This window comes from Coleofasciculus sp. FACHB-1120 (assembly GCF_014698845.1).
GTDB lineage: Bacteria > Cyanobacteriota > Cyanobacteriia > Cyanobacteriales > FACHB-T130 > FACHB-T130.
In genome coordinates, this window is record NZ_JACJTV010000034.1 from 1 (window position 1) to 57,671 (window position 57,671).

The 57,671-nt window shown below is 47.2% G+C and carries 49 protein-coding genes, 1 tRNA gene and 2 pseudogenes (1 of these 52 running past the window's edge); 20 read left to right on the forward strand and 32 right to left on the reverse strand.

Annotated elements, in window-relative coordinates; genetic code table 11:
• The first annotated feature begins 113 nt into the window (after positions 1-113).
• The 4 genes from H6H02_RS22170 to trmFO all read left to right on the forward strand — a co-directional run bounded on the left by H6H02_RS22170 (position 114) and on the right by trmFO (position 6,564).
• Positions 114-3,116: an ATP-binding protein gene (locus H6H02_RS22170; protein WP_190821823.1), complete on the forward strand. Its 3,003-nt coding sequence runs from the start codon at positions 114-116 to the stop codon at positions 3,114-3,116.
• Between the two features lie 126 nt (positions 3,117-3,242).
• Positions 3,243-3,488: a hypothetical protein gene (locus tag H6H02_RS22175; RefSeq protein ID WP_190821825.1), complete on the forward strand. Its 246-nt coding sequence runs from the start codon at positions 3,243-3,245 to the stop codon at positions 3,486-3,488.
• A gap of 19 nt (positions 3,489-3,507) precedes the next feature.
• Positions 3,508-5,007 carry a site-2 protease family protein gene (locus tag H6H02_RS22180; RefSeq protein WP_190821827.1) on the forward strand — a complete coding sequence of 500 codons (1,500 nt, stop codon included), beginning with the start codon at positions 3,508-3,510 and terminating at the stop codon, positions 5,005-5,007.
• 141 nt (positions 5,008-5,148) lie between these two features.
• Complete coding sequence (gene trmFO, locus H6H02_RS22185; RefSeq protein WP_190821829.1) at positions 5,149-6,564, forward strand: FADH(2)-oxidizing methylenetetrahydrofolate--tRNA-(uracil(54)-C(5))-methyltransferase TrmFO; 1,416 nt, start codon at positions 5,149-5,151, stop codon at positions 6,562-6,564.
• 99 nt (positions 6,565-6,663) lie between these two features.
• Here the strand turns inward: trmFO and H6H02_RS22190 are convergent, their stop codons facing one another.
• The 5 genes from H6H02_RS22190 to H6H02_RS22210 form a co-directional block, all read right to left on the reverse strand.
• Positions 6,664-6,831 carry a hypothetical protein gene (locus tag H6H02_RS22190; protein ID WP_190821831.1) on the reverse strand — a complete coding sequence of 56 codons (168 nt, stop codon included), beginning with the start codon at positions 6,829-6,831 and terminating at the stop codon, positions 6,664-6,666.
• 258 nt (positions 6,832-7,089) lie between these two features.
• On the reverse strand, positions 7,090-8,142 hold the full coding sequence (locus H6H02_RS22195) for a hypothetical protein (protein ID WP_199329460.1): 1,053 nt from the start codon (positions 8,140-8,142) through the stop codon (positions 7,090-7,092).
• A 97-nt stretch (positions 8,143-8,239) separates the two neighbouring features.
• Positions 8,240-8,893, reverse strand: coding sequence for an FHA domain-containing protein (locus H6H02_RS22200; protein WP_190821833.1), 654 nt, complete (start codon positions 8,891-8,893; stop codon positions 8,240-8,242).
• Positions 8,894-8,896: 3 nt separating this feature from the next.
• Positions 8,897-9,592, reverse strand: coding sequence for a hypothetical protein (locus H6H02_RS22205; protein WP_199329462.1), 696 nt, complete (start codon positions 9,590-9,592; stop codon positions 8,897-8,899).
• A gap of 97 nt (positions 9,593-9,689) precedes the next feature.
• Positions 9,690-10,613: a hypothetical protein gene (locus tag H6H02_RS22210; RefSeq protein WP_190821835.1), complete on the reverse strand. Its 924-nt coding sequence runs from the start codon at positions 10,611-10,613 to the stop codon at positions 9,690-9,692.
• A 164-nt stretch (positions 10,614-10,777) separates the two neighbouring features.
• Between H6H02_RS22210 and H6H02_RS22215 the strand changes: the two genes are divergently transcribed.
• On the forward strand, positions 10,778-12,016 hold the full coding sequence (locus tag H6H02_RS22215) for a glycosyltransferase family 4 protein (protein WP_190821837.1): 1,239 nt from the start codon (positions 10,778-10,780) through the stop codon (positions 12,014-12,016).
• Here H6H02_RS22215 and H6H02_RS22220 read toward each other — a convergent pair.
• The 6 genes from H6H02_RS22220 to H6H02_RS22245 form a co-directional block, all read right to left on the reverse strand.
• On the reverse strand, positions 11,977-13,194 hold the full coding sequence (locus tag H6H02_RS22220) for a glycosyltransferase (protein WP_190821839.1): 1,218 nt from the start codon (positions 13,192-13,194) through the stop codon (positions 11,977-11,979). The two genes, H6H02_RS22215 and H6H02_RS22220, sit on opposite strands and share 40 nt — an antisense overlap.
• 273 nt (positions 13,195-13,467) lie before the next feature.
• Positions 13,468-14,205, reverse strand: a complete 738-nt coding sequence (locus tag H6H02_RS22225; protein ID WP_190821841.1) for a PP2C family serine/threonine-protein phosphatase — start codon at positions 14,203-14,205, stop codon at positions 13,468-13,470.
• Positions 14,206-14,244: 39 nt separating this feature from the next.
• Entirely contained in the window at positions 14,245-15,978 is a 1,734-nt protein-coding gene (locus H6H02_RS22230) for an AarF/ABC1/UbiB kinase family protein (RefSeq protein WP_190821932.1), read from the reverse strand.
• Between the two features lie 162 nt (positions 15,979-16,140).
• The gene (locus tag H6H02_RS22235) at positions 16,141-16,467 is read right to left on the reverse strand and encodes a DUF6825 family protein (protein WP_190821844.1); all 327 of its coding nucleotides are present in this window, start codon (positions 16,465-16,467) and stop codon (positions 16,141-16,143) included.
• A 69-nt stretch (positions 16,468-16,536) separates the two neighbouring features.
• On the reverse strand, positions 16,537-17,982 hold the full coding sequence (locus tag H6H02_RS22240) for a serine/threonine-protein kinase (RefSeq protein WP_190821846.1): 1,446 nt from the start codon (positions 17,980-17,982) through the stop codon (positions 16,537-16,539).
• A 139-nt stretch (positions 17,983-18,121) separates the two neighbouring features.
• Entirely contained in the window at positions 18,122-20,860 is a 2,739-nt protein-coding gene (locus H6H02_RS22245; RefSeq protein WP_190821934.1) for a CBS domain-containing protein, read from the reverse strand.
• Positions 20,861-21,018: 158 nt separating this feature from the next.
• On the opposite strand from H6H02_RS22245, the gene psbZ reads away from it, so the two are divergent.
• Positions 21,019-21,207, forward strand: a complete 189-nt coding sequence (psbZ, locus tag H6H02_RS22250; protein ID WP_190821848.1) for a photosystem II reaction center protein PsbZ — start codon at positions 21,019-21,021, stop codon at positions 21,205-21,207.
• A 122-nt stretch (positions 21,208-21,329) separates the two neighbouring features.
• Positions 21,330-21,935 carry a 6,7-dimethyl-8-ribityllumazine synthase gene (ribH, locus tag H6H02_RS22255; RefSeq protein WP_190821850.1) on the forward strand — a complete coding sequence of 202 codons (606 nt, stop codon included), beginning with the start codon at positions 21,330-21,332 and terminating at the stop codon, positions 21,933-21,935.
• A gap of 138 nt (positions 21,936-22,073) precedes the next feature.
• On the opposite strand, the gene serS is transcribed toward ribH, so the two are convergent.
• A complete protein-coding gene (gene serS, locus H6H02_RS22260) occupies positions 22,074-23,366 on the reverse strand; it encodes a serine--tRNA ligase (RefSeq protein ID WP_190821852.1) in 1,293 nt (430 codons plus the stop codon).
• 135 nt (positions 23,367-23,501) lie between these two features.
• Positions 23,502-24,095, reverse strand: coding sequence for a DUF3611 family protein (locus H6H02_RS22265; protein ID WP_190821854.1), 594 nt, complete (start codon positions 24,093-24,095; stop codon positions 23,502-23,504).
• A gap of 136 nt (positions 24,096-24,231) precedes the next feature.
• Here H6H02_RS22265 and H6H02_RS22270 point away from each other — a divergent pair, with 136 nt between their 5' ends.
• The 3 genes from H6H02_RS22270 (at position 24,232) to H6H02_RS22280 (ending at position 26,003) form a co-directional block, all read left to right on the forward strand.
• The gene (locus H6H02_RS22270) at positions 24,232-24,825 is read left to right on the forward strand and encodes a hypothetical protein (protein WP_242040821.1); all 594 of its coding nucleotides are present in this window, start codon (positions 24,232-24,234) and stop codon (positions 24,823-24,825) included.
• Positions 24,826-25,013: 188 nt separating this feature from the next.
• Positions 25,014-25,367 carry a PadR family transcriptional regulator gene (locus tag H6H02_RS22275; RefSeq protein WP_190821938.1) on the forward strand — a complete coding sequence of 118 codons (354 nt, stop codon included), beginning with the start codon at positions 25,014-25,016 and terminating at the stop codon, positions 25,365-25,367.
• Positions 25,368-25,469: 102 nt separating this feature from the next.
• Positions 25,470-26,003 (forward strand): cofactor assembly of complex C subunit B, encoded by a 534-nt coding sequence (locus H6H02_RS22280; RefSeq protein ID WP_190821856.1) that lies wholly within the window; start codon positions 25,470-25,472, stop codon positions 26,001-26,003.
• Between the two features lie 162 nt (positions 26,004-26,165).
• Here the strand turns inward: H6H02_RS22280 and H6H02_RS22285 are convergent, their stop codons facing one another.
• Positions 26,166-26,486 (reverse strand): DUF3155 domain-containing protein, encoded by a 321-nt coding sequence (locus H6H02_RS22285; RefSeq protein WP_190414413.1) that lies wholly within the window; start codon positions 26,484-26,486, stop codon positions 26,166-26,168.
• A gap of 444 nt (positions 26,487-26,930) precedes the next feature.
• Between H6H02_RS22285 and H6H02_RS22290 the strand changes: the two genes are divergently transcribed.
• Positions 26,931-28,430: a GAF domain-containing sensor histidine kinase gene (locus tag H6H02_RS22290; RefSeq protein ID WP_199329464.1), complete on the forward strand. Its 1,500-nt coding sequence runs from the start codon at positions 26,931-26,933 to the stop codon at positions 28,428-28,430.
• A 505-nt stretch (positions 28,431-28,935) separates the two neighbouring features.
• Here H6H02_RS22290 and H6H02_RS22295 read toward each other — a convergent pair.
• The 4 genes from H6H02_RS22295 to H6H02_RS22310 form a co-directional block, all read right to left on the reverse strand.
• Entirely contained in the window at positions 28,936-30,186 is a 1,251-nt protein-coding gene (locus H6H02_RS22295) for an S-layer homology domain-containing protein (RefSeq protein ID WP_190821860.1), read from the reverse strand.
• An 88-nt stretch (positions 30,187-30,274) separates the two neighbouring features.
• The gene (locus H6H02_RS22300; protein ID WP_190821863.1) at positions 30,275-30,514 is read right to left on the reverse strand and encodes a hypothetical protein; all 240 of its coding nucleotides are present in this window, start codon (positions 30,512-30,514) and stop codon (positions 30,275-30,277) included.
• 196 nt (positions 30,515-30,710) lie between these two features.
• A complete protein-coding gene (locus H6H02_RS22305; RefSeq protein ID WP_190821865.1) occupies positions 30,711-31,133 on the reverse strand; it encodes a TerB family tellurite resistance protein in 423 nt (140 codons plus the stop codon).
• Positions 31,134-31,205: 72 nt separating this feature from the next.
• Complete coding sequence (locus tag H6H02_RS22310; protein WP_190821867.1) at positions 31,206-32,603, reverse strand: 16S rRNA (cytosine(967)-C(5))-methyltransferase; 1,398 nt, start codon at positions 32,601-32,603, stop codon at positions 31,206-31,208.
• Positions 32,604-32,968: 365 nt separating this feature from the next.
• Between H6H02_RS22310 and H6H02_RS22315 the strand changes: the two genes are divergently transcribed.
• Positions 32,969-34,117 carry a GerMN domain-containing protein gene (locus H6H02_RS22315; protein ID WP_190821869.1) on the forward strand — a complete coding sequence of 383 codons (1,149 nt, stop codon included), beginning with the start codon at positions 32,969-32,971 and terminating at the stop codon, positions 34,115-34,117.
• A gap of 603 nt (positions 34,118-34,720) precedes the next feature.
• On the opposite strand, the pseudogene H6H02_RS22320 reads toward H6H02_RS22315, so the two are convergent.
• Positions 34,721-35,338, reverse strand: a pseudogene (locus H6H02_RS22320) (PspA/IM30 family protein); the annotation flags it as partial.
• Between the two features lie 231 nt (positions 35,339-35,569).
• Here H6H02_RS22320 and H6H02_RS22325 point away from each other — a divergent pair.
• On the forward strand, positions 35,570-36,766 hold the full coding sequence (locus H6H02_RS22325; protein ID WP_190821874.1) for a Coenzyme F420 hydrogenase/dehydrogenase, beta subunit C-terminal domain: 1,197 nt from the start codon (positions 35,570-35,572) through the stop codon (positions 36,764-36,766).
• Between the two features lie 191 nt (positions 36,767-36,957).
• Here H6H02_RS22325 and H6H02_RS22330 read toward each other — a convergent pair whose 3' ends face one another.
• Positions 36,958-38,187, reverse strand: a complete 1,230-nt coding sequence (locus H6H02_RS22330; protein ID WP_190821876.1) for a methionine gamma-lyase family protein — start codon at positions 38,185-38,187, stop codon at positions 36,958-36,960.
• Positions 38,188-38,359: 172 nt separating this feature from the next.
• Here H6H02_RS22330 and H6H02_RS22335 point away from each other — a divergent pair, with 172 nt between their 5' ends.
• On the forward strand, positions 38,360-39,211 hold the full coding sequence (locus H6H02_RS22335; RefSeq protein WP_190821889.1) for an acyl-CoA desaturase: 852 nt from the start codon (positions 38,360-38,362) through the stop codon (positions 39,209-39,211).
• 93 nt (positions 39,212-39,304) lie between these two features.
• Here H6H02_RS22335 and H6H02_RS22340 read toward each other — a convergent pair whose 3' ends face one another.
• The 3 genes from H6H02_RS22340 to H6H02_RS22350 form a co-directional block, all read right to left on the reverse strand.
• Complete coding sequence (locus H6H02_RS22340) at positions 39,305-40,564, reverse strand: glutamate-5-semialdehyde dehydrogenase (protein WP_190821891.1); 1,260 nt, start codon at positions 40,562-40,564, stop codon at positions 39,305-39,307.
• Positions 40,565-40,568: 4 nt separating this feature from the next.
• Positions 40,569-40,985, reverse strand: a complete 417-nt coding sequence (locus tag H6H02_RS22345; protein ID WP_190821894.1) for a hypothetical protein — start codon at positions 40,983-40,985, stop codon at positions 40,569-40,571.
• A gap of 293 nt (positions 40,986-41,278) precedes the next feature.
• Positions 41,279-41,350 (reverse strand) — tRNA-Gly (locus tag H6H02_RS22350).
• 264 nt (positions 41,351-41,614) lie between these two features.
• Here H6H02_RS22350 and rseP point away from each other — a divergent pair.
• The 3 genes from rseP (at position 41,615) to rpsN (ending at position 43,903) form a co-directional block, all read left to right on the forward strand.
• Positions 41,615-42,706 (forward strand): RIP metalloprotease RseP, encoded by a 1,092-nt coding sequence (gene rseP, locus H6H02_RS22355; RefSeq protein WP_190821896.1) that lies wholly within the window; start codon positions 41,615-41,617, stop codon positions 42,704-42,706.
• A gap of 118 nt (positions 42,707-42,824) precedes the next feature.
• Positions 42,825-43,541, forward strand: coding sequence for an endonuclease III (gene nth, locus H6H02_RS22360; protein ID WP_190821899.1), 717 nt, complete (start codon positions 42,825-42,827; stop codon positions 43,539-43,541).
• A gap of 59 nt (positions 43,542-43,600) precedes the next feature.
• Positions 43,601-43,903 (forward strand): 30S ribosomal protein S14, encoded by a 303-nt coding sequence (gene rpsN, locus H6H02_RS22365; protein ID WP_190821904.1) that lies wholly within the window; start codon positions 43,601-43,603, stop codon positions 43,901-43,903.
• Positions 43,904-43,972: 69 nt separating this feature from the next.
• Here the strand turns inward: rpsN and H6H02_RS22370 are convergent, their stop codons facing one another.
• Complete coding sequence (locus tag H6H02_RS22370) at positions 43,973-44,302, reverse strand: hypothetical protein (protein ID WP_190821906.1); 330 nt, start codon at positions 44,300-44,302, stop codon at positions 43,973-43,975.
• A 189-nt stretch (positions 44,303-44,491) separates the two neighbouring features.
• Between H6H02_RS22370 and aat the strand changes: the two genes are divergently transcribed.
• Together aat and crtA are read left to right on the forward strand one after the other, a co-directional pair.
• Positions 44,492-45,067 (forward strand): leucyl/phenylalanyl-tRNA--protein transferase, encoded by a 576-nt coding sequence (gene aat, locus H6H02_RS22375; protein ID WP_190688974.1) that lies wholly within the window; start codon positions 44,492-44,494, stop codon positions 45,065-45,067.
• Positions 45,068-45,113: 46 nt separating this feature from the next.
• Positions 45,114-45,944 carry a cyanoexosortase A gene (crtA, locus tag H6H02_RS22380; RefSeq protein WP_190821908.1) on the forward strand — a complete coding sequence of 277 codons (831 nt, stop codon included), beginning with the start codon at positions 45,114-45,116 and terminating at the stop codon, positions 45,942-45,944.
• A 165-nt stretch (positions 45,945-46,109) separates the two neighbouring features.
• On the opposite strand, the gene H6H02_RS22385 is transcribed toward crtA, so the two are convergent.
• From H6H02_RS22385 to kdpA, 8 genes and pseudogenes are all read right to left on the reverse strand, one after another.
• The gene (locus H6H02_RS22385) at positions 46,110-48,245 is read right to left on the reverse strand and encodes a VIT domain-containing protein (protein ID WP_347342638.1); all 2,136 of its coding nucleotides are present in this window, start codon (positions 48,243-48,245) and stop codon (positions 46,110-46,112) included.
• A 135-nt stretch (positions 48,246-48,380) separates the two neighbouring features.
• Positions 48,381-49,274: pseudogene (locus tag H6H02_RS27960) on the reverse strand (serine/threonine-protein kinase); the annotation flags it as partial.
• A gap of 82 nt (positions 49,275-49,356) precedes the next feature.
• Positions 49,357-50,568 carry an anhydro-N-acetylmuramic acid kinase gene (locus H6H02_RS22390; protein WP_190821912.1) on the reverse strand — a complete coding sequence of 404 codons (1,212 nt, stop codon included), beginning with the start codon at positions 50,566-50,568 and terminating at the stop codon, positions 49,357-49,359.
• 43 nt (positions 50,569-50,611) lie between these two features.
• Entirely contained in the window at positions 50,612-51,745 is a 1,134-nt protein-coding gene (locus H6H02_RS22395) for a sensor histidine kinase KdpD (protein WP_190821914.1), read from the reverse strand.
• Between the two features lie 87 nt (positions 51,746-51,832).
• Positions 51,833-52,441, reverse strand: a complete 609-nt coding sequence (kdpC, locus tag H6H02_RS22400; RefSeq protein ID WP_190821916.1) for a K(+)-transporting ATPase subunit C — start codon at positions 52,439-52,441, stop codon at positions 51,833-51,835.
• 106 nt (positions 52,442-52,547) lie between these two features.
• Positions 52,548-52,811 (reverse strand): K(+)-transporting ATPase subunit F, encoded by a 264-nt coding sequence (kdpF, locus tag H6H02_RS22405; protein WP_190821918.1) that lies wholly within the window; start codon positions 52,809-52,811, stop codon positions 52,548-52,550.
• 48 nt (positions 52,812-52,859) lie between these two features.
• On the reverse strand, positions 52,860-54,962 hold the full coding sequence (kdpB, locus tag H6H02_RS22410; RefSeq protein WP_190821920.1) for a potassium-transporting ATPase subunit KdpB: 2,103 nt from the start codon (positions 54,960-54,962) through the stop codon (positions 52,860-52,862).
• A 62-nt stretch (positions 54,963-55,024) separates the two neighbouring features.
• Positions 55,025-56,716 (reverse strand): potassium-transporting ATPase subunit KdpA, encoded by a 1,692-nt coding sequence (gene kdpA / locus H6H02_RS22415; protein WP_190821922.1) that lies wholly within the window; start codon positions 56,714-56,716, stop codon positions 55,025-55,027.
• Positions 56,717-57,029: 313 nt separating this feature from the next.
• On the opposite strand from kdpA, the gene H6H02_RS22420 reads away from it, so the two are divergent.
• A protein-coding gene (locus H6H02_RS22420) for a HAMP domain-containing sensor histidine kinase (protein ID WP_242040823.1) crosses the window boundary here: on the forward strand, positions 57,030-57,671 show its 5' portion. 408 nt of this gene lie beyond the right edge of the window; only the first 642 of its 1,050 coding nucleotides appear in the window; the start codon lies at positions 57,030-57,032; its stop codon lies off the right edge, out of view.

The following is a 57,671-nucleotide window of genomic DNA, read 5'->3' on the forward strand; positions in this document are numbered from 1 at the left end:
AGAGATGCACCACCTCCATCAAGTGGTCAATTTGACCGAAGAACGGCAGCGCATTCTCCGCTTCCTGGGGGCGGCTTGCCAGAAATACTACCTACTGGTTTGAAACCTGCGGAATGTGGGTTTTAGCTTCACAACCAGATTCCAGAGTGGTACTCATCGCCGGGAGTCAGTCTGACTTTACTTCCAGCGAGCTGTGCCCGGAGCGACAATCAAAGGGAGCGCGGTGCGGGTATGCATCCCCAGAAGCAGGTGCTTTGGGTTTGCCGAAGCTGCTGACCCCGCCCAACTGTTTTTTGAATCTGGCAACGGGGGAGCCATCAGCAATCCATTGCGAGAATAAATGTGAGAATCAACACAGATGGTTGCCTTGTTCGTTGAAGCTGCGAAAGTTTACTCGAATCCTTGGGTCAACTCCAGAGGCTAAAAGCAAGGTGCCCTCGTTGGTGATTTTGGGACTGGGCGATCGCTTTAATGCGATCTTGCACAGCTACAAAACCACTGAGAATTCTGAAGCCAATGCCAATCTTTACGAGCTGTATTTTGGATTTGATCCGGCGATTTTGGGCAGCATTTGCACCGAAATGACTCGCGCGTTGCACTTAACCCCAGAGATATCCCCTGCTTTTGAGCGAGCCATTGCCGATTGGTGCCCTCAACCCAACCTCCCAGCCTTGCAGAGCGAATTCACCTCAACGCTGGTGGGGGCTATCTTAACCAGTCAAATTAGCACTCAGACGCCAGAGAAAGCAGCAGCAGATGCTTGTAGCAGTGCTGGGGCAAGTTTGACCGACAACCCTAAAGACGCCATAATTCTTGCCTCTCCAACCGACCGAACTAAACTCACCTTGTTTCGAGAGCCGGGAATCCAGGCGCACCTTGTCCAACCCCCCTTTCCCAAGGCTGGATTGCCGAGTTGGCAACAACCAGAAAAGTTACTGCAAGAACTGCTACGCATTAGCTCGTCAAGCCAGGGAGCGCAGGTAATTTTGCAGCGTTCGGCGGTGTTGATTCAAGAGGCTTTTGGGGCGAGTCGGTGTTTAATTGCGTTCTATAGCCCCAAAGATGAGCGTACCTTGTGGAGTGCGATCGCCCACGATTCATCTATCCCCGTTTCGGCTCGGCAAACTCATTATCCTGAATGGGCAAGTGTCGAACAGTGCCTTCTCAAACACCATCAGGGCAATCCTTGGGCAACTGAGCGAAACGTTGGCTCGACGGCTGCTGAATCTGTCTTCTTGACCTGGTTGCATACACACCCGCAGGAAATCGAGTCGCGAGAGATGGCATCTCTACACGGCGCGTCTGGACTGGTTGGGTTGCTAGTGCTTGAGCAATGGGATGAGAAGCGGGAGTGGCAACCGGGAGAGCGGCAATTACTGCATCTGACGCTGCAATTGGTAGAGCGAGGACACAACCTGGCAACGCTTTACCAGCAAGCAGAGGAACGGATTACTCATACGGCGCTATTAAATCGGCTGGTTGCCCAAATCCGGGCTTCTTTAGAGCTGTCCCATATCTTTGAAACGGTGACGCTAGAACTGGGTCATCTTTTGGTGGCAGATCGATGTTTGATTTTTCAGTATTTAGAGGAACAGCAGTGTTGGAAGCCGCTGACTGAGTATCGCGCTCATGCTGATATCCTCACAGCCATGAACTTGATCGTTCCCGATCAAAAAAACTGTTGTGCCAGAACGCTGCGGAATTTACAAGTTGTCCAGGTGAGCGATACGCGCTTAGTGGATGACCCGATGAATCGCTCTTTGGCGGCAAAATATCCGGGCGCTTGGTTGATGGTGCCGATTCACCGGCAGCAAAAAATTTGGGGCTGCTTAACCTTCGCTCAGGATCAATTTCCCCGCTACTGGCACGAGTCGGAGTTAAAGTTTATTACGACCATTGCCGACCAACTAGCGATCGCTATCTACCAAGCCACCCTTTACCAACAAATTCAGGCGCAAAACCAAACCCTAGAAGCCTTGGTGCGAGAACGCACCGCTGAGCTAGAAAGTTTCTTTGATGCTCACCCAGACTACATTTTTGTGGTCGAACGTGAGAATCTGCGTCTGCGCTTTTGCAATCATGCTTTTGCTCAAAGGATGGGGTTTGACAACCGATATGCCGTTCAGGATCGGTCGATTCTAGAATGCTTCCCGCCTCTAATTGCCAAGTCTTTTGCCAAACAAAATTTGCGGGTTTTTGAATCGGGAGAAACGCTACACGAACAGGAAACCCTTGTTTTCCCAGATGGGATTCACCACTTCAACACTTCCAGAGTGCCGCTGAAGCACTCCAATGGCGAGGTTTATGCTTGTTTGGGGACTTTCCGTGAAATTACAGAGCTAGTAGAGACGAAGCAGGCTCTCTCTCTGAGAACCGAGCAGTTGCAAGATGCCTTAACTGCCGCGAATGCAGCTTCTCAGGCGAAAACTGAGTTTCTAGCAACCATGAGTCATGAATTGCGGACACCGCTCACGTCTGTGATTGGGATGTCCTCCGCTTTGATGCAACCGTATTTTGGCGAACTGAGCGGAAAACAAAAGGAATATCTCAAGATTATTCATAATAGCGGACAGCACCTGTTGCAGCTGATTAACGATATTCTCGATTTGTCTAAGATTGAATCCGGTAAAGCCTCCTTAACCCTCAGTCAGTTTTCTCTGCGTCAGGTAGGGATTGACAGTTTGGAATTGTTGCAAGAAAAGGCTCAAGTCCAACAGGTAAAGCTAACAGCGGATTTCACTGAGTTGCCTCCCGCCGATGATTTCTGGGGCGATGAACGGCGCGTGCGGCAAATCTTGCTGAATTTACTCTCGAATGCGGTCAAGTTCACACCGCCTGGGGGGGAGGTATGGCTGCGGATGCAGTATCAAGGCAACCAGGTGATGATTGAGGTAGCAGACACGGGAATTGGGATTCCGATGGAGAAACAGCATCTTTTGTTTGAGGCGTTTCAACAAATTGATAGCTCTCTGCATCGGCAGCATGAAGGGACTGGGTTGGGATTGGCTTTGACTCGCCAGTTGGTGGAGATGCATGGTGGCACGATTAGCTTCCATTCGGAGGTAGACGCGGGAACGGTATTCGTGGTTTATCTTCTAGCCCAAAATCCAAATTGAAGGGGTAAGGGATCATCCGTCGCGGAGAATGGATGAAATCTAGCCACATCTAGCGACTCCCGACTTTCTTTTCTGCAAACCTTCAAAACAATCGGTCGGGATATCCCCTGGGTTTTCTACAATGGAATGGGGTGTTCCATCCAATGTGTCCCGATTGGGTGGAGAAGCACAAATGGTGTTAAGGATGGTGTCAAGGACAGCGCGTTGAAGTTTTACGTGCTGGGTGCGGCTGTTCCTTCGAGGGGTTATAAGTCGGGATGGTGGCGCTGTATTCTGGAGAATCTGCTTGCACTTTGCTCATTTAAGCAATTGGCTGGCACGTTAATTGCCAATCTGGAATGGCCAATTGCTAGCCAGTTAATTCTCCTGTAGACCAATTCAGATTTAGATCATGGAACTCTGGTTGCTCCTACTGTTACTAGGATTGTTTACTTACTTCATCGTGAAGCGCAGTGTTGCTAGCATCACCCGAACCCCAGTCTGGCTTTTGTGGATAGTGATGATGACACCGGCATTCATTTGGAGTGCCTGGATTCTGGTCTACGGTGAAGATAAGCGAATGCCGCTAGCTTTGGAGATTGCCCCATTTATCATTTGCCCGTTATTGTACTGGCTGCTGATTCAGTGGGGTCGTCGAGATTTTACCCCGCCGCCAAAACCGCAAGAAATGGTGGCGGAACAAGCTCAAAATCTATCTGAGGTAAAGCCTGTCGCTGCTGGCGATGCAGGGAGTACTGTCCGTCCGATTGATAAAACAGAAGAAACAAATCTTCGCAATTGTTTTCCCTGGACTATCTATTACCTCCAGAACATCGATTACCGACCCCAAGCGGTGATTTGTCGCGGGAAGTTGCGAACGAATCCGGAGGTGGCGTACCAGACAATTCGGGAGAATATTGAGAAATTATTTGGCGATCGCTTCTTTGTGGTCTTTCAAGAAGGTTTGAATGGGAGTCCGTTCTTCGCACTGGTTCCTAATCCCCAAGCTCACCCACAGGCAAAGCAGCAAACGGAACCTTTAAAACGACCGGCTTTAGCCTTAGGGCTGCTGATCGCGACTTTATTTACCACTACTTTAGTCGGGGTAGAACTTTCTGAAGTTTCTAACGCCGCACTGCAATCTAACCCAGCTTTACTGTTAAAAGGACTGCCCTATGCTTTGGCATTGGTGGCTATCTTAGGCATCCACGAACTCGGTCATTACCTGAGTGCCCAATATCACAAAATTCGCACCACGCTGCCTTACTTTATCCCCGTTCCTTTTTTCCTGGGGACGTTTGGAGCATTTATTGGGCGGCGATCGCCCGTACCCAGCCGCAAAGCGTTATTCGATCTGGGCATTGCCAGTTCCGTCGCTGGTTTTTTGGTGACGTTACCGCTATTGTTTTGGGGATTGGCGCACTCGGATGTGGTTGCTGTGTCGGAGCAGTCGAGTATCTTAAACTTCACCTCTTTGAATCCCCGGTTTTCCCTGTTATTAACTTTGCTAAGTAAATGGGCACTAGGATCTGAACTGACAGCAAACATGGCAATCAAGCTTCACCCAGTAGGAGTGGCTGCGTATATCGGTTTTATCTGGACAGCGTTTAAATTGATGCCGGTAGGACATCTGGATGGCGGTCACATTGTCCACGCCATGTTTGGACAACGAAATGGGGCGATGATTGGTCAAATTAGCAGGCTGTTGATGCTGGGGTTGTCTCTGGTTCAGCCGGATTTGTTTATTTGGGCAATCTTCTTATTCTTGATGCCAGTTTCTGATGAACCGGCGCTGAATGATGTGAGCGAACTTGACAACAAGCGCGATTTCTGGGGATTGTTAGTTTTGGCGCTTTTAGTGAGCATTCTATTGCCAGTGCCAGGAAATCTCGCGCAGTTGTTGAAGATTTGATCCAGATAATTGAGTAAAAAGTAATTGGTAAAAAATTTTAAGGGGAGACACGATTACTCGTGTCTGATTTATGAGTTGTGAATTCAAAAATTTTCTTGGAACTCATCACTCTCATTAGCTATTAGCAAAGGAATAAGAACAATGGAAAAACAGCCGATTCATGTGATAGGTGGTGGTTTGGCGGGGACGGAAGCGGCGTGGCAAATCGCTAATGCGGGTGTGCCAGTGGTGCTGCACGAAATGCGACCGCTGCGGTTTAGCCCTGCCCACCACTCCGAACACTTGGCAGAATTGGTGTGCAGTAATTCCTTTGGGGCAATGTCGAGCGATCGCGCAGCCGGTCTTTTGCATGAAGAATTACGTCGTCTCGGCTCAATGATTATTAGTAAAGCCGACGAACACGCGGTTCCCGCTGGGGGTGCCTTGGCGGTGGATAGGGGCGTATTTAGCCGCGAATTGACAGAAATCCTCGCGAATCATCCCCTGATTGAGTTACGACGCGGTGAATTGCGCCAAATCCCCACAGAAGGCATTGTCGTCCTCACCAGTGGCCCGCTAACCAGTCCCGATTTGGCTGAAGATTTGCAGCAGTTCACGGGCATGGAATACATGAGCTTTTTCGATGCCGCCAGCCCGATTGTGGTGGGAGAATCGATTAACCGAGATGTGGCTTTCTTGGCTTCTCGTTACGACAAGGGAGACGCGGCTTATCTCAATTGCCCGATGAATCGGGAGCAATATCTCCACTTTAGGCAGGAACTCTGCAAAGCTGAACAAACGGAATTGAAGGACTTTGACCGGGAAACGGCTAAGTTTTTTGAAGCTTGTCTGCCGATTGAAGAACTAGCGCAGCGGGGGGAAGATACGATGCGTTATGGCCCGTTGAAGCCGGTGGGATTGTTTGATGCCCGTAAAGGCGATTTCCGCGCCCCAGAAAATCAGTCGCAACGTCCTTATGCGGTGGTGCAGTTGCGCCAAGAAGATAAGGCGGGGCAGTTGTGGAATCTAGTCGGATTTCAGACGAATTTGCGCTGGGGCGAACAAAAGAGAGTATTTCAGCTGATTCCAGGGTTGGAAAATGCTGAGTTTGTGCGGCTGGGCGTGATGCACCGCAACACATTTATTAATGCGCCCCAACTGTTAAAGCCTTCTTTGCAATTCCACAAACGCGCCACGTTGCTTGCGGCGGGGCAATTGGTGGGGACTGAGGGCTATACGGCAGCGGCGGCGGGTGGCTGGCTGGCAGGGACGAATGCGGCGCGGCTGGCTTTGGGCAAAGAGCCGCTAACGCTACCGGGAACGACGATGATGGGGGCGTTGTTTGAATTTATTAGTTCGGCGTCATCAAAGCATTTTCAACCAATGCCACCTAATTTCGGAATTTTGCCGGAACTGCCGACTCGGATTCGCAATAAGCAGGAGCGATATGGAGTTTATCGCGATCGCTCTTTTGCCGATTTAGCAAGTTGGAAAGCTGCGTCCAAACTTCTTGTTCCCAAGGTGAGTCTGGAACGAGAAGCGACAAGCGTTTCCATTGAATCAGGAACGGGGATTTAATTAACCTCCCATTCTGTAGGGGATGGCGCTGCCATCCCCTACAGAATGGGAATGAGTGTAAGTGATTGAATCCACCTTCCTCAGTAGCATTCAGTAGCATTAAGATCCCATAAGTCCGAAATAATAACTTGCAGCAACAACGATAATTGTTAATACTCCAATCGTCGTACTGATAACAAATTGCTTAGAGGTTTTTTGATTAAGCTCCTGTTTGCTTTCACTTTGCTCAGTGCTAGCCCCACGATTGGTTGCTTCGTTAGTTTTCATGGTTGTTAATGGTTTATGGTTATTTATTACCCAGTTTGCTACAACTGCCAGGAACTTCATCTAACTTAAGAATTATCAAGGGAATGTATACAGCGATACTTAATAGCTTTATACTCAATTGTCTGACAAACAGAACTGGTGGCTTAAAAATGGACTTTAATAATCCTTTGGTAAGGCTTTTTTAGGCTTTAAATTTCCTAAAAAAGCTTGTATAAATTATTTTTTAATGGTATATTTTTATAATGGGAATCTGTGCGTTCAGGTAAATTGTTTCTCGATTAGCCGCACTGCCTCTACAGCACCATTAGGATAATCCGCAGGGCGATTGGATACCTGATTTTGCAGCATTGCCACAGTCGCGATCGCGTCCTCAATCTCTTCAACACAGTAGGCGCATCGTAAAGCCCTAACCTTTTGACGGTCATATAGTCGCTTAAAAGCAAAAGCGACTAACGGAACGCCCACCGCAGCACATTCATGAACCGTGTTATAACCAGCGCCACCGACAACGACATCAGCCGCTGGGAGGCATTCAATTCCTGGTGAGTGAGACACCCAGAACTGCGGCGGACATCCCTCTGGACAGACGGGTGCTAAAACACGCAGCGCTGCGTCTGGAAACGCTGCCTCTAGGTGAGTTGATAACTTACCAAAGAAAGATAATTCGGAAGCTTGTCCGGCGGCACAGACAAGGATAATCTTTTCTCTAAGCCGCGCAGGCGGATTTTGTTTGTGTAGCCGCGAATTACCTTCGCATGGGTGAGCGCAATTCAGACCAAGTAGCGATCGCGCCTTCATTCTATCTGGCAGTTCCTCCGCATTGCGAATTAACCAGGGACTGGTGTAACGCACAATTGGTAAATCTGCTAGCGGTGAATCTTCTCCTTCTCCTGGCACAATAATCGCATCGAAATTTTCTGTAACAAAAGAGCGCAACGCGAAGCGGTGAATATAAACTGGGCTGATATCGCGGTGAATTAAAATTCGGGGGATGTGTTTTAACTGGGGCAAAATATCTGCCAATTCACCACCCAACCCGCGAGGAAAAGTATCGACAATTAAACAGTCGTAACGGGTGTTTAATAAAACATCCCGCACTTGTTCGCAAGTCGCTGCAAAACCAGCATCAGGTGCAATGATTTGCACATCGCAACTCTCATCGCGCAAGTAAGTTGCATAAGGGCTATTCGTAAGAATTTTGACGTGATGGTAACGGGAGGCAATTCGTCCGAGAGATAAGCTACGGGTAAAATGTCCCCAACCGCCTCCCAAAGCATAAATCAACCAAGTTGTCATTTTTGGAGTTTTCATCGCAAAGAACACAAAGGTAAACGCAAAGGTACGCTAAGAAATCATTTTTTCTTGACGTACCTCTGCGTTATCCTTAGCGTCCCTCTGCGTTGAAAATTTAACTCGCCCCCATATCCATCTCAAAATCGGCATCCATTTCCCCTTCTAGACTCATATTGTCTGCTTCGGTGAAATCGACATTGCCAGTTTCCGGGTCATAATAATAGCGATCGCGGTTGTCATAGTAGTTGCTGCCCCAATAACCGCGATTGTAGTTACCATATCCAGAGTAATAGGAATAATCGTAATAATAGGGGTTATTATCCGGGTAACTACAGTAAGGACAGCCGATGTTTGTAGTGCGTCCGCAGCGACGTTTGAAGAGAAATCCCACCATGCGATCGCATTCTCCACTTGCACCGATTTCCGATGAACTGGTAGTCTGACTGCTGCTGGGATTGAGTTGAATTTCGTAGGGGCCAATTTGCAAGCGATCGCCATCTATTAGCGTACTACTGGGCAACCGGACGCTGTTGATTAAGGTGCCGGTACTGCTATTTTGATCGACTACGATTAACTCTCCATTCGCTACATCAATTAGAGCATGATATTCAGCCACTCGTTCGCTGGCTAACACAATCCTAGCAACCCGATTGCCATCAATTTCTTGGGGCATTGAGGCAAATTCCCGACCCAAGGCGACAGGCGTCTCTAACAGGGGTTCTCGTCGTTCGCTGGTGACTGGATCTATCCAACTCAGTTGAATTTGCAAGGATTATTTCCCTCCCGAACGATTAACTGCATAAGCTAAAGCAGCTTTTTGTTCTTTGCTTAAAACGTCGAATCCGAAACTAGCGATCGCAGCTGGGTTTACCTGCGATTTTGTAGAAAAAACTGGTTTGTCGGCTGCATTTATCAAAGAAGTTTTGCCATTTTTTACTTTCACTTTATAAAGCGACTGTTTATCAGGTGACTCAACCTCAAAACCGTAATCTCGCGCTTTAATTCTGTAAATCTCTTTATCTGCCCCATCTTCTAGCTTGTAATCCCCATCGTTTTGTCTTCGTAAAACATACAATTCTTTCGTTTGATCTGCGTTTTCAATTTTCCAGTAACCGTCTTTTACTACAACGTAGCCTAAAACTTTATCAGCAGCACTCTTTATTTTTACTTTTCCCCCAGCATCAACATTAAATCGAGCTATTTCTTTGTCCTTCTCATCAAGCAATTTAGCCCCATCTGCCTCTGGTTTCAGCGCAAAAGCTTCCGCACCCCCCTCTTGTTTAAATTTGATTTTCTCTGTATTAGTCGCTACCGCTGAGGGATTATTTTGGGCAATTGGAGATGTTTGCGGGCTAGATGTTGTAGATACTTCTGGTGCCTGCTTTACAGAATTACTGCAAGAACCTAACAGGATTATTGCTGCCAAAGCAAAGCCAGACAAAAATGTTCTATTAATTTTATTCATCATTACAAGTTTTTACCTAAATTCCTTCTTTATTTAGTAACAGTTCACATAATCAAAATTCCGGACTTTTGCAAAAAAATAAATATTTTTTCACTTTTACTTACTTTGCTTTAGATAACATCCGAGCCAAATTGAGAACTTGATAAACGCTGAGAAACATCATCGTGATAGTTTGATACAATGCTTCTTGATTCCAGGGCATAGAAGGTGACATTTTTACGACCAAGTTTATCCCCTTATCCGTCACTCTCATCCGTTTTACGTTAGTCAGTTTTGGAATTTTTACTGCATTCACGGCTTCATTGTTTAAAACTTTAATTGCCCCGTACCGTCGTTGCGGATAGGTTAAATTCAGACTGATATCTAATCGCTTGGCTTTCGATTTTGTTTTGTATTTTGATTTGCCGCTTCTAGAAGTCTTCCATCCGTAAGCGGTCTGATTTAGCTCAGAAGTTGTTAATACAAAGCGAGTTTTATCTAAAAATTGTCCTTCCATTTTTAGCCAATCATCTTGGAAAAAATCTATTTTAAATCCTGACTTCAAGGGATGTTTAACTGTTTTAATTCGCTTGGAGTCTTGATTAGCTGGGCTGAGAACTAAATGAACACTGACCTTAGCTTCCTTATCCATATCTCTCTCCAGCATTTCCAAAATTTTTTCCGTTAACGCATAGCGATGATTTGGAAAATTGAATCGGCTATATTTACTTTCTCTTATTCCTGCATAAATCGCTACGATTGTACATCCTACTCCAACACACAATAATAAAATAGTTAAAATATTTCCAAATAATTGAAACCCATCTCCCATTTCTCCCACAACTATCATTAAAATGAACGCTATAACAATTGAAGTAATCGCGCCAACAACACATTTGGTTACCAAATTTCCAAACTCTGTTTGCTTTGCCTCTGAGGCTCTATCCAGGGTTGCCAATTCCCTTAAGTCTTTGACAATATCAGAAACAGCAGCCGTCACAGAATAAGTCGGAGATTTGCGTAAGGTTTCTAAATTTATTGACATTTGTAATAAAAATTCAATATCAATGAATAGGGGATTACGTAAGGTAGAGATCGCTTATATGAAATCGTACCCAAACGCTTTGATAACAGATACTTTCTAAGAAGTGGTAATTATTGTTACAAAAATTTAGAGTTTTAGGGCAAAATTGAGTCATAGTTTAGTTGATGAACGATTCTAGAATAGCTTACATTTCTTTTGATACCGTACCAGCGCCCAAGGGAGCCGCAATTCATATTGCCGCTTTTACTCAAGCTTTGGCAGATGCTTTTGGTGACATTCAGCTAGTGACAGTTTCCCCGACAGCCTACGCAGTAAATCAGAGGGAATCACCCCATATTATCCAATCCATGTTACCTGCGTTAGGAGATACGTTAATTAATCGTGTGCTTTATTTTCGCACGATGCTGGGCAATTGGTGGCAGAATCAGTGGTTTGAGGCAGTTCATATCCGTTCTATTTATGAAGGATTTCCAATTGCCCTGAACAAAGAAAAATTGTGTAAGCATTTAATTTTTGAAGTTAATGGATTGCCATCCATTGAACTCAAATACCGCTATCCAGCAGTGGCAGACGACCGGGAATTACTGCACAAATTAAAGGCACAAGAAAAAATTTGTTTAGAAGCATCAGATTTAATTTTAACCCCTAGTTCCGTAACCAGAGACTATCTCCAAACAAGAGGGGTTCCCGACTCAAAAATCCGCGTCATTCCTAATGGAGTTGATTTAAATATATTTACTTATCGTCCTTCAAAGTTTAGGGATGCCGAATATCCAAATCTTCCCAATCAGGACAGGGAACCCCCAAAGACTCAGCCTCGATTTCGGGTGTTATATTTTGGTACATTTTCCCCTTGGCAAGGGATTAATCTTGCTGTTGAAGCGCTGGCACTTGCTGACCGGGATTTTCCTACTCAATTAACAGTCATTGGACAAGGTCGCGACTTTCAGATTTTAGCCTTAAAACAGCTAGCTTTAAAACTAGGAGTAGCAGAGTCTCTCACGATTTTAGACCCTGTATCGCAAGCGGAACTCGTCCAAAAAATTCATGCATCTGATGTAATTTTGGCTCCGTTGACGCCCAATGACCGAAATCTGGTTCAGGGTTGTTGTCCTTTAAAAATTTTGGAAGGAATGGCGACAGGTACGCCGGTAATTGCTAGCGATTTACCTGTGGTGAGAGAATTGGGTGTGGATGGGGTACATTTCCTGCTCGTCAAACCAGGTTCTGCAAAGGAAATTAAAGATGCCTTGCTGAGGTTAAAAACAGAACCGGAATTGGCAATAAACTTAGCAAGGAATGCCCGTCAGCAGATTGAGAATGATTACACTTGGAAACACGCCGGTGATGCTTTGGTAGCAGCTTATGAGGAACTTGGAATTAAACGATCGATAACAGTTTGAAGCCGCTGATTTTCATGTTTTAGAGAAAATTCAGCGAGAATACGATCGCGCCCTGCCATCCCAATCTGACGCCTAGCACTTGGCTCTAAATCTAAACACTCCAGCACCGCCTCACCCAGTCGATGTAACTGGGAACGAGGAAGCAAAAATCCACTTTTCCCATGCTCAATCACCTCTGGAATTCCACCGGCATCGCTGGCAATACAGCAACAACCACAAGCGATCGCTTCTAGCAGCGCATTCGGCATCCCCTCCCATACAGAAGGTTGCAGATAGACATCACATAGCCGCAGATGCCCCGCTACCGCCGCAGGACTCGCTAAATGTCCGGTGACAATAACCCGCTTGGCGTTTTCTGGATGCTGAGTCGCATAGAGTTGTAATGCCGCTTCCTGGGACGCCCGCACTTCCCCGATAATTAACAAACAGGCAGGACGTTGGGCGCGGACTGTGGTTAAGGCATTCAGAAGAAACTGCTGCCCCTTCTTTTCTCGCAATTCTCCGGAAAATCCCAGTACCGCTTCATCAGGGGCAATGCCCAAAGATGCTTGGAGAAGGGATGATTCATGAGTTGCGCCGATAATGGGGGGCGAAAATACCCGCTCGTTGACGCTATTTTTCAAAACCATTACATCATCCCGCTGGGCGAGTAGCTGAATCTTCCGCGCCATATCGGCACTCACTGCCGTAATCAAACGGGCATTTAACAGCGTCCATTGCAGTCGCGCAAAATCCCCCGGTGGAAACATGGCTCGCTCGATATCATTCCCACGGGTGCTTACCGTACTGGGAAGTCCCTTTGTTGCCGCAAACCAAGTGGCTAAGAAACCGCTAGGGAAAGCATAGTGCCCCCAAACCGCATCGTAGCCACGGCACTGATGCAGCCAGTCGAGGACGTTGAGGGTATGAGGCATCGTCATATCCCAGTGGCGATATAGCCCCACCCGATAGACTTTGAGATGTTTGATAATTTGAAAATATTGACTTTCGGCGTGCCCGGTTGCGCTGCTAGGAACCTCTGGACTTCGGACTTCTCCCGGTTGCAAGTAACGACTCCACGCCACCACGTCTACTTCCATGCCCAGCTGGCAGAGGGCGGCGGCAATGCGCCCCGCACTACTCGCTAGCCCGCCAATATCAGGGGGAAATCGTTCCGTGAGAAAAAGAAGACGTCTCAAGGGACTCTAAAGTATTGCTACTAGGACTTTTTAAAGTCTAAAGTCTAAAGTGTGATCGCTCAGTTGTGAATCCGATTCCCTTAACGTTTTGTCCAACCTAGAGGGATTTCGTTTAATTAAGGAAAAACCCAGAATCTTATTCCCTTTCCACGAACGAGTTATCAAGCGCTCAACGGACTGAGACGGCTAATCACCGTTCGTGAGGATTAGAAGCAGGGAGCCGCAGGCGATCGCTGCGTGTTTTTTTTTGATTCCAGGGAATCACCTACACCGTTATTCCTTCTCACCCGCCCCCTCAATCGCTACCAGCACCACTGTAATATTGTCTCTGCCCCCTTTATCCTTAGCGGACTCGACAAGGGCTGTGGCTGCCTTTTCTAAGGAAGTAGACTTGAGGTGAGTTGCAATCAGCTGATCCGAAAGTTCTTCTGTGAGTCCATCGCTACACAGCAGCAGTCTGTCGCCTGCTTGCACATCCAGCGGTTGGATCTCAATCAGACGCAAATCTTTACGACCCAGACACTGAGATAATACGTGACGCCACGGGTGCATTTTGGCTTGTTCGGAAGTCAGTTCCCCGGCTTTCATCGCCCGTGCCACCCAAGTATGATCCTCAGTGATTTGCTCTAGAGTTGCCCCTCGCATTCGATAAAGGCGAGAGTCCCCCACATGAGCGACCCAAGGCTGCTGTTGGCGAAACATCACCACAACGCCTGTTGTGCCCATATCTGAGCGTTCTGGATGATTCGCTTGATCTTGGAGAATCGCCTGATTTGCATCCAAGAAGGCTTTTTCTAATAATGTTGGGCAATTCTCGTCGGAATGCCAATGCTCATCTAGATAGGTATAGATAGACTGAGTGGCAATTTGGCTTGCCTCCTGGCCTCCTGCATGTCCTCCCATGCCATCAGCAACTATAAAAAATCGCCCATCAGGGTCGATATGGTAGTCATCTTGGTTGACGGAACGAAGAAGTCCCGCATCAGAGAGGCCCGTGGAGCGACGAATCATATATTGTCTGCTGGCAACAGCAACTTTACTTTACCCGAATCAAAACATCCGATCAAATCGGTCGAGGCGCATGAGCAAGCGGATGAGGACAAAAGCTAAGGCAGATGCCCCCAGAGCAACCACGACTGCCAGCCCGACATAACCCTGAACAAAGAGGATAGTGGCTGATAGGGTGAAAGCACTGATGAGCAAAGTATAGTTAGTTCCCAACTGAATGCTACTCATTCGCCGCAGAATGCGATCGCTTTCGATAGATCGCACTCGAATCCGCAGGTCGCCCTGCTCTAATTTCTCAATCGTATCCTCAATCCGCCGTGGCAAGCTCAAAGCCGTACTACTAACTTGAGCCGCTTGCCGTCCTAATTCATTCAAGAAGCTACTACTAGTACTATTACTGCCATTACTATCTGCCATAAGCTGCATTGCAAAGGGTCTTGCAATCTCCATAAAGTTAAATTCCGGGTCTAAGCCTTTTCCAACCCCTTCTAAAGTTGAGAAAGCTCGCATCACAAAGGTAAAAGTCGCCGGAAACCGAAAAGGTTGGTCGTAAGCAATTTCATAAAGGTCTTCACTAATCTGACTCACCGATTGGTTTTCAAACGGCTTATCCATAAAGTGATCCAGCATATACTGAATCGATCGCCGCACGGGTCCCATATCATCAACCTTTGCCAGCGCCCCCATTTCCACGAGCGAATGCATCACTCGGTCGCCATCTTTTTGGGCAATGCCAAACAGCGTTTCCATCAGTTGTTCGCGGATGTTGGCCTTGATCCGCCCCATCATGCCGAAATCATAAAAAATCAGGGCACCTTCGGGACTGACAGCGATATTGCCAGGGTGAGGGTCGGCATGGAAAAAGCCATCGTTGAGCAATTGTTGCAGGTAAGCTTTAGCACCCAGGTGAGCCAGTTCCTTTCGATCCAGCCCCGCTGCTTCCAGCGCTTCATAGTGACTAATTTTAATGCCTGGAATGTACTCAAGAGTGACAACCCGTGGCGACGTATATCGCCAGTAGACACGCGGCACTTTTACCCACTCATAGGCGCGGAAGTTGCGGCGAAACGTATCGGCGTTACTGCCTTCATTCAGGTAATCAATTTCTTCCCAAAGAATTCGGCTGCACTCCTCATAGATTCCTAGCCAGTCACGACCCCGACCCCAGTCGGGATGGTTTTGAAAGAAACGGGCAATTCCTCTAAGAATTTGCAAATCAACCGTAAACAGCTGCTTCAATGCGGGTCGTTGTACTTTGACCACGACTTCTTCGCCGCTGTGGAGCGTTGCTTTATGTACCTGTCCCAAGCTAGCCGCCGCCAGGGGAATCGGGTCAAAAGTGCGGTAAAGCTGCGAAACTTTCTTGCCGAAGTCCTTCTCAATCAGCATTTCAGCTTGTTCGTAGCTAAAAGCAGGCACCTTGTCTTGCAGCTTAGAAAGTTCATCCACATACTCCGAGGGGAATAAATCGGCACGGGTGGAGAACAGCTGCCCGACTTTAATAAAAGTCGGCCCCAAGTCTAAGAACGTCTCTCGAATCCAAATGGCTTGCGCTCTGCGTCTGTGGGCTTGTTTTTCCTCTGTAACTCCGCCCGGATAGCTCCAAGATTTGTTGTAGCGCCAGAGCTTAAACATTAGGGTTAAAACAAACCCCCAAATATCTACGAAGCGCCGTTGATGGGAGTAACTTTCGCGGTTCCACCGATAAGCCTTATCCTTACGGGCTTTATCAGCGGCACGCTGGGCACTCGGCGTGCTAGCCGCGTATCGCTTCAGTTTAGGGTCATTAGGATAGGCTGACACTCGGATTCCTAAGTCTGTTTTTTCAAGTAATTGGGGCGATCGCAGTTGAGGGTGTGAGTTTTGGATAACTAACAACTCACAACTGAATTCCCACTCAGCACGCGAACAGAGTGCCGCCCGCTGCGCTGACAGGATTTATAATGAGCGGCTGCGATAGCGTTGTAATTCGGAGCGAAAGCGAGCGACTTCTGCCCGAAGTTCATCAATCGTCGCTTGCAAATCTGTGGTTTGGGTGCCTTGAGGCACAATGCTGGTAGTGGTTCGCCCCCGCATCACCGTTTCAGCTTGGGCGTCAGAGCGTTCGGTCACTCGTGAGGTGAAGTGCCGCAAAGACTCCCGTTGTTCGGCATCAAATTTGCCGAGTTCTGAGAGAGCATGGGTGACGGCGTTTTCTACCTGTTCATTCAGAGCTTCTGCAACCGCTCTGCCGACAAAAAAGGCATGAACTACAGGATTAGTCATGAAAAAATCTATTTGTGCGTCCGTAACAAATTATAACTTGCTTGCTCTCGATACTACATACAGCCTAGGTTACAGCTCAGGCTTTGGCAGTGTATCTGGAGAAGGTTGTCCGGGGGCGACAACAGCCGCGGGGGGTGATAGCAGATTCGCGCTGGAAGTAGGATTGGGAGTGTCTGAGATAGGCCAGTCGTCGCGGGGCGGAAAGGATTGTTCGGTGTGAAGTATAGAAGATCCCGGCCCCATTGCTCCGTGGAAGCGAACTGCCAAGCCGAAGCCAGCACCCGTGCAGGTAGCGATCGCAGCTGTCATCATCAGCCCTCTGGCTAGTGTCAGTTTGGGAAACTTTAAGTTTTGTAAGCGAGGAATGCCCGCTGACGAGCCAAGCTTTGTAGAGACGCGATTCATCGCCTCTGAAGTCTCGATCGGGAACGAGAAAGTCTTTAGCTTAGCCAGGGCAATCGGCAAGGTCGCCCGTATCGCTGTTTTGAGTTTTTTCGGGGCAGCACTGACTTTAGCTAGCTGAGTTTTGTAGGGGCGGGTTTTGCCCGGGCGCTTCACATCCTGGCTGAGATTCCAGTTGACTCCGCTAGCCATCGATGTCTTCTGTTTTTCGTTGCTAGCTGTTTGACGCTTTTGGGGGGCAGGCTGAGATTTGGGGGTCGCAGGGCGACGAGCCGTTTGGGCTGTGCGGACTTCTGGAGCCTTGGAGGCTGGCAACAGAGAGAGCCAATCTTCTACCGTTTGGGGACGTTTCTCCGCTTTGATTTCCAAGCCACACAAAATCGCAGCGATCGCAGTCGGGCTGAGTTTGGGTTGAATTTCCCGTAAATTTGGGAGCGGGATGCGCTCGCGTAACGGTGCAGGAACCGGCGGTTGACCCGTCAGCAAGCAATACAAACTTGCGGCTAAAGCATAAACATCTGTCGCTGGGGTGAGTTTTTCCTGAGCAAGATATTGTTCGATTGGCGCATATCCGGGATTTACTAAACTGGCTTGGGTTTGCGTCACTCCCGGCGTCAATTCATCACCAAAACCAACGTCAATCAACACGACATCCTCAGTTCCTGGTCGCCGGATGATGTTCTGGGGTTTGATATCTCGGTGCAGTAACCCTGCCTTGTGGATAACCGTTAGGGCGCTGCCAATTTGACGAATATAGCCAAGGGCTTGGGCTTCTGGTAACAGCTGACCTGCTAGCAGCGATTCAGCCAGGGTCTGCCCCGGTATGAACTCCATGACGATAAAACATCGTCGAGATTCCTCAAACAAGTCGAGAACCCGAACCAGATGAGGATGCTTGCAGCGAGCAAGGCGACGTGCTTGGGTGAGAAATTGCTTCCCAAACCGCTCAAAATCGGGATGAGTCCGCAGACTGTCGCTGAGGGTTTTAATGACGACCGCTTTCCCCGACTGAGTATGAGTCGCCCGGTAGGTGATCCCAAAGATACCTTGACCCAGTGGGGCGTCGAGGACGTATTTGCCGTTCTTCAGGACTGCTCCAGCCGTTAAGTTCATTAAAGATTTGTTACAGTTTTTTCAACTATGCTACCGTCTTGGTACAAATTTTGAGTCCCAGAAGATAGAGAAGCAGCGGTTGATCACCGGGCTTGCTTCCCACTGGTGTTTCCGATCCCGGCTTAAACTCCTAGCCGCTTCAAAGTGGATAATACTCTGCCAAAAATTTTTCAGCATCAGCGCGATCGCGGATTTCTCCATCCAGCGTTGCCGCCAACAGACGATCTAATATGGGTTTAAATTCACGCCCTGGTTTGTATCCCAACGCTTTCAAATCATTGCCGTTTAATATCGGTTGAATATTCGCCCAAGTGGTGAAATATTGCCAAATTAGCCGCCGAATCAGACGCGAATTTTTGACAGCAATCAAAATCAACGTGGGCAACTCGTACCGCCTCAGCAAGACGACAACTTGACTGGGTCGCTGACATTCTGGCAAAAATTTCACCACATCTGCTCGATCTCGATCGAGTTGATCTAATCGTTCGATACTGTCTGTCGGTAATTGAAGATTGATTGCCACTGTCGCGCGATATTCGGGAGCGAGGTAGGCAATTAAAATTTCTAGCCGCATCTGCCAATGATCGAGGGTTTTCTGGGGATCAAATCGGCGCAGACACCGATCTAGTAAACGCACCTGATTCCATAATGGCTCATCTAACTCTAGCGTGGGATGGAGGCACCGCAACGCCCCCAGATCGGCAAGTAACTCCAAGGCGGGTTTCCAGTAAGGCGCTTGGAGGATGTATTTGAGTTCTGCTTTCAGCCGTGTTTGTAGCGCCGGGGCTTTACTATTTTCAGAGAGCGATCGCTCGTAAATTCCACTCTCTAGGGCATAGCGGATATATCCTTCCGTCTGCGGTTCAATCTGAAATCCCAGGCGCACTGCAAACCGCACAGCGCGATAAATGCGCGTGGGATCTTCGATAAAGCTATTGGCATGGAGGACGCGGATTTGGCGCGATCGCAAATCTAGCATTCCGCCAAAGAAATCTAATAATTCACCCGCACGGGGTGGTGTCAGTCGCATCGCCAAGGCGTTAATGGTGAAATCTCGCCGATACAAATCTTGGCGAATTGAACTCGCTTCAACTTCTGGATTCGCCGCTGGGTAAGGATAAAACTCGGTTCGAGCCGTCGCAATATCCACCCAGAGAGAGTCTAGGACTGGGTCGTTGTGCCACAGTAGCGCGGCTGTTTGAAATTGACCGTGGACTTCTAGACGGGCATTTGGGTAGGTTTGTTGAAGTGCTTTCGCCAGTTCTACTCCAGCGCCGACATCCGCCGAGCGGTGAAAGCCATCTACCACTAAGTCAATATCTGAAAGCATCAGGGTTTCATGGGGATTGGCGAGCAGTAAATCTCGTACCCCTCCGCCAACCAGATAGAGATGCCAGCCGCGTTGTTCTGCCTGCTGGGAGGCTCTGGTGAGAAATTCCCACAAGGGAGGAGCAAGGCGATCGCGCAAAATATCCATCAGGGATTGATGGGCATTCGTTATTGAGAATGGGTAATTGATAATGGGGGATTTTTCTCTCCCATCACCTGTGACGAATGCTCCAGTCCCTCTTCCCTGATGCAACTGCCGTAAGACATCGGTGCGCGTAACCATTCCCACAAGCTGGCTCTCCTGCAATACCGGCAATCGCCCGATATCGTAAGTCACCATAATCGATTCAATCTCTGGCAAAGACGTATTTGGGGTAATCGTCTTCAGATTGTTAGCCATGTAGCCTTTTACCGGCGCATGACTAAAGCCATGATGCAATGCCAGATCGATATCCCGCCGAGAAACAATCCCCACCAGTTGGTCTTCGGAATTCACGACCGAAAGACCAGAATGCCCATACCGTAATAAAATTCTCTGAGCTTGCTCAATGGTCGTGTCCGGGCGAATTGTTCGCACTGGCGATGACATCAGTTCCCGCGCTGTCAGCGGCTGGGGAATCTGGTCTTTTAGCTGACTGACGAGCCGCTCCAGGGTTGCCTGAGAATCAACGCCCCGTAGTGTCACCGACGCCGCCTGTGAATGCCCCCCGCCACCCAGTGGTTGAAATAATTCATTGAGATTAGTGCCTTCAATGCGCGATCGCCCAATGACCGTGAATCGCTCCTCTCCTCCATCCCCTACTGGATACGCCGCTGCTAATAGCAAAGCATCGCTTTCGCCCAAATCGAGCAGCCGAGTGGCAAGCGTTGACAAACCCGGAACGTAGTCAGAGGTTTTGAGCAGCACCCAAGAAACGGTATAGCCGCACGTTGTCGCTTTTTGCAACTTCTCTAGCGCTTCCGTCAACAGTTCCTGCAATTGAGGCGATAAACCCGGCTCAACATAATCGGCAATTAAGCGCAAGCTTGCCCCTTGTTCCATTAACCACGCCAACGCGATCGCATCTCTTGCCGTCGCCCCTTCATAAGTTAATGATCCCGTATCCACATGGATTCCCAACGCCATCACGGTTGCCTCCGAAGGCGTCAACTGGATGCCTTCTTGCTGGAGTTGCTCGGCAATCAGAGTCGTGGTTGCTCCGACTGGCTCAACCTGGGTGCGGGTAGCGGGGATATCTCCGTCCCCGTCTGGGTGATGGTCGTAGACGACAACTTCCAACAAATCGGGTAAATCCAGCCATTCAGATGCCTTTCCCACGCGATCGCGCTTTTGAGTATCCACAACGGCAATCGACCGAATCTGCTCTGGGTTCACAGCCCGACGCTCAATTAGCGCATACTCATCTCGGTGCAACGCCAAAAAATCCCGCACCGCTGGATGGGAACCGCCGGTCAGCACGACCCTAGATCCCGGCTGGAGACGGGTTAGCCCCACCGCTGCGCCCAAGGTGTCAAAGTCCGCTGTTGTATGGCACAAAATCACATTCATCATCATGAGTCCTTAGTCATTAGTCCTTTGCCCATGACCCATAACCAATGACCCATGACGAATGACCAATGAGTGTCGATTTTTGATACGGTACTACTGTATAGAATTGCGGCTGAACTATTTCTATCCAGCCCATTGCTGTCTTGGGAGAAGAGAAAATGACAATTTTATTTCAGTTGGTACTAGCTGCTTTAGTCTTTTTATCATTCGTCATGGTCATTGGGGTTCCGGTTGCCTATGCCACTCCTCAGAACTGGGATCAGTCTAAGCGCCTCCTTATTTTCGGATCTGGGGTTTGGATTGCTCTGGTACTTCTGACAGGTGCCCTAAGCTATTTGGTAGTTTAAGGATAGTCAGACTCAGTCATCGGTCAGGGTTCATTAGTCATCAGTCCACTGCACCCGACTCAGGACTAAAGACAAATGACTGATGACTCAAAACAACTGGCAAAAAGCTTATATCTAAAATCATGGCAGTTTTCGAGGGAACGTTTACTCAGACTCAACCCCTGCGGTTTGCGATCGTCATTGGTCGCTTCAACGATCTAGTGACAACTAAACTATTGGAGGGGTGTCAAGATTGTCTGAAACGCCACGGCATTGATGTCAATCCTCAAGGCACTCAAGTAGACTATGCTTGGGTTCCTGGGAGTTTTGAGGTACCTTTGGTGGCTCACCAGTTGGCACTCACACGCCGATATGATGCTGTAATTTGCCTGGGTGCAGTCATTCGGGGTCAAACTCCCCACTTTGATTATGTCTCTTCGGAAGTCTCCAAGGGTATTGCCAATGCTGGGTTTCAAACGGGTGTGCCGATAATTTTTGGCATTCTGACGGTAGATACGATGCAACAAGCCTTGGAAAGAGCTGGCATCAAGAGTAACCACGGCTGGGAATACGCGATGAATGCCCTAGAGATGGCAAGCTTAATGCAGCAGCTCAAAGGGAATGCAGGTGGCGCATCCTACGGTAATAATTCGGTTCATACGGTAACAGCCCAAGCGCTACCAGTTTCGCCGAACCTGGCGATTTCTCCAGAGTCAGCAGTTGAACGCAACGCATCTGATTCTCTTTGATCGTTGCACTGAAAGTCGGGTGCGCTAGAATTGGGGCGGGTTTTCCCGCCCAAAGCCGCGAATTTAGGCCGCGAAGTCAGGAAGATTGATCTCTCGTCTTTCATCCCACCCTTCGGGAAGGGCAAAGCCGGAGATCCTTCATTTTTGCCCTAGCACTTCTCGTCCCAGGTAAGGTTGCAGCGCTTCGGGTATCTTGATGGTGCCATCGGGTTGTTGATAGTTCTCCAGAATCGCTGCCATCGTGCGCCCGATTGCCAAGCCGGAACCATTCAGCGTATGGACAAATTGGGTTCCTTTTTTTCCAGCTTCTTTGAAACGAATGCTGCCGCGCCGCGCCTGAAAATCCCTAAAGTTGGAGCAGCTAGAAATCTCGCGGTATTTCCCAGCAGAAGGGAGCCATACCTCTAGGTCATAGCACTTTGCTGCGCCAAACCCTAAATCCCCAGTGCATAGCTCAATGACGCGATAAGGCAACTTCAACGCCTGCAAAATTGCTTCGGCATTTTGTACAAGCGATTCATGCTCTGCGGCTGAATTGTTGGGATGGACAAGTTTTACCAACTCGACTTTATTAAACTGGTGCAGTCGAATTAGCCCCCGCGTGTCTCGTCCGTAGCTACCTGCTTCCCGACGAAAACAGGGAGTATAGGCACAGTGATAGATAGGCAACTGCGACGCCTCCAAGATTTCATCTCGATAGAGATTCGTCACTGGCACTTCAGCAGTAGGAGCAAGCCACAAGTCATCTTGAGCGCATTTGAAGCTTTCGTCAGCAAATTTGGGCAGCTGACTTGTGGCGGTGAGCGATTCGCTGTTGATTAGAAAGGGGGGAATGACTTCTACATATCCAGCCGCGATTTGCCGGTCGAGCATGAAGCTAATTAAAGCTCTTTCCAAGGCAGCACCGGCACCGATTAGCGTGACAAAACGACTTTGTGCAACTTTAGCGGAGCGCTCAAAGTTGAGAATTCCCATTTGTTCGCCGATTTCCCAGTGGGGAAGAATTTCGGAGTTTTGAGGCAAGTATTCATCCCCCCAGCGGCGGACTTCTACATTCTCTTCTTCACTTTTACCAATGGGTGTGGACTCACTGGGTAAGTTAGGAAACGATAACAAGAGGGCTTCTAACTCGGCTTTCAGGGTTCTTTCATGGGGTTCTAGTTCGGCAATCTGGTTTTTGATTTGGTTGCCTTCTTCCCGCAACGCTTGGATTTCTGAGCCGTTGGGATCGCTACCCGATTTAATTTTTTGACCGACTAATTTGCCGATTTCGTTCCCACGCGCTTGGAGTTGACTTCGCTTTGCTTCCAGTTCCCGTTGCTGCTGGTCTCGCTGCAAAATCGGCTGTAGGTCATATTGCCCGATCCCGCGACGATTCAGGCGCTCTTGTACACCTTCTGAATTTTCCCGTATCTGCTTGAGGTCTAGCACAGATTTTTTCCAGCTTTTTTTGCCAATTAATCAGAATACACTGCGATCGCGCGATCGCGATGATTCAGCCGAGAGTCTGTATGCGCTCTTAGCCTTCTTTACTGGCTGATGCCGCAATTCGACCCTTCGCCTTGGTTACTGTCGGTTGATGCGACTATATAACCACAAGGAAACAACAATCCCGGCAAAGTGCGCGGTAATCGTATGAGTATTCGCTAGCACCACAAAAATATCTAAGGGTTGAATCAACCGATTAATAAATTGGGGATCGTAAATTGCTACCCCACCTTGAGCCTGAGCCAGCGACTTTGCCAGCAGAGTGCCGGTAATCGCTTCTGCGCCCAGAACTGCTAATAATAATCCGCCTAAACTGACGAGTAATCCGAACCTTAAAACTTTAATCGTATCTGCCTTTTTCGGGCGGAGGTTGGGATTAGAATCTTTTAGCTGTATGCCCAAACGGGTGTAACGCCAAGCTTGATAAACACTGAAATACAGCACTAAAAGACCGCAAACCGCAAAAAAGATACTGCCACCCGTCCCTGGACTAGCAGCGGCAGCGCCACTAGCACGCGGCTGGGCTGCGGGGATGGCAAACAAGAAAATTATGGTGGAAACAACGCCTAGGACTAACTGAACCCAAAAGCCAATCCAGCCAGCGATCCGAAAAGAGCCAGCGATTCGCTGTAGAGCTGAAGGAACGGGAGATGAATCGAACTGTTCTCGCATAAATTGATTTTAAATCGGTTTAATTCCGGATTTATCTATAAACAGAGCGTTTTGTTGAACAAGTAATGCAATCCCAAATTTATCCGGTAATCTTCCTAACCACCAGTTTGAGGCAATGGGGCAGCAAAATTCAAAGATGTTTAACCTCTGGAGAACTTTTAACCCAATGGAGCCGTCTTTCTTTCGAGAGCAGGCTGCTGATTTACTTAGCTTTGATGACGGCCTGCCATTTCCAGAGCAGCCCTCTCGAAGTGGAAGCAGCATCATGAAATTCCTGCAACCGAATCTCAGGCAGCATTTACTCTGCGTCGTTTACGCAGTTGGTTTGGTAGGTAGTTTGGCAGTCTATCAAAGAACGCTGATGCCGAAACCGCTTTCGGTGGCGCAAAAACATTGGGCAGCGATCGCTACGGAAAATCCGAAGCGTACAGTCACACAATACAGTGACAATGCCATTCTAATGCGCTCCTATGGCGCTCTGGATGAAGTCTACCAGGGGAAATCCATCTACCCAGCCTGGAAAGAATTTTTCTCCAAGTACAAAATTCAAGATTTCCAGGTTGTTAAACAACAGCAGCGCGATCGCGCTGTCGAAGCGGTCATCACGATCCATGCCAAGTCCAAGCACGGAACCCCTGTTGTTCTGTCACTTTCCTATCAGGTGCAGTTTGATAAGGATGGCAAAATCATCCGTGAAGTCTGGCAGGCTAACCCAGAATTGAGTGTCTAAAATTGATGGTATCGTTCTGTCCTTTTGCCCGCTGACATCACGCGCTACTTTTGCTCGTTCGTGGTCTCAGTACAGCAGTGATCGAAGCGTTGTTTCGGGTGTGTTTTCTCGTTGATAAAGGCATCGTTAGTGTAGGGAAACCTATCCTAATCTAATTTGTTTGGCTGGGAGTTCAGTGAATTATGCAGATGAAATTTGACGATATTTATCAATTTTTTCAAGACCCTCCTCCAACTTATCTCAACAAAGAACTAGCGGTGTGTTACGTCCTTTCAGTTTTGTTAAGTGGAGAATCCTACGGAACAGAACTCATCGGTCGCCTAGAGAGTGAATATCCTACCTATCGGCTGTCTGATACCGTCTTATACAGCGCCCTAAAATTTTTGGAAGACCAAGCTGCTATCACAGGTTATTGGAAAAAAGTGGAAGGGAGAGGAAGACCTCGTCGAATGTATCAAATTCGCCCAGAGTGTGTAGAACAGGCTCATGACCTGGCTCGTCTTTGGGGTGACTACACCATGAGAGACTCTCAAGCCATCTGAGCTAATCCCAAAGGAAGCTCTCTTGCGATAGGCTATAGGTTATAGGCTTTTCTTGTATCTCTTGGACAAGAGCCTATTTTCCATTGCTCTATCTAGAAATTCGTGAATACGACAATTCTCTCTTCAACATTTCTGCTAACACTGTTGTTAGCAGTCGGACTATTTTTCTTTATTCGAGCCTCCGCTAAAGACCGAACGCAACAAGTAAAACTGATTGCGGAGCAACCAGAAGAATCGATTTTAATTCAATTGCAACAATATTTCGATCGGCGTGCCTACCGGATTGCGGCGGTGGATGCAAAGCAAAATCAAGTTACATTCCAAGGCTTTGTCCGCCCCAGTTGGTTTTTGGCAATCTTTTTGACGTTGTTAGCTTTTTGTGGCTTTCTTTGTTTGGCACTCGTTTTAGCAATACTATTTCCTCAAGTAGCCAAGATTTTTCTAGGTTTGGTTCTCCTTTCACCAGCAGCTGGCGTTTTTTATTGGAAAAAAGCTGGACGCAGCGAACAAGTTTCCCTGAAGGTGGAAACATTAGCCGGTGTCGAAAAAGAGAACAGAAGTTTAATTACAGTCGTCGCCCATCGTGATGAATTGGCTCAATTGCAACAGGAACTCCCATTCAAACCTTGCGAATGAAAACTCTCCTGCTAAAAATCTTAAAAAATTCCAAAATATAGTCAGTCTGCGAATCAAAAAGATTTTTAATTAGAAGGAAAGATTCAAGATTTCTTCTAAAACAATAGGGGCGGTTCGCAAACCGCCCCTATAACCGAGTTTTCACGTTTAATGCCTAAAACTTCAGCTGCTACGAACAGCGGCGAGGGTAGGCTTTTCCACAGGATTGTCGATTATCCTAAGGCTAGGAAACAGAAAATGATTTTCTTCAACATATTGGGCACCAAATAGCCCTTTTTCCGCCCAAAAGTACCGATCTGTGGTGTGTTCGTTCCGCTTCACGAGAAGTAAAGCGGGCGGAAGGATTCCCTCAGTTTGAATAAACTTTCGCGCGGCAGTGACTGGTTTATCTTCGCCACTTTCAATACTATACTGAGGGACATGCTCTAAAATTCTACGTCCTTCCTGGCGACGGCGACTTTTCCGCTTACGTCTTCTAGCCAACCTCCTTACCTCCCTTTTAAATCTGACAGTTGTAATGATAGATACAAAAACCGTCGCAAGTATATCGGTTTGAGTTCAAAATATCAACCGCCTTTTACTGATTGATACAAATATTACAAACCTCAGAAATCGACATAGGACAGCAACAGAATCGGCAATAGACGCTATATATGCAAGCTTGTCCAAACTAGAGCCTAGATATAGCGTGTAAGGCGCTATATTCCTTCAGACTTGACAAAATTTAGCCAGTTTGGAAGCAGTTTTATAACCGAAGTATCCTGAGATATTGTTAAAATTTTTGTAATAAAAAGAAACAAAAATCAGGTCTTTGCACGATTTTTGCCGCTTCAGCGCAATTGCGTGCCAGGATCGACAAAAGAAAATCAGCTCCAATTCATGCAATTCTCGTCGCTGTCAAGTAGCCAAGTATAAGCGAATGTGTCTATGTCTACCAGTTCAGAATTCGTAACTTTGTGCCAATCACAAGTAGCACTATTAACTCAAGGACTGGGAGCTGCCTTGAGTGTTGTGTATTTAACGGAAGAACTGGTAGAGGGCGTCCCAACTAAGCTAAGGCCGGTTGTTGCTTACCCACAAACAGCGATGGAATGGGAAACGGATGAGATTTCGGCTCTGGGATTTTCCAGTCAACCACTGGCGTCCATTCCTCGGTTACTGTCAGCAGCATCTCCGGTTCCTCAGAAGTCCGATGCGGTTTCTGAGACGAGTTCAACGGAATCGATGGCTGAAGTCGGGAAAGAAGAAACTCTGGATGAATTGCAGGCAAACACGGGGGCATCCCTCCGCCAGCGATCGCTCTTCGCCGATGCTAACCTAAGTGGCTCCTCGCGCCAAATTGTGGTGCCTTTGTTGCATGAAGGTGTGGTGATGGGGTTGCTGGTGACGGCTCGTGAAGATAGACCGTGGAACAAGCGAGAACGAACCGCGATTGAACGGATTGCCGATACACTCGCGATCGCCTGCATTCTGGATCGGCGTTCCCAATGGTTTGAGCAGCAACTCAGTCAGCAACGGCATCTTCAGGCTCAACAGCGCGATCTTATGGACGATCTGATCCACCAGTTTCGCAATCCCATGACCGCCTTACGGACATTTGGCAAGTTGCTCCTCAGACGACTGGTACCTGGAGATGCGAACCGGGAAGTTGCCAACAGCATCGTGCGCGAAAGCGATCGCCTGCAAGAGTTGCTTCTACAGTTCGATCGGGCAGTGGATATGGACGAAGGCGAGCTAGTGCCTTTGTACGGGCAAATCGCGGATCGTTCTTACGATGCAGTTCCCGTGCCGATTGCCCCGTCTTGCCCGCTTCCCCCAAAAGGTGAAGGTTTAGGAAATCCTTACTCTCCCTTGGGATTGGAACCTCAGACAATTCCCACGAGAGCGCTGGCGTTGGAATCCTGCTCGGTAGCTAAAGTTTTGGAACCCCTTGTGGTGACATCCAGTGCGATCGCCCAAGAAAAAAATCTGGATTTATTGGCAGAAATTCCCCCCAATTTGCCGCCAGTACAAGCCAATGCTAAAGCGCTGCGCGAGGTGTTGAGCAATCTGATCGACAATGCTTTGAAATATACCCCAGCGGGTGGGCAAGTTTATATTCAGGCAGGAAATCGACGGCAAACTTCTCAGGGAGATTTTCAGGCGATCGCAATTAGCGATACTGGCCCTGGCATTCCTGTGCAAGATAAAGAACATTTGTTTGAGCGACACTACCGAGGCGTCCAGGCAGAAACTGAGATTCCGGGGAGTGGATTGGGTTTAGCGATCGCGCGAGATTTGGTGGAACAAATGGAGGGCGAAATTGAAGTCATTAGCCCCGCCGAACGCAACTGGCTCGATCGGAGTATTCCGCACACTCAAGGACCCGGAACGACCTTTATTGTCTGGTTACTTACTGAAGCCTTAAAGGGCGAGGATGAAGTTTGATAAGTTGCTCTTACATTTACTTGTATTTGAGCTGGTAACGGGGAATACAATTACTCATCTGGCGCGATCACTCTGCATGGTATAGCAGTCATAAATGATTCGTGAAAGCGAGATGCCCGACTTTTTGGAGAAGTCGGGCATCTGAACTGCTGGCATCTCACAACTCAAATAGTGGGACTTAGACAAAAACTAAGGCAAAAATGGCTTCAAACCTAGACAGAGAGATATTTTCAGCTCGAATATGCATAAATCTAGTATTCACAAGGGTTTCAGGCGTTTTTAGGTCATCGACCTCTTTTCCTTGCCCAGAAAGCTTTTCAGCCCCTTTAGAGCCTTGAAATTTGTTTAAGTCCCGATAGGATTGAGATAAGATGCCATTTAGGATTAAAAACCCGGTTTCTGGAAGAAACCGGGTTTAGAAAATGCTTATTTTTTTGTGCCTTCTCTGCTTAGAGAATGAAGCAAGCAGCAGTCAAATACAATTGCACGCTTCATCCTACAAACATTACTGCTCTAGCACTAACTCTTCATTTAAGCGCAGATTGAGATCGGTATCCGGGTCAATCGCAATCAGATCGACTCTATCCCGACCGAGGAACAGTCCGATGAGTCCACCAATTCCCAGACCGCCCAAGACTTCTTCGGTAGCGATCGCTTTGTCACCCGTTACAGCAGAAACCGCAGCAGCCGCAGCAGCACCTAATGCGGCATTCTTGAGGATACCCCCAACGCTAGAACCCTTGGTAACGGATTCGGTTTTGGTAATGGTTTGAGAAGTAGCATCGATAGCCACCCGTTGACCGTTCGTCAAAACCAGTTCCTTCGCTACAAACTGAGAACCTCCCTGAGCTGGTTGCAGTTCACCGACCACTTGGCTTCCAGAGGGGATTAGCACCGTTCCATCAGATGTGGTGATATTTGCTGCTACCGTTAGCGTCAGCGGTGCCTTTTCGTCCTTTGTAACCAGAATCTTTTCTTTCTCGTACCTAACTGGAATAGTGGTTCCAGCCGGAATCGCGACTGTCGTATCCTCTGGCGGTGTGTCGTTGAGAGAGACAATATAGGGCGAGTTAATTGCCGCTACTTGTCCAGAACTCACCAATGCCTGATAGATGAAAGCTGCTACCTCGGCTCTCGTCGCATTCCGAGTTGGATTCAGCGTTTCGACAACCGGATAGTTCACTACAATGCTCTTCTCTGTCGCCGCAGCAATGCTATTGCGAGCATAGCTAGAGATGGAAGAAGCATCGTTATACACTTGCAAATCAGTCGATACGGCATTGGTGGCAGTGTAATTCAAGCCATTCGCCAAGGAAACTAGAACTTGCTCGCGGGGAATATTTTGTGTAGGTCTAAAGACATTACCAGGATAACCCGACAAAAATCCCATTTCGTAAGCTTCACGGATAGCCGAGTATGCCCAGTAGGTCGATGAAAGATCCACAAAATTAACAGCATCGCGGATTTTATTCTTGTTGAAGGCTTTACGAACCATCGCCGCGAATTGGGCACGAGTTACTGGATCGTTGGGTCGGAATGTACCATCGGGGAACCCGGCGATTACATCACGTTGTGCCAGTTCTTGAATAAAACTAGCAGCCCAGTAGCTTGAGGATACATCACTAAAGTTGATAGCTTGAGCAACAGCCGGTGCCGGTGACAGAATTGTTTCTACTAGGGGAGCCATCGAACCTGCCGACATTCCCAGCATTAGTAGTAAGGCTGTTCCTGATTTCAAGCGCTTTAAGTTAGACATTTAGAACCTTCTCCACTTTTCGCATTCCTTTGTTTATTTAGACCTAAGATTACCTGATAGGTTCCTATAAATTTCAATCTCAAGAAATTTATTTACTGCCGTGACAGATTATAGAAATATAGACAGTTTCAGAAGAAAGTTCTGGACTCCCTAAGAGGGAAAGACGCATATTTTGCAAAAATAGTTGCTTGTTGTAGAAAAAATCGGCTTCCAGAACCTCTGGAAGCCCATAACAATAGATGGGAATCCTCATATATTGCACTAAGTCGTCAGAATGGAATGCTGAGGCGATCGCATTCACGAAAAGTACAGAGTAAGCGAAACTCAAGGGTTTTGTAACCTGCTCCGGTAGTTTCGTTTGCGTGTTTGCTGTCGCTGTGCGGTTGAAACCGCCCGGTACAAGACGCCCGCGGCAAGATGTGATGAATACAAAAAAAGGCACGCGATGTGTTGCGTGCCCAATTTGTGGAATGATGATGTCGAAATTTTGGTCTTTATCTACTCTTTATCTATTAGTCTCAAAGCTAGTTCTGATGGTCAACCCATCGACGGTAGAGTTTTTGAATCGCTTTAAGAACAGGGCTAGGGGCTGACTTCTGGGAGGTACCGCTGGGATCTAGAAGCTGTAATCGCGTCAGGAGTTTAGCTTCCTCGATTGCTACCTCGCCATCGCTATAAATTAAGGCGCTGAGGGCTTCAATAAGACGCTGGTAATCTTCGGTGCTGGGGCGATCGCCTAAATAATCTTGCACCCAGTTGTAGACCTCGCTTGGGCTTACAGCTACGAGTTCATACAACAAAGGCTGAATCTCTGGATCGTCAGCAATGCCGTTTTCCTTCGCCACTCGCTGAAGATATTGCCGTTCCTCTGACTGAATTTTGCCATCGATCCAAGCTGCGCCGATGAGAATTTTAACAAGCTGTTTAACACTAGAATTGGCTACCATTGGCTTTTCCCTTATTTCCCCTAACAGATTAATCCATCAGCAGATTTCTGCAACCACAACTACCATAGAGGCTTAGCTATTTTTCTTCTGTAGCCGCACCATAAAGAATCCATCCATTTGATGCCGATGGGGCCAGACCTTGATCCACCCAGCAGGGGTAGTATAAGCTGCTGCTGGTGAATTGGGGTTGGGGGGCAAAATCTGCCACTGGGGGTAACGCTCTAAAAAGGTGCGAACAACACCTTCATTCTCCAATGGATGCAAGGTACAAGTTGCATAAACCAGAATTCCATCCGGTTTAACCCAGGTAGCCACTCGATCTAATAGTTCGCCTTGCAGAATTGAAAGTTCCTGCACCGTCTGTAGAGTTTGCCGCCAACGGGCGTCAGCATGACGATGCAGCGTTCCCAGCCCAGAACAGGGGGCATCGAGTAAGACTCTATCAGCTTGCCTATCAGCTTGATTAATAAACTGGGGTAGGTTGCGGCTGTCCCCCTCCTGAATTTGAATCGAGTGCAAACTTAACCGTTTAGTATTTTCTTGCAGTTTCCGGAGGCGGGAAGCCGTCTTGTCACACGCCCAAACGGTTCCTTGGTCTTCCATCAATTCTGCGATGTGCGTTGTCTTTCCTCCTGGTGCTGCACAGGCATCGATAACGACTTCACCCGGTTGAGGATCTAGCAGATAACTGACTAGCTGGGCACTACTATCTTGCACCGTCCACCAACCTTCGGTAAAACCAGGTAAAGTTTGAATCGCACCCGTGCCACCAGTAAGTCTCAAAGCTTGCGGTAGATGGGGCACGCGACTAACTGAGATACCCGCAGCTTGCAGTGCTGCCTCAACTTTCTCTATCTCAGCGCGAAGGGGATTTACCCGCAGGTCAATTGCTGGTGTTTGGTTCATCCATTCACACAACTGTTCTGTTTCTTCTAAACCTAGATGTTCTAGCCATACTTCTATAATCCAGTCGGGATAGCTGTGTAAAATGCCTAATCGTTCGATTGGGTTTTTTGGCAGATGTAGTGGGTCAGATTCTAAGTCCTGAACTTCCCCTCCCGGGTTTCCCTGCTTCTTGCCTTCCGCTACACGAATATACTGTCGCAATAGACCATTGACAAAGCCGGAAAGACCAGAAAATCCGTTTTCTTTGGCTAATTGCACAGTAGTATTCACCGCTGCCGAGACAGGAATTCGATCTTGATAACGAAGCTGATATAAGCCTAGATGCAGAATTGTGCGGAGGTCTGGGGGTTGCTGGTGGGCTTTCTTTTTACCTAGATGGTCGATGAGTGCATCGAGCGATCGCTGTCTTCTCACACTCCCATAAACTAACTCTGTCACTAACCGTCGATCGGTAGCACTTAAGTCTGCTTGGCGCAGCAGTCGGTCGAGTGCTACGTCAGCAAAAGCGCCTTTACGGTGGACATCCCGAAGTGCCAGAAATGCTATTTGACGAGGATTTTGCATACTATTTAGTATGCGTTAGCAGATGCATTTGGAAGCATTGCTGTCTCACTTTGACTCAGCCGGTTTCTCTTGATGTCTTCATTGAAACAACGATTTACACGTTCCCTTCAACTGTCTGTGTCACTCTCTTGATTGTCCCAGTGACCGCCACAAGGCTTCAGGAGATTTAGAAAACTACTGTTAGCCCTCAAACCCCATTTTTTCTCAGACAGAACGCTCCTACTTTTTCTGGAAACAACTCACAAGGGCTTGTTTCCACTTAATGTCACTCCAAGTATTGACACACCACCTCATCAGTTTTCTGCTGACGGCTTTCTACAGTAGAGAACGTAAGTAATTAGTCATTCATCCATCTCAGAAACAAAATGCACCGCATCCGTAAATCAGCTTTATTTTCTTTTTGCTTGTTATTAATAGTTTCGGGTATCAGTGCTTGTGACACTCAAGTTACAGATGCCGCACCCTCCTCAGAAACACCCAAAGTCGTAACCGAATCATCAACCAAACCCTCGACCGAACCAACTCAACCCCAATCAAGCTTAGAGGTATCTTCTTCAGAAAAAACCGCTCAAACCAAACAAGCTGTTCAAAGCAGCTTCGAGCCGGTGAAAGCAACTCCAAAAAAGGTAAAAGTCTTTTTTCCTAAAAACCCCCAAAGCGGGCAAGATTTCACTTATGTTGAGCCAGTTTGGCGAACAACAAACAGTCCGAGTACAGCCCAGTTTGCCATTGAGCAATTAATCGCAGGGCCGACAAGTCAGGAAAAAGCTCGTGGTTTAATCGACCCTATTGAATTCAAGGGCAGTTCCAACTGCGGCAAAGATTTTACGATTTCCATCACGAATGGAATTGCTAAACTTAAATTCTGTAAGTCGGTAATTTCAGGAGGTACTGGAGATGATGCTCGTCAAAAATTCTCTATTAATACCACCCTTAAGCAATTTCCAACTGTCAACTCAGTTATTATTCTGGATAGAAATGGCAGATGCTTAAACGATCAAAGCGGTGAGAATACTTGCCTCAAGAAAGCCGAAAAATTGACAACTGAATCGGGATTATCGATTGACGGACTTGGATCAGTTAAAATCAACATGACTGTTGCTCAGGCATCAAGCGTTGCTGGGACTCAAATAGTTCCATCCCGGCAAAATCCCAATCGCGTCTGTGACTATTACAAGCCAGCAAATGGGCCTGAGGGTGTTACTTTCATGGTCACGGAAGGTCGTATCGCTACGGTAGAAGTTGAAACCAATAAAATTACCACTGTTCATGGTATCAAAGTTGACGATACAGAAAGCACGATTAAGTCTGCTTATCCCGGACAAATTCAGGTAAATCGTCTTCTCAACAGCGAAAAAGGTAAAGCCTGGGTCCTTCAACCAAGCAGCTTTGCTGACAAAGACTTGCGTCTCGTTTTTGTCTCTCCGAATGGCGAGACTGTATCTCGAATGATTGCTGGTAAAGTTCCAGAAGTTAATTATGCAGAAGGCTGTCTTGATGTTCGCCCTGGTTGATAGGGTTTTAATGTAAATTTATTAACCCAGCTATCAAAACTAGCTGGGTTTCGCGTTTTAGTGGAAGGTGGGAGAGCGATCGCGCTTTTTCCCATCTGCCAAAAGTAAATATTTAAGAAGTTGAACCGCGAAGATGCTAAGGACACGAAGGAAGAGAAATAAAGAGCGATCGCGCTTTTTCCTTTCCCCATCTGCCCTCAATCATGAAGCAGGGTAAGCGAGTCTATTTCCTACTAGACAGTTTGCTTGTTAACGGTTATCTAGTTGCTTTTTTTAGTCTTCCAATTCGTTATCAACTGCTGAATTAGATGTAGAGGTAGTATTTGGGTGAGCTGACGGTAGCTGTACTTGGGTTGTAAAAGAACCAGTTATCTGAGCTTTCAGCGCCGCCAATTCATCATCAACGTCGTTGCCAGATTCCAGCGTGGCAAATTGCTCTTCTAAACTATGGGAAACTAATTCCTGCGTGGGCTGGGAAAGAAAATCTTTAGTAGCCAGTTCCGTCCTAGACTGGGAACGAACTTCCTGAAGCATATCTCTCACCTCTTCTAAAGCAGTGGAATTCAGTGTAAGGCTGTTCACAATAGCTGTCTGCTGAATTAATAGTTGAGCTTTCATGGCTTTAAGCTCACCTTCAAGCTTCAGCAATCGAGTTTGGACAGAAGAAGGAGTTTGTTGAGTAACCACCTGAGAACGGGCTTCCAGTTCCAAAACTTTTTCTTCCATGCGCTCGAAGGCTCCCATCGGGCTGCTGGTTCCCAAGCATCCGACAGTGTTTTGCAACTGCTCGTTGGCTTTAGCAGCTTGCGCCCGTGCCTTGAGCCTGTCCTGTTGCTGTTTGGCTTCAGAAATTTTATTTTCCAGGGCAATTAAGTTGCGATTGAGAGTTTCTACCTGAGCCTTCTGCTGATCCAAAGTGGTTTTCAGAGTGTCGGTGTTTGCTTTCGTGCGTACTAACGCTTCTTGAAAAAGATTTTCGTCGTCTAGTGGCCGATATAAAACCATCTGGGCGCGAGCCGCCCATTTTTGGGCTTGGTTGTACTGTTCCTGAGTCTGTTCTTGAGCGGCAATGGCTCTGGCAACTGCCTGACGCAACTGCACCACGCCTTCTTGCATATCAATGATGGACTGCTCCAGAATTCCTTCTGGGTCTTGAGCCTTGCTAAGCGCGTCATTCAGATTTGCTCTGGCATTTAGGCTAATGCGCTCGAATAATCCCATGAGTTTCTTGCTTTTTAAGGAATATGAGAATTCACAAGCTCTGGTGTCAGCTCAGATATCTATCGCAGTGACATCTGGATAGTAGAACTTACTGAAAATTAAACTAAGTCAATTATTAATGCTTCGTAATAATTACTGAAGTCTTCATCATCTTTCTGGCTTTTTGTGTAAAAGTAAGCTTTGGGCTATCTTGCTCAGATAGATGTTTTTAGTTAATAAACTGCCTTTAATATGACTTCGGTGCGCCCTCACGATAAAGCCAAAGCCCTGAAACCCTCTAGCCGTCGCCCTGCTAAAGAACTCTGTAGCGAATGTGGGCTGTGCGACACATACTATATTCACTATGTCAAGGAAGCGTGTGCATTTCTTAATCAGCAGATAGCTGATCTGGAAGAACAAATTCACGGAAGAAGCCGCAATCTGGATAATCCCGATGATTGGTATTTTGGGGTTAGTCAAGAGATGATGGCGGCGCGGAAAACTGAGCCAATTGAGGGGGCGCAGTGGACGGGAATTGTCAGCACCATTGCCATTGAAATGCTCAATCGTGGCATGGTTGAGGGCGTCGTCTGCGTCCAGAATACTAAGGAAGACAGATTTCAGCCGATGCCGATAATTGCTCGGACACCCGAAGAAATTCTGGCAGCGCGGGTGAATAAACCAACGCTGTCGCCTAATCTTTCTGTGTTGGAGCAAATTGAGCAATCTGGGATGAAGCGGCTGTTAGTAATTGGCGTTGGTTGCCAAATTCAAGCATTACGAGCCGTGGAGAAGGAACTGGGACTAGAAAAGCTTTATGTTTTGGGTACGCCCTGTGTGGATAATGTTAACCGCGCCGGGTTGCAAAAATTCTTGGAAACCACTAGCCGTTCCCCGGATACAGTCGTGCATTACGAGTTTATGCAAGATTTCCGGGTTCACTTCAAGCACGAGGATGGCTCTATGGAAATGGTGCCTTTCTTTGGACTGAAGACTAACCAGTTGAAGGATGTCTTTGCTCCTTCTTGCATGAGCTGTTTTGATTATGTGAATTCTTTGGCAGATTTAGTAGTAGGTTACATGGGCGCACCCTTTGGCTGGCAGTGGATTGTGGTGCGGAATGACACTGGCAAAGAAATGCTGGATTTGGTGCAAGATCAGATAGATACGCAGCCAGTGATGTCCCACGGAAACCGCAAAGAAGCTGTACAACAAAGTATCCCCGCCTACGATAAAGGCGTTACACTCCCGATGTGGGCGGCAAAGTTGATGGGAGTTGTGATTGAAAAAATTGGCCCCAAAGGTTTAGAGTATGCCCGTTTCTCCATTGATTCCCACTTCACCCGCAATTATTTGTATATGAAGCGCAATCATCCAGAGAAGTTAGAAGCGCACGTACCAGAATATGCCAAGCGGATTGTCGGGCAGTATCAGTTACCAGAGAATTAAGGGCTTTTGCCTTGCGGAGCTAAGTCTATGACTTTGAGAAATTAACATAACTACCGCAATGCGAAAGCCTGCTGGCACGGCATTGGGTGAAGCATCTGGAGGCGAAAATCCGGGGATGATTGCAGAAATTGTCGCCCGGATGCTTCGCCCCTACAACAATGTGGTGAGGAAATGTGGTGAGGAGCAGAAATTTAAGCGGGTCCCACGGCTTCAATTGCGGCTTCAAGAGCGATCGCTACATGAGTCCAATGGGTTCCTCCTTGACAAAATACAACGTATGGCTCTCGCAGCGGCCCATCGGATGACAATTCAGAGGTGCTGCCTTCAATAAACGTACCTCCAGCCATCACTAGCTGGCTCTCATATCCCGGCATATCACCGGGTACGGGATCGACATAGGAATCGATAGGCGAGTGCTGTTGAATGGCTCGACAAAAGGCAATCATCTTCTCACGCGAACCCAATTTGATGGCTTGAATCACGTCTCGACGGGGTGCCATTGGTAAAGGATTCACGGCATAACCCAGCTGATCGAAAACGTAAGCCGTCAGGTGATTCCCTTTCATCGCTTCCCCGACCATTTGCGGTGCGAGAAACAATCCTTGGAACATCAGGCGATGTTGATCGAAACTGGCACCGCCACTACTGCCAATTCCTGGTGCCGTCAAACGACAGGCGGCGGCTTCTACTAAGTCTGCCCGACCCGCAACATAGCCGCCAGCAGTTACGATAGTACCACCAGGATTTTTAATCAAAGAGCCAGCCATCAGATCGGCACCGACAGCGGTGGGTTCCTGTTCTTCAATAAATTCCCCGTAACAATTATCGACGAAACAAATCGTGTGGGGGTTTTGTTGTTTAACCAGGAAAACAATTTTTTCGATGTCGGTAATCGAAAGACTAGGACGCCAGGAATAGCCGCAGGAACGCTGGATTAAGACGAGACGAGTGCGATCGCTAACTGTTGTCGCCAGCGCTTGCCAATCAATAATTCCTTCGCCAGTAAGAGCCAATTCTTTGTAACTAACGCCAAAATCAAGTAAGGAGCCTTGGCCTTGTCCTCGCAAACCAATGACTTCTTCTAGCGTGTCATAGGGGGCACCGACGACTGCCAGCATTTCATCTCCAGGACGAAGAACGCCAAATAAAGCACAAGCGATCGCATGAGTACCGGACACAAACTGCACTCGAACCGCAGCAGCTTCGGCACCCATCACGTCTGCAAATACCCGATCGAGCGTCTGACGCCCTAAATCATCGTGACCGTAGCCGGTGACACCAGCGAAATGGTGCGCCCCCACCCGATGGTGACGAAAGGCTTCCAGCACTCGTTTGAGATTTTGCTTGACTGTCGCGTCAATTGCGGAAAAAATCGGAAACAGTACCTTTTCTGCTTCCTGTAGCTGTTGAAAGCTGTTCATCAATACCTGGAGAAAGAGATTTCTTATTTATTTTAGATTTTGGAGCTTTTGGCAATGTAAAAATTTGCATTTCTAGTAAAAGCGGGGTAAACAAGCCGCCCTTACAAGACCGAGACCAAAATCCCAAATCCAATAGCAGATTGGGCTGCACAATTTTTATCAAGGTTACTGCATGACTGTTGCGACCACAACGAAAGATCAAGAACAGGTAAGACAAGACTCGCCTCTCCGTCCTGATTGGGTCATTATTATCTACATGGCTGGGTTACACATCGCAGCGCTTTTCGCCCTACTTCCCAGTAACTTCAGCTGGGCTGCGGTTGGTGTCGCCGTCTTTTTCCACTGGGTGACGGGTGGTTTGGGAATTACGCTGGGATTTCATCGTCTGGTAACGCATCGTAGTTTCCAAACGCCTAAGTGGTTAGAATACTTCTTTGTTCTCTGCGGCACCCTTTCCTGCCAAGGAGGTCCGATTAACTGGATCGGCATACACCGCCTCCATCATTTGCACTCCGATGAAAACTTAGATCCTCATGATTCCAACAAAGGCTTTTGGTGGAGTCACATGGGCTGGATGCTTTATAAAAACCCTGCGGATACAGACATCCCTCGCGTTACTAAAGATATTTCTGGCGACCCAGTTTATCAATTTTTACAAAACTATTTCATTCCCATTCAGGTTGTCTTAGGTCTAATTCTTTACGCCTTGGGCGGTTGGCCTTTTGTGGTCTGGGGAATTTTTGCTCGGGTTGTAGCAGTGTTTCATTGCACTTGGTTTGTCAACAGTGCAACGCATAAATTTGGCTATCGCACTTACGATTCTGAGGATCGCTCAACTAATTGTTGGTGGGTGGCTTTACTCACTTATGGCGAAGGTTGGCACAACAACCACCATGCTTTTCAATATTCCGCTCGACATGGCTTAAAGTGGTGGGAAATTGACCTGACGTGGATGACTATTCACTTCCTTCAGACGCTCGGTTTAGCCTCGAAGGTAAAACTGGTCGAAGAAAGTAAACAATAAATAAACATTCAAAGGGCAAAAGAAAGCAGAAAGAAAGGATGACAGAGGAAACACTTTTCCCCTTCATCCCGTATCCTTCTCTCTTTTGCCTTTTTAGTTGTGTCCCTGTACCACGTGCTTCACAGTGGTAAAAGATTCCAAGCCAATAGGTCCTCGACGATGTCCTTTTTGGTTAGACATTCCCAGAAATAATGAGTCTCCTCCCTTCGGGTTACGGGAAAATCGGGGAGAAGAATTGAGATACACAGAGGCACTATTTACGCCGAGCGCAAATTGGCGGCTTTCTTGATAAGATTCAGAAACTAGACAGTCGGCGTGACCGCTGCTGTATTGATTAATCCAAATAATGGCTTCCTCGATACTCTCTACCAGTTTAAAAGCCACAATCTTGTCGAGATAGGATTGACTCCACTCCAATTCCTCAGCCAGTTTCAAAACTGGAAATTGTGTCACCAAATCTCGATCTCCTCGAAGTTGAAACCCTTTTTCCTTTAGGCTGTTCCAAAGCATCGTCAGAGAGGAAGGTTTGCAAGCCGGATGAATCAAAACCTTTTCGATCGCATTAACGGGATCTGGATCGCTCTGATGACTATCGATAATTGCGTTCCGAGCCATCTCTAAGCTACCTGTAGGCGACCAATAAAGGTAGCAGTTTCCCATCGCCGACTTCAAGACGGGTGCAGTTGAGAGCTGGATTACCTTTTGGACTAAACTGGGGCGACCGTAGGGAATCACCAAATTGATGTAGCGGTCTTGGATGACTAAATCCCGGATGGAAGCGCCTTGCTCTGATGGTAGTAGCTCCAGACAACCGGGTGGCATACCTGCCCGTTCTAAGGCTGATTGTAAAACTTGGGCAATGACCGTATTTGAGTGGCTGGCTTCGCTCCCACCTCGGAGAATCAGGCTGTTGCCGGTTTTTAGGCACATCCCGGCAGCGATCGCTCCTAACTCCGGAAAAGCTTCGTAAATCAAGGCAATTACCCCCAGCGGCATTAGCTGAGAGTAGGTTTGCGAGTGTTCTAGCTGATAAGTCGCGTTCATCACCCGCCGGATCGGATCGGATAACTCAGCTAACCGTTGCAAAATGTGGATGGTAGCTTGCAGCCGCTCGGGTGTCAGCTTCAGCCAATCTAAAATCAGCTCATGGGCTGCCATTTCCCGACTCGCTTCTAGATCCAGGGTGTTGGCTTCCAAAATATCGTCTAAGGATCTCTGAAGTGCCTGCGCCATCGCTGCAACAGCACGGCTACGCTCTACTCCCTTGGTGGTTGCCAATTCCAGGGAAGCTTCATAAGCGCGACTAACGGCGGTCATTGGATCGGGGGTGGGAGTAAAAGCGTTGATTGCCATTAGGCTAACGTCGGTAAGCCCGCCAGAGGATCAGGGTTGGCACCAGTACCAACAGCACGCTACCTATGACATACAGCACAATAATGTTAGCAGGAAGGGCAGGAAGTGAAATCTGAGCTAAGCAAAACGCTGCAATCAGTAGCACTGAAATAATTAGTAAGGACACGGGGAGGTAGCTGTCCCCAAGACCTGGATGAGCGGTACTCCAGCGATGACCAGTCCACCGCCACGATCGCTTGTATGGATAGCTTGTAGACAGTTGTTCGATCGCAAACCCATTCTCTTCAACCACGAAGATTTGCTGACAGCGATCGCAGCCAAACGCTTCTGTCAGTGTAATCGGGATTAAACGCCCTCTACGTCGGCATGGGCACGGGTAATCGTTATTTAAGTCAATCTTCTGATCTTTCTGAGATGGCACAAGCGCTAATTAAACAAAGATATGAAAGTGTTAACTTAAGGATTTTCGGAACCGGGTTTGTCTATTAGACTTTTTTAGTTTGCACCTAGCAACCGCTTTTCTTAGGACTGGGCACGGCTGAAAGCCTTTAAAGCCACAGACCATCTAGGCGAATTTTAACACTCTAAACCTTTGCCTAGAAATGCTCCGACGTACATATAATCGAATGTTGCCTCTCTATATCTAAAGACCTACGCCTGCTAAAGACCTACGCATAGAGAGATGGCTACTTCTTATAAGATTTGAACGAGAAGAGCGGGTAACGCGATTCGAACGCGCGACATTCACCTTGGCAAGGTGACGCTCTACCACTGAGCTATACCCGCAAAACTTTATCTTTATCTAGATTCTCAAAATTTTCACCATCTGTCAACTATCTCTCTTTAATCATTTCATCACCCACCCGATAGGATTTGAAGTTGGCGAGCGTGTGACAGCTTAGGGAAGCGATTTCTCCCGGGAGGCGTTGGAAGGAATTCTCCCCTTTTGGATTCTCGCGCTTTCCGGCTCCTCTTCCTTCAACTCACCCAGCTTCCGGACGCAACACCGTAGAATGAAGAAGTATGTAGTTAGTTGAATTAATTATAAATATGCCTGTTTTTGCGGCGATCGCAGTTTTGGCACTTTTGATTGTGGTACATGAGCTGGGTCATTTCATGGCAGCTCGTCTTCAAGGAATTCACGTCAACCGCTTCTCCCTTGGTTTTGGCCCAATCCTCTGGAAGTACCAGGGATCGGAAACCGAATATGCCATCCGAGCTTTTCCTCTAGGCGGATTTGTCGGTTTCCCTGATGATGACCCCGACAGTGATATCCCCCCAGAAGACCCCAATCTACTACGCAACCGGCCCATCCTCGACCGAGCCATTGTCATCAGCGCGGGTGTCATCGCCAATTTGCTATTTGCTTACTTGTTGCTAGCGACTCAACTGGGTCTCGTGGGCGTTCAGGAATTTAATTATCAGCCTGGTGTCCTGGTTCCCCAAGTCGCCTCAGAGGTAAGTTCTGCTGCACTTAAAGCTGGCATCAAAGCAGGAGACATTATTCTCTTAGCAGACGGTCAACCACTGAAAGCCTCCAAGGAAGCCATCCCAAAGCTTATGGAGGTCATTCAAAACAATCCCAACCAGCCGATCCCCCTAAGTGTTGAACGTCAAGGTCAAATCATTTCCCTGACCGTAACACCGCAGCCTGGAAGCGACGGGAAAGGTCGCATCGGTGTCCAGCTAGCTCCTAGCGGTAAAGTAGTGCGTCGGCACCTCAAGAATCCTGTAGAAGTTTTGACCACTGCGGCTACAAAGTACCAAGAATTTGTAGTTTTAACGGCTCAGGGCTTTATACAACTGATCAGTAACTTTGGCGAAACCGCCGATCAGGTTGCTGGGCCAGTTAAAATTGTGGAACTTGGTGCCAGTATTGCCAAGTCAGACGCGGCGAATCTGTTTCAGTTTGCTGCCTTGATCAGCATTAACCTTGCGATTATCAACATTTTGCCTCTACCGGCTCTCGATGGTGGTCAACTAGCTTTCTTATTGATTGAAGGCTTGCGGGGTAAACCTTTGCCGACTCAAATCCAAGATGGCATTATGCAAACTGGGTTGATGTTGCTGCTGGGTTTGGGAATTTTCTTGATTGTTCGAGACACTGCTAACTTGGCGTGGGTTCAAAACCTCTTGCAATGAACGCAGTTGCCTGTCGTTTTTTATATCTGTCGTCCTTAACAATGGATAACTGACCCGTAGGGGCGCATGAGTATGCGCCATGAGTATGCGCCCCTACCAACTAGATAATTGACAATTTATGAACATTACCCGTACATGGTCAGCTAAGCAGCAGCGTGCTTTAGAGATTCTGATTCGCCTGAAGCGATTGTATCCAGATGCACCCTGTACGCTGAACTATGAGACGCCAGTACAGTTATTGGTGGCAACTATTCTCTCCGCTCAATGTACCGATGAGCGGGTGAATCAAGTAACACCGGCATTATTTGCGAGGTTTCCCGACGCTCCAGCTTTGGCAAATGCTGATATTACTGAGTTGGAAACCCTGATCCGTTCAACCGGCTTTTATCGCAACAAGGCTAAAAATATTCAAGGTGCCTGCCTCCTGATTGTGGAGAAATTTAAAGGAGAGGTGCCAAAACGAATGGAATTGTTGCTGGAATTACCAGGAGTAGCGCGAAAGACAGCAAATGTAGTTCTCGCTCATGCCTACGGCATCAATCAAGGCGTGACGGTGGATACCCATGTGAAGCGTCTCAGCCACCGATTGGGTTTGACAGAACATACAGACCCAGTGCGGATAGAGCGAGATTTAATGAGACTATTGCCTCTAGAGGATTGGGAAAATTGGTCAATTCGGTTGGTCTATCATGGTCGGGCAATTTGTAAAGCCAGAAATCCGGCGTGCCATGCTTGTGTCCTCGCGGATTCGTGTCCTTCTGCCAATTTGTCGCCATCGGATTCTGTAAATATTAGCCTCGCCACATCCCCTCAAATTGTGGAAGCTTCTAATTGATACCATCCGCTAGAATGGAGAATGGTGTCTATTATTGCTGGAAAAAAGTAGGATAATTCATGGCTAAAAAGAGCATGATTGAGCGGGAGAAAAAACGCCAGAAGATGGTGGATAAGTATGCCGCTAAGCGTGAAACGTTGCAGGAAGCATTTGAGAATGCAGCAACCCAACAACAGAAACTGACGATTCATCGGCAGATACAGCAACTGCCACGCAACAGTGCGCCCACGCGCTTGCGGAATCGCTGCTGGGTAACTGGGCGTCCTAGAGGCGTATACCGGGATTTTGGTCTGTCTCGCAACGTGATGCGGGAATGGGCACACCAAGGTCTGTTGCCGGGTGTGGTCAAGTCTAGCTGGTAGTCCTTAGTCCTTAGTCTTTAGTCTTTAGTTGATTGCGTTTGACCAATGACTATTGACTATTGACTAAGACTATTGACCGCAACAGCGGTCGATGCCGAGACTGTCTAAGAGCAATTCACTGACCGCATTCGCGATCGCAAACTCGCTATAAAAACTTCTGGAAAAGTCAAACGCCTGCATCTCTGTCAGAATGGCAATCACCAGAGAACCCAGGTCGTTTTCCCCTTCCATCCGCTGGCGGACATAAATCTGGGAAGCTCGTTGGGCAATCTCTTGATTGACAGCTTCTGGAATAAACTCTTCATCGAGCCACTTGTGCAATGCGCTTTGCAGCCATATGCCCTCCTGTTGAGGATTTTCGGCTGGTGGTAAGGTGATCGGTGGGATGGGTTGAGACATTTTCACGTATCAGCTTTTCGCTTCTCAGCTTTTAAATTTCAGGTGCCGACTCAATGATTCTAAAAGTTGGGGCAGTATTTTAGATATTAAGGTGGTTCTATCTCATCAGGACATCTATGCAGCCATTTGTGGCTGTTAGAGATATACATAGATCGGATAATACGTCATTAACCCGCTTGGATTGAGTGCATGGAGTTTGATATTCCCACCATTATTCAGGGGTATGCCCAAGGCTACTTCCTGATGGCGGATGACGACAATGGCTTGGGATGGTATTCCAGCCGTCAGAGAACACTCGTTCCCCTCGATGGGCAATTTCGCTACCCGAAGTCACTGCGGCGTGTTCTCAACCAAGAACGCTTTACTGTTGCCGTCAATCGGGATTTCCAGGGTGTGGTGGCTGGGTGTGCGGATCGAGAAACAACGTGGATTTCCCCAGAACTACAAGAGATTTATTTGGCACTCTATGAAGAGGGTTGGGCTTATAGCTTCGAGACTTGGCAGGGAGAGGAACTGGCTGGAGGAATTTTAGGACTTGTCATCGGGGGTGCGTTTATTGGGGAATCCATGTTCTACCGGATTCCAGAGGGGTCAAAGGTGGCGATGGTGAAGTTGGTGGAAAGATTGCGATCGCGCAATTTTGCTTTCTTTGATGCCCAAATGATGAACCCCCATTTAGAGCGCTTTGGTGCCTACATCATTGACGATTCACAATATCAAGTCCTGTTACGGAAAGCGTTGCAGCGTCGGTGTTCTTTAGTATAGCCGCAGCCAGCGGGTGTGTCCTACCGAGCAAAACTTTTATCGAATCATGAGCAGGCTAAAACTTGTCAAAGACTTGAAATTCTGGTTGATAGCGATCGCGGCAGGCTTAATTACGATTCATCTTACTTTGACTTGGAGGAGTGGCAATATTGAACTGCTGAGTACAAGTTTCTTATTTTGGGCTGCGGTATCATCCCTGCTTTGGCAGAAACGGGACGGATTACAGCTAAAAAGCGACGCTTTTTCTAGCATTGTTGGGTTCGCACTGATTAGTTTGGTACTCTTTAAAAGTCTTTACCCCGGCTATGGTTTTACCCTTCACGTTACACCTTTGATTTCAATGCTGGCCTTGGGTTTAATTGCCTCTGGGGTTAAAGGATTAAAGCAGTATTGGCGGGAATTGCTGCTTCTGGCTTTTTTTGTCTTAAATCAAGAACTAATATTGAAATTTTTCAATGTATCTTTATTAACCGCTAAATTCACATCTGTTATTCTTTGGTTTTTAGGATTCCCCATTGTGCAACGAGGGGAAATTTTAAGTTTGCCAACCGGATCTGTACAAATTGGCGGAGCTTGTGCTGGTGTAGGTACTATCCTTCAGCTATTGGGGTTAGCTTTAGTTGTTTTACTAATTTTTCCAACTAAATTGAAGGAAAAGATTTTATTGCCATTCGTTGCTGTTATCGTAGCCTTTACATTAAATGGGATACGAGTAGCTTTGATGACTGTTTTGGCAGGATTGTCAAACAAAGAAGCTTTTGAATATTGGCATCTTGGTGATGGTTCTTTAATCTTTTCTATGATTTCTGTATTTATTTTTGGATTAATTTGTCGATTTTGGCTGTTAAAACCAGGCACCGAAATGGCAAAGCTGTAGAATTTTAATTGCAGCTATAGCAGTCCTAAATGATGCGTGAAAACAAGCTCCCCGACAACTCTTACAAAGTTGGGGAGCTGAAAGGTTGGAATCTCACAACTAAAACAGGATTGCTATGTTTTTGACTGATGCAGCTTAGTGTAGTGGTAAAAAAGTGAACTGGGATTAGCTTCGAGGCGGAGTGCTTTTCAAACCCTTCAAACGCTTCCAGGCGAAGTACATTCCTAGCAAGAGAACAGCCAAGATGTTGCCTAAGATTTGGCTGGGTTCGGGCACTGGGTCGGGATCTAACGATTGGCTGGATGGCTGCACTGGATTAGATAGCGGCTGGCTGTTTGCTGCTGACGGTGCTGACGGTGCTGACGGCACGTTGCTAGCAGTAGGTTTGCTAGCTACTAGCGCTTTGCTGGGTGGCGGCGCTTGACTAAGCGGGGGTACGTTACTGTTTTGACCAGAAGTTGCTTCAGCGTCCATACCCTCTGGGGTTTCTACCGGAACTTGCACCTGCTGAGTTTTCTTAGGATCGACTCGCACTTCTTCAGTGACAGCGACAAAGGAGGTGTATTGCGATAACAACCGATAAGCGAGTGCGGTATCTGTAACAGCTTTGACATGATTTGGGCTTTCGCCATCATACATTTTATTCATCAAATCTTTAATCCGGGCGCGTCCCCATAGTTGAGCGATCGCGCTATTGCCACCGCCATCAAATTCAATGGGTACCTTCTTCTCATAGCGTTTGCCACCCGCGACGATCCCAGTAATTCGCAAAGTTCCCTTAGCGCGATCGCCTTTGCGTCCAAATAATACTAATGGCTGATTGGCAAATAAATCAGGGGGTTTGATTGGATAGATTTGCGGTGCTTTTCCAGTGCCTTCCCAGCCAACTTCAATATTCGTTAGTACGGGATTATTGATTTGTTGGGAGAACTTTTCGACGACTTTTTGGGCGGGTTCGTTAGGGGGAACCACTTCAGAAGTCCCTCGCCCTTCCTCTGCTAAACGGTCGATCAAGAAGCGGTTCACTGAAGGACCAACACCGAAGCTATAAAGTCGATTTCCAGGCTTCAGCCGCTTTTTAATTTCTGCGATCGCTTGCCGGTCGTTATCAATTAAACCGTCAGTAATTAAGACAATACTCCGCAGGCGTCCTGCTGGCGCGGCGGGGAAATTTAAGACGGTTTGAATCCCATTGAGTAACTCGGTACCACCGTTAGCATCTAGGCGATTGATATAATCCAGCGCTTTTTGTCGGTTTTGCGGCGTATTCAGTAAAGGTGTAGGAGATAGCTGCGTCGCGCTATTAGCAAAGTCAATAATATTAAAGGTATCGCCGGGATTGAGTCCATTGATAAAGCGGCGCATTAGTTCCTTCGATTGCTCGATTGGCGCTCCGCTTTGAGATCCAGAGGTATCCATGAGAAATACCACATCTTTGGGTACAATCTCATTACTTTGATACTTCACGGCTGGAATTAAATAGGAAGCAAAGTGACCGCCGCGTTCATCCGCCTCTGATAAGACTGTGGACTGGGTTTGGGCACTTGATACCTGATAACGCAGAATCAGGTCTTTATTCGGAATTGCGTTCTCCTTGCTTAATTCAATCCGCATGATGCGACCATCTTGGGTAGTGCGGATTTGATGAGAAGGCGATCGCACTTCTTTCACTGGCACCCCTGCTTCGATTTCAACGGTTACACCAATATTTTGTCCAGAACGGTTTCCGGCTGGTAAAGTCGGCGGATTGATTTGCGAAGTGTCGGTAACTGAGTTTGTAGTGCTGTTGCTATTCGTTGAACTTCCTGAAATGTAGCGCGGTCCCACTACCATTGGGAAGACAAATTCATAGTCCCCTTTTTCAAACTTCAGGCTTTCACTGTAGCGAATTGTGACATCGATTTTTTCGCCCGGTTTGATGTTAGCCAAGGACTGAGTAAAAATATTGTCTCGTTCTTGGTCTAATAATGCAGCAGTTTTTCCTTCTTGTTTGGCTTGTTCGTAAATTTGCTTTGCTTCTTCGCGTTTTTTGATGACGCCTCGGATGATGCGATTGCCTACTCTTATCTCCATGTCATCTACCGCCGCTTCATCGGGCAGTGGAAACTTATAGACAGCTTCTAAGGGATTGTTAAAGGGATTTTCAAAGGTTTGCGTTACCTCCACCCGCGACACATTCCCTGTGACTTTCGCCACAACTTCCGTATGTTTCAACGGAAACACTTGCTCCTGTCCATCCACAATCGCGAATAAGCTGCCTTCAGTAAGAGATGCTTGCCTCTCAATTTGCTGAGTCACCATCTCTACCACAGGAGAAACTAAGTACCGCACTCCCGCAAATCCAAACAATAGGAAGGCACCGGCTATCAGCCATTTTTTCTTAGAGTTAGGTTTAGTAGTTGGGAGCAATCGCGCATTCAAATCTTGCAACACTTCATCTGCTGATTGATAGCGCCGCTTTGTACCCGTTTGCAGCATTTTGTCGAGAATGCTACCTAACTGTTTATTTACTGGTGTCTTTAAAAAATGCCGCCAAACCCAGGTATCTTCACTTGTATCGCTCAAGTCGAAAGGAGGAATTTGGGTAAGCAAGTGGATACAAGTAACGCCCAAACTATACAAATCGCTAGCAAAAATCGCTTTCCCTTTGGCTTGTTCGGGAGCCGTATAAGCAGCAGAACCAATAACCGTTCCGGTTCTGCCTAACATCGTCTCAGTCGCATACTTTGCTGCGCCAAAATCGACTAACACGAGTTTGCCATCTCGACGGTTGCGAATGATATTTTCGGGTTTAATATCCCGGTGAATCATCTGCTGACTGTGGACAAATTGCAACACCGGCAGCAAACTTTGCAGGAGTTGCCGAATTTCTACTTCTTTAAACGGCCCTTTTTGGGCTAATTCTTGAGCTAAGTTTTCTCCATCGATAAACTGTTGCACTAAATACTGATGGTCATCTTGCTCAAAATATGCCAGCAGTTCGGGAATTTGATGATGTTTCCCAACAACCTCTAAGCGAGTTGCTTCTTGACGGAATAACTCTGCTGCTTTTTGGCGATTGTTTGTTCCTTGTTGTTGGGGAAAAAACTGTTTAATCACACAGCGCGGTTCCGATGGCTGGGACTTATCCACCGCTAGAAAAGTTCTCCCCATACCCCCTTGACCAATCGGTTTAATCGCACGATAGCGATCGCTCAGCAGTAATTGCGATCCGCAACTTTCGCAGATTGTGGCATTTCCAGGATTTTCTGGCTGCTTACAATTAGGATTCAGGCAATAACACCGACGCCGATCGTGAGCTGTGCTTTTTTGAGGCGGGAAGGTCGTCATAGCAGCCCTTTTTCAAAACCGTTCACGCCATTCTAGCCATTTCATTTCTAAAATTAATATGAAAAATTGGCTAGAAACGCGCTCAGGACAAGGTTTTGAGCTTTGTAGGAAGATGAACTTCTCCAAGTAGTACGGCAGAAGTTGCGCCGGTAACTTGGGGAAGATTGCCAGGGATGCCTAACTGACGCCAATATGCCAAAACAGCGAAAGCGATCGCTTCTTTGAAATCAGCATTCACACCCGCTTCATCCGTCGTCAACACTGGCACGGGTTGTAAAGTCGCTTGTAGGCGCTGTTTTAAATAGAGATTGCGACTGCCACCGCCACACAATAACACCTCGTCAGGCATCTGCGGCAGGAAAGTGCGGTAGCTATGAACAATTGACGCAGCAGTGAGTTCAGTCAGCGTTGCCAGCAGATCAGCGCTACTCAACTCATAAGCAGAGGCATCTGCGATACACTGCCGGAGATAGGTGTAGCTAAATAGCTCTCGACCCGTTGATTTGGGCGGTTGCTGCTGGAAGTAGTCCTGCTGTAGCCATTGCTCTACTAAATCGTTGCAGATTGTGCCTGCTGCGGCCCATGCTCCATCTTGATCGTAGGTTTTGACTCCATTCGTTAAATACTGCACCGCCAGGTCTAGAAGCGCATTTCCCGGCCCGGTGTCCCAGCCTCGAATATCTTCTAACCAGCTGCCCCGACGCGCCGGTAGATAAGTGACATTCCCAATCCCGCCAATATTTTGGACGCATCGGTTCTTGTCGGGTTGGCTCAATAAATAGGCATCTATTCCTGAAACCATTGGGGCACCCTGTCCACCGGCAGCAATATCCGCCGCCCGGAAATTACTCACAGTGGGAATGCCCGTCAGGTGGGCAACCAAGGCACCCCGACCTAATTGCAGGCTGTACCCCATTTTAGATTTTGGATTTTCAATTTTTTTGAATCCAGAATCTAAAACCGGCAATCCCAAATCGTCAGTGGGTGGGCGATGAAAAACGGTTTGTCCGTGAGAGCCAATTAAGTCGGCTGAATCGTTGCCGCTTTGAATGTTTTGGGCGGCTTGTGCGAAGGTGTAAGCGATCGCATCATCTAATTGGGCAAATTCAGCCATTGACAAGGATGCCCCGCCACAAACCTCTAGAATTTGCTTTGAGAGCGCATCTGGATAAGGATAGGTGGCTCCCGCTAGCAGAGTCACGTTGATATCCAAGTCTTTACCAGTAATCTCTACTAAAGCGGCGTCAATACCATCTACCGACGTGCCGCTAATTAAACCAATTACACGCATCATTTTAGTAATTAAAAATTAACCCTGAAAACTTAATCAGTTTTATTCATTGCTTAGAGGAGGTTTGTTCAGATGCAATGATGTGCAAATCAATATTTTTGAGATAGCGCATCAACTGCTGGACAAAAGACCCCTTCCAGAATAACTCCCAACGAGATTTTTGAGAATGCCCAAGCACCACTTGAGTAATCCGATACTGTTGAGCGACAGATGCGATCGATTGCGGTACATCATGATTATTTACTCTTAAAAATTCCCCGCCAAATTCTAAAGTCAGCTTCTCGCAAGTTTCAATATATAAACCTTCTTCCTTCGTCAAAAAGCGTTCCGGATGGGACACAAACACCGCATACAGGCGACCCCTCATATAATCAGCAATTCGCGCCCCGCGGCGCAACAGTTGTACCGAATTTGGATAAGTCGAAATACACACCAGCACCCGTTCGTGAACCGAGAAAAATCCATCACTGGGTGTAGAAGTAATCGCATCCTCTTCAACGTTGTCCGCCACTTCCCGCAGTGCCAGCTCTCGCAACGCTACTAAATGACGCCGTTGAAAGAAATTTTGTAGCGCCCGATCTATCTTATCCGGCGCGTAGATTTTTCCCTCCACTAGCCTTTCTTCCAAAGTTTCCGGCGTAACGTCAATCACCACCACTTGCGTTGCTTCATCCAACAGCCGATCTGGGATGCGTTCTCGTACCACAACGCCAGTAATTCGCGCCACCAAATCATTGAGACTTTCTAGATGCTGGATATTTACCGTAGAATTTACATCAATTCCAGCATCCAAAATCACCTCAACATCTTGGTAGCGTTTTTCCCGTAGAGAACCGGGGACATTTGTATGCGCCAGTTCATCTACTAACACCAACTGCGGCTGGCGCTCCAAAATGGCATCTGTATCCATTTCTGTCAGAGTCATCCCGCTTCTGATAATTGTTTTACGGGGTATTACCTCCAGCCCCTGAGCTTTTTGAGCCGTCTCCTTGCGCCCGTGGGTTTCCAGCAACCCGATAACAACATCAATCCCTTCCTGTTTAAGTTGGTCGGCTTCTTCCAGCATCCGATAAGTTTTGCCGACACCGGGAGCCATGCCAATGTATATTTTGTGGTTGCCGCGTCGGGCGGGACGAATGTTAGAATTCAGCGCTCCTGAAAACTCACTTTTAGGAATCATAATTGTTGGATGTTAATTGTTCATTGTTCCTTGCTGATTGTTCATTGTTCATTGCCTTTCACACTGAACTATGAAATGAACGATGAACTATGAATTACTGGCAGATTGTAAATTATCCAGCGCCAAATTCAACTTAAGGACATTCACCCCAGGTTCGCCAAAAATTCCCAAAAATCTACCATCAGTGTATTTGGGAATCAATGCTTGAACTCGATCTACTGATAATGAGCGAGCCGCCGCCACTCTTGCGGCTTGGTTATAGGCAGTTTCTACACTGATATGTGGATCTAAGCTAGAGCCAGACGTGTAAATTAAATCGGCTGTGGGCTGAATACCAGATGCTTTCAATTGTTGGGTTGTTGCTTCTACCCGCTTGAGTAAATCTGGATTGCTAGGAGCAAGGTTGCTGGCACCTGATACACCAGTGATTTGACCTATATTTTTGCGATCGCGTTCTGCGGCTGTAAAGCTGCTGTAGTTCGTCGTGCTGGGACGACTTGTGAAATATTGAGGAGAAGAGAAGGGTTGACCAATTAAGGCAGAGCCATAGACTCGTCCTTGATTTTCGATGATGCTGCCATTTGCCTGATAGGAAAACAAAACTTGCCCAACTATTATCGTGAACAAGGGATAAATTATTGCTGTTAGGAGCCAGAGAACTAAGGCGACTCGAATTGCTTTAATGGTTTCTCGCATAAAAGACCTAAAAAATGGGGATTTTGTGGGGTCGGGGTTTCCCCACCCTTGCTAACAGAGGTTTGAATTTTATTAAAAATTCAAAATTTAAACCTCAAAAATTTTTTTAGAAGCGTTCCGGTTGGAAAATAACCACAAACAGGTAAATCGACAAGGTTATCGTAAGCAGACCGAGTGCCATCAACCAGAAAGTTTGTCCTGAAGAAAGCGTTCCTCCGGTTGCGGCTTGCACAGCTGGCGTTATCAGCAGATTCAAGCACAACAGAATAAATAATTGCCGCAGCAAAGGTTGCTTACGCCATTGCGCCTTCAACGAATCAATACTCTGCGCCATTTCCCCCAATATTTCATTCAAATTAAATCGCCTCATAAATCTCCATATACGCTTCTTCTCTTTGTGTCTTGGAGCAGTTCGTTTTTAAGCCAAACCCGCAGCAGTAATTAAAACATCAATTACTTTAATTGCAATAAACGGCGCAATCACTCCACCCAAGCCATAAATTAGGATATTCCGCTGGAGCAATTGATTAGCCGTGAGCGGCCTGAATTTAACTCCAGTCAGCGCCAAAGGAATCAAAGCGGGAATAATCAAAGCGTTGTAAATTAGAGCTGATAAAACTGCCGATTTTGCACTCGCTAATCCCATAAGATTGAGACTGTTAATTCCAGATGGAGCAAATATCGCGGGGATAATCGCGAAGTATTTGGCAATATCATTCGCAAGCGAAAAAGTAGTCAGCGCCCCACGAGTAATTAACAGTTGTTTGCCGATTGTCACTAAGTCAATTAACTTAGTGGGGTCAGAATCCAAATCCACCATATTCGCCGCTTCTTTCGCCGCCTGAGTGCCAGAATTCATCGCTACGCCTACATTAGCCTGAGCTAAGGCAGGGGCGTCGTTGGTGCCATCGCCCGTCATGGCAACCAATTTACCTGCTGCTTGTTCGCGCTGAATGACGGCGATTTTGTCTTCTGGAGTAGCTTCGGCGATGAAGTCATCGACTCCGGCTTCTTGAGCGATAACGGACGCGGTGATTCGGTTATCGCCAGTTAACATCACAGTGCGAACGCCCATCCGTCGCAGTTGGTCAAAGCGATCGCGTATACCTGGTTTGATGATATCTTTCAGGTAAATGATGCCGTAGATGTCGCTTCCTTGACAAACGGCTAGAGGTGTGCCACCGAGTCGGGAAACTTTTTCGTAGGCTGCATCGAGGTCTGGTGCCAGATTACCGCCACGGGAACGCACAAATCCCTTGATCGCATCTACTGCACCCTTACGGACTTCAGAACCATCGGGCAAATCCGTACCGCTCATGCGCGTTTTAGCAGAAAATTCGATTGCCTCAGCTGCATTGCGGTCAAAATCCACTGTTGACCCTAACTTCTCTGCGAGTCTGACAATTGACTTGCCTTCTGGCGTCTCATCAAATACGCTGGCAGCCAGAGCAACTTTCGCAATCTCATCCATCGAATGACCGTTAACTGGGATAAATTCCTCGGCTAAACGGTTTCCTAAGGTAATCGTGCCCGTTTTGTCCAAAATCAGGGTATTGACATCGCCACACGCTTCTACGGCTCGTCCAGATGTCGCTACCACGTTAAACTGGGCGACTCTGTCCATCCCGGCAATCCCAATCGCACTTAGCAAGCCGCCAATCGTGGTAGGAATCAGCGCCACTAACAGAGCAATCAGCGTGGCTACGCCCACCGGATTATTGACGTAGTTTCCGTATGATGGCAGCGTTGCTACAACAATCAGAAACACCTGAGTAAGAACTGCCAGCAATACTGTCAAAGCAATTTCGTTGGGCGTTTTGCTGCGTTCTGCACCTTCCACCAGAGCAATCATCCGGTCTAAAAATCCCTTACCTGGGTCGGATGTTACTCGCAGAGTTAGTTCATCGGAGATAATCTTCGTGCCGCCGGTAACAGAACTCGCAATATCTGAGCCTGGTTCTTTCAACACTGGCGCAGATTCCCCAGTAATTGCCGATTCATCAACGGAGGCGACACCCGCAATCACTTCCCCGTCGGCGGGGATGATATCACCAGCAATCACTTTTATGCGATCGCCTTGCCTTAAATTAGTTGAAGATACCTCCTCAATTGAGCCATCGGGCAATAATTTCCGAGCAGTTGTGTCGGATTTTGTTGCCCGCATCGAGTCGGCTTGTGCCTTACCGCGTCCTTCTGCCACCGCTTCCGCAAAATTAGCAAATAGCAGGGTAAATAGCAGAATTACAGTAATTAGACCATTAAATAGCCGCTGGTTTTCGCCCGGTACTGTGCCAAACAAATTTGGGTCAATTGTTACCAGTGCAGTGATGATGGTGCCAACCCACACCAGAAACATAACTGGATTTTTCAGCATGATTCGTGGATTGAGCTTGACAAAAGCATCCCGGAAGGCTCTCTGATAAAGCCCTTTGGTATTTACCTGGGAGGTATGTTTGCGTGAAGAACGTGGCCCGCGTGGTTGGCGAATCTGTTGAGGCGAAGTCGGATTTTCAGATGTCATAGATAGTCAGAGGGAGAAACTAGCCGCAGAGGACGCACACAGAGGAGGAAAGTGGGTTTTATTTATCCTCCTTTAGCAATTTGGAAAGCTTCGGCTATAGGGCCAAGTGCTAAAACTGGGAAGAAGGTTAACGCGCCTAAAATCAAGATGATTCCCGCTGTGACGGCGGTAAATAGAAGCGTATCGGTGCGGAGGGTTCCGGTTGTTTCGGGTACTGGTTGTTTATGAGCCATGCTGTCGGCTAACAGCAGCATGGCGATAATCGGGATATAGCGACCGAGTAAGAGGCTGAAACAGGTACTCACGTTCCACCACAGGGTAGCGTCGCCCAATCCTTCAAAGCCAGATCCGTTGTTGGCGGCGGCTGAGGTGTACTCGTAGACGACTTGGGAGATGCCGTGAAAGCCAGGGTTGCTGATTCCAGCGAGGGTATTAGGAAAAGCAAGAGTAATGGCTGAGGGAATCAATACTGCTATCGGGTGGATGAGTAGCACGACGCTGGCAAGAACAATTTCTTTTTTCTCAACTTTTCGTCCCAAAAATTCTGGGGTTCTTCCCACCATCAACCCGGTCAGAAATACTGTCAAAATTAGGTAGATGAACAAGTAAGCGGTTCCAGTCCCCTGACCACCCCAGACAATCTGAAGGAACATATTAAAGAGGGTAGAAAAGCCTCCGGGAGGCATTAAAGAATCGTGCATCCCGTTGACAGCACCGCTCATTGTTCCTGTTGTCGTAATTGCCCAAAGTGCTGTCTGTGCCCAACCAAATCTAACTTCTTTGCCTTCTAAGTTGGGAATAGGTTGCTGTCCTCCCAGAAGATTATTCACTAGAGGATTTCCTTGATATTCGCCAATGGCAGTAATGCTAATCAGGACAGCATAAATAATAAATACCATCCAAAATAGCAGCCATCCCTGCTTTTTGTTATTGGCAAAAATGCCGTAAGTTATAATCAGCGACGCTGGAATGCAAACCATCGCAATTATTTCTAGCAGATTAGAAAAGCTATTTGGATTTTCAAATGGATGGGCGGAGTTGATGGCAAAAAATCCGCCGCCATTTTCTCCTAACTGTTTAATACTTTCAATGTGGGCGACAGGACCACGGGCAATGATTTGTATTCCATTTTCTAAGGTAGTAGCAGCCTGCGGTTCAGCTAAAGTTTCCGGAACGCCCAGAATTATTAACAATATCGCTCCTAAGATGGACAGAGGTAGCAATATCCGGGTAATGGATTGAATTAAATCGACGTAAAAGTTACCCAGAGGTCTCCCAGTTAAGCCGCGAATAAAGGCAATTGATACTGCCAATCCGGTCGCGGCTGAGGTAAACATTAGATAACCCAGTGCTAACATTTGACTGGCATAGCTGAAGGTAGTTTCGCCAGCATAATGCTGCTGATCTGTATTGGTCAAAAATGAGATTGTTGTGTGCAGCGCTAAATCCCACCTAGGGGTACTTAATCTGCTAGGATTTAGGGGTAGGAATTGCTGTAGTATGAGAATTAGATAAACTAATATACCCATAACCAAGTTGGTGTAAAGCACGGCACGGACATACTGGCGACCCGTCTGATTCTCTTGGTTTCGCAAGCCTGCCAGTGCGTAAATCGCTTTTTCTATCGGTATTATTATCGAGTCAAAAAAGGTTGTCTCTCCTTTAAATACACGAGCTATGTAGTTACCTAAAATCTTACTGATTGCTACCACAATTAGTAAGGTTATGACGATTTGAAAGAAGCCTTGCCACATAAAAAAGCCTAATCTAATCTAATCTCTACAATTTACTTCTAGATAAATTAGACAAATAAATCTTTAACTTGTCCGATTAGCATCCTAATACGTAGGCGAAAAATACCACAATTGGATTAGATATATAACCTAGATATACCTGTATTAATAGACTTTCTATACCTGCAAGTATAGATCCAGGTTTCTAGCTAAAGTGAGGATATAGTATATGTCATGTGGTGCTGTTCATCAGTTAAAACTACATCTGATGAGGAGAGTACGCACCTTGGTGGCTATCAAAGCAAATCTTGTGACTAAAAATCAGCACTCAACTATGCGTTGGCTAATTGCAGGGGCATTTGCTGTCTTGATTCTGCTGGAGTTTTCCACACCTCCATCCTATGTATTTGGCTACCTCTATATCGGGCCAATTTTACTGACGAATTCGCGCTTGAGTCACCCCGCAACCCTTATACTTACCCTTTCTGCTGCTAGTCTAACTATCTTAAATTTGTTTTCTCCCGCTCTTGAAGCGATCCAACCGTCAACAGTAGCAAACCGATTGATTGCAGTGATAGCGTTGGCGGTGACTTGCTGGTTGCTGCATCGCAACCAGCGTTATGAAGAGGCAATGCAGAGACAACAAACTCAATTGCGAGCGCAACAACAACTGGCAAGTATTCGTGAAGATTTTGCCTCTACTTTGACACACGATCTCAAAACTCCTTTGTTAGGCGCAATTGAAACGATTAAATCTTTCCAATTAGGGCACTTTGGTGCTTGTACGCATCAGCAACAAAAAGTTTTGGCAATGATGGTTCGTTCTCACACTTCGACATTACATCTAGTGGAGACGCTGTTGGATGTCTATCGTAACGATACCAAAGGGCTAAAACTGGTGCTTTCGCCCGTGAATCTAGTTACTTTAGCAGAGGAAGCGATCGCTACATTGACAGATTTAGCTTCTTCGCGTCGG

Bases quoted from the DNA above. Each gene is read 5' to 3' on its own strand.
- H6H02_RS22370 (WP_190821906.1), bottom strand. From the start codon at position 44,302: ATGTCTCAACCCATCCCACCGATCACCTTACCACCAGCCGAAAATCCT.
- H6H02_RS22310 (WP_190821867.1), bottom strand. From the start codon at position 32,603: ATGCAAAATCCTCGTCAAATAGCATTTCTGGCACTTCGGGATGTCCAC.
- H6H02_RS22265 (WP_190821854.1), bottom strand. From the start codon at position 24,095: ATGCGAGAACAGTTCGATTCATCTCCCGTTCCTTCAGCTCTACAGCGA.
- crtA (WP_190821908.1), top strand. From the start codon at position 45,114: ATGAGCAGGCTAAAACTTGTCAAAGACTTGAAATTCTGGTTGATAGCG.
- H6H02_RS22340 (WP_190821891.1), bottom strand. From the start codon at position 40,564: ATGGCAATCAACGCTTTTACTCCCACCCCCGATCCAATGACCGCCGTT.
- H6H02_RS22195 (WP_199329460.1), bottom strand. From the start codon at position 8,142: ATGAAAACTCCAAAAATGACAACTTGGTTGATTTATGCTTTGGGAGGC.
- H6H02_RS22175 (WP_190821825.1), top strand. From the start codon at position 3,243: ATGGGGTGTTCCATCCAATGTGTCCCGATTGGGTGGAGAAGCACAAAT.
- nth (WP_190821899.1), top strand. From the start codon at position 42,825: ATGAACATTACCCGTACATGGTCAGCTAAGCAGCAGCGTGCTTTAGAG.
- H6H02_RS22305 (WP_190821865.1), bottom strand. From the start codon at position 31,133: ATGGTAGCCAATTCTAGTGTTAAACAGCTTGTTAAAATTCTCATCGGC.
- H6H02_RS22235 (WP_190821844.1), bottom strand. From the start codon at position 16,467: ATGACTAATCCTGTAGTTCATGCCTTTTTTGTCGGCAGAGCGGTTGCA.
- ribH (WP_190821850.1), top strand. From the start codon at position 21,330: ATGGCAGTTTTCGAGGGAACGTTTACTCAGACTCAACCCCTGCGGTTT.
- kdpB (WP_190821920.1), bottom strand. From the start codon at position 54,962: ATGACATCTGAAAATCCGACTTCGCCTCAACAGATTCGCCAACCACGC.
- kdpA (WP_190821922.1), bottom strand. From the start codon at position 56,716: ATGTGGCAAGGCTTCTTTCAAATCGTCATAACCTTACTAATTGTGGTA.
- H6H02_RS22315 (WP_190821869.1), top strand. From the start codon at position 32,969: ATGCACCGCATCCGTAAATCAGCTTTATTTTCTTTTTGCTTGTTATTA.
- H6H02_RS22215 (WP_190821837.1), top strand. From the start codon at position 10,778: ATGAACGATTCTAGAATAGCTTACATTTCTTTTGATACCGTACCAGCG.
- H6H02_RS22270 (WP_242040821.1), top strand. From the start codon at position 24,232: ATGTTTAACCTCTGGAGAACTTTTAACCCAATGGAGCCGTCTTTCTTT.
- rpsN (WP_190821904.1), top strand. From the start codon at position 43,601: ATGGCTAAAAAGAGCATGATTGAGCGGGAGAAAAAACGCCAGAAGATG.
- H6H02_RS22205 (WP_199329462.1), bottom strand. From the start codon at position 9,592: ATGATGAATAAAATTAATAGAACATTTTTGTCTGGCTTTGCTTTGGCA.
- H6H02_RS22290 (WP_199329464.1), top strand. From the start codon at position 26,931: ATGTCTACCAGTTCAGAATTCGTAACTTTGTGCCAATCACAAGTAGCA.
- H6H02_RS22335 (WP_190821889.1), top strand. From the start codon at position 38,360: ATGACTGTTGCGACCACAACGAAAGATCAAGAACAGGTAAGACAAGAC.
- H6H02_RS22295 (WP_190821860.1), bottom strand. From the start codon at position 30,186: ATGTCTAACTTAAAGCGCTTGAAATCAGGAACAGCCTTACTACTAATG.
- H6H02_RS22170 (WP_190821823.1), top strand. From the start codon at position 114: ATGTGGGTTTTAGCTTCACAACCAGATTCCAGAGTGGTACTCATCGCC.
- H6H02_RS22180 (WP_190821827.1), top strand. From the start codon at position 3,508: ATGGAACTCTGGTTGCTCCTACTGTTACTAGGATTGTTTACTTACTTC.
- H6H02_RS22210 (WP_190821835.1), bottom strand. From the start codon at position 10,613: ATGTCAATAAATTTAGAAACCTTACGCAAATCTCCGACTTATTCTGTG.
- aat (WP_190688974.1), top strand. From the start codon at position 44,492: ATGGAGTTTGATATTCCCACCATTATTCAGGGGTATGCCCAAGGCTAC.
- H6H02_RS22385 (WP_347342638.1), bottom strand. From the start codon at position 48,245: ATGGTGACTCAGCAAATTGAGAGGCAAGCATCTCTTACTGAAGGCAGC.
- H6H02_RS22390 (WP_190821912.1), bottom strand. From the start codon at position 50,568: ATGATGCGTGTAATTGGTTTAATTAGCGGCACGTCGGTAGATGGTATT.
- H6H02_RS22225 (WP_190821841.1), bottom strand. From the start codon at position 14,205: ATGATTCGTCGCTCCACGGGCCTCTCTGATGCGGGACTTCTTCGTTCC.
- H6H02_RS22275 (WP_190821938.1), top strand. From the start codon at position 25,014: ATGAAATTTGACGATATTTATCAATTTTTTCAAGACCCTCCTCCAACT.
- kdpC (WP_190821916.1), bottom strand. From the start codon at position 52,441: ATGCGAGAAACCATTAAAGCAATTCGAGTCGCCTTAGTTCTCTGGCTC.
- H6H02_RS22330 (WP_190821876.1), bottom strand. From the start codon at position 38,187: ATGAACAGCTTTCAACAGCTACAGGAAGCAGAAAAGGTACTGTTTCCG.
- H6H02_RS22245 (WP_190821934.1), bottom strand. From the start codon at position 20,860: ATGAATGTGATTTTGTGCCATACAACAGCGGACTTTGACACCTTGGGC.
- trmFO (WP_190821829.1), top strand. From the start codon at position 5,149: ATGGAAAAACAGCCGATTCATGTGATAGGTGGTGGTTTGGCGGGGACG.
- psbZ (WP_190821848.1), top strand. From the start codon at position 21,019: ATGACAATTTTATTTCAGTTGGTACTAGCTGCTTTAGTCTTTTTATCA.
- H6H02_RS22325 (WP_190821874.1), top strand. From the start codon at position 35,570: ATGACTTCGGTGCGCCCTCACGATAAAGCCAAAGCCCTGAAACCCTCT.
- rseP (WP_190821896.1), top strand. From the start codon at position 41,615: ATGCCTGTTTTTGCGGCGATCGCAGTTTTGGCACTTTTGATTGTGGTA.
- H6H02_RS22395 (WP_190821914.1), bottom strand. From the start codon at position 51,745: ATGATTCCTAAAAGTGAGTTTTCAGGAGCGCTGAATTCTAACATTCGT.
- H6H02_RS22240 (WP_190821846.1), bottom strand. From the start codon at position 17,982: ATGAACTTAACGGCTGGAGCAGTCCTGAAGAACGGCAAATACGTCCTC.
- H6H02_RS22190 (WP_190821831.1), bottom strand. From the start codon at position 6,831: ATGAAAACTAACGAAGCAACCAATCGTGGGGCTAGCACTGAGCAAAGT.
- kdpF (WP_190821918.1), bottom strand. From the start codon at position 52,811: ATGAGGCGATTTAATTTGAATGAAATATTGGGGGAAATGGCGCAGAGT.